This is a genomic window from Cohnella sp. GCM10020058, from assembly GCF_042683485.1.
In the GTDB taxonomy this organism is placed as follows: Bacteria; Bacillota; Bacilli; order Paenibacillales; family Paenibacillaceae; genus Cohnella.
Genome location: NZ_JBHUJV010000007.1, coordinates 461,374 through 519,044, shown reverse-complemented (window position 1 = coordinate 519,044; position 57,671 = coordinate 461,374). Strand labels below are relative to the sequence as shown.

The window sequence follows — 57,671 nt, the reverse complement described above, 5'->3', positions numbered from 1 at the left end:
GCTAAGCTCTGGCGCCGAGGCGCAGCGCTTGCCGGCGGATTGACACGAAGTCCGCCGCCGTGTACAGTTGAAACATGAATTCCACTGGGGGCGCCCGCAAGGGCTGAGATAAGGCAGCGATGCCTTGGTCCCTTTGAACCTGATCTGGGTCATGCCAGCGTAGGAAAGTGGACCAATGTGCGTAGCAAGCTGCATCGGATTGCGGCGACGCGAGCCGGCAGGCCGTGTCGTGCCGGCGCGTCGTCTTTTCGCATCTGCGGAAAGCGTCCGTTTCTCGTCCGATCCATGCAGTACGAAGCTGCTCGTTTTGGCCGCTCCCGACGGGGCGGCTTTTTTGCATCGCATGCACAAGAGCCGCCTCCCCAACGGAGCGCCGATTCAGGCGTATTTGCGTCGGCCGACGGCCCATCCGTCTCCGGGCGCAAATGCCGTCCGCAGCTTCGGTCCGTCATTGTGTTTCTTTTTTCGCATCGTGCCCTTGTCGGCCTCCCGGAGGAATTCGCATGAATTCATTCCAGGGAGGTTTTTTTGCGATGGCGATCATGACCCGGGCGCTGCCCGGCAGCCGCAAAGTCTACTTGAACGGGGAAGGGGGCATTCGCGTGCCGATGCGCGAGATTCGGCTCTCCGACAGCAGGGCGCAAGACGGCTCCTTGCTGCCGAATGCGCCCCTGCTCGTCTATGACGCAAGCGGACCTTATACGGACGACGACTACGAGGCCGATATCGAAAAAGGCCTGCCGACATTCAGGGACGCCTGGATCGAAGCCAGAGGGGATACGTTCGAATACGAAGGAAGGGAGTCCGGGCCGTTAGACGATGGCCACAGGTCGGAGCCGCGTGCCCGTCTCCAAGCCGCGCCGGTCTATCCGGGCCTCAAGCGCAGGCCGCTCCGGGCGGCCGAGGGACGCAACATTACGCAGCTTCATTATGCGCGCCGGGGCATCGTCACGCCCGAGATGGCTTTTATTGCCGTACGGGAAGGAACGACGCCCGAATTCGTGCGGAACGAGGTGGCTGCCGGGCGCGCCGTCATCCCGGCCAACATCAATCATCCGGAGTGCGAGCCGATGATTATCGGACGGCATTTTCACGTGAAAATCAACGCGAACATCGGCAACTCCGCCGTCGTCTCGTCCATCGAAGAGGAAGTGGAAAAGATGACGTGGGCGACCCGCTGGGGCGCGGATACGATCATGGATTTGTCGACGGGCAAAAACATTCATGCGACGCGCGAGTGGATTATGCGCAACGCGCCGGTTCCCGTGGGCACGGTGCCGATCTACCAGGCGCTAGAAAAAGTAGGCGGACGGGCCGAAGCGCTCACCTGGGATATTTATCGCGACACGCTGATCGAGCAGGCGGAGCAGGGCGTCGACTATTTTACCATTCACGCCGGCGTGCTGCTGCGCTATATCCCGTTGACGGCCGAACGGGTGACCGGCATCGTGTCCCGCGGCGGCTCCATTATGGCGGCCTGGTGCCTGGCGCATCACGATGAGAACTTTCTCTATACGCACTTCGAGGAGATTTGCGGGATCATGAAGGCGTACGATATCACCTTCTCGCTCGGAGACGGCCTGCGGCCGGGCTCGATCGCGGACGCCAATGACGAGGCGCAGTTCGCGGAGCTCGAGACGCTTGGAGAGCTCACCCGCATCGCCTGGAAGCACGACGTGCAGGTCATGATTGAAGGACCGGGCCATGTGCCGATGCATCTGATTAAGGAGAACGTCGACCGGCAAATGGCGGTCTGCCAGGAGGCGCCCTTCTACACGCTCGGACCGCTGACGACGGACATCGCCCCCGGCTACGACCATATCACGTCGGCCATCGGCGCGGCGATGATCGGCTGGTTCGGCACGGCGATGCTCTGCTACGTCACGCCGAAGGAGCATCTGGGATTGCCGAACAAGGAGGACGTCAAGGACGGCGTCATCGCCTACAAGATCGCGGCTCATGCGGCGGATCTCGCCAAAGGGCATCCGCGGGCCAAGCTCCGCGACGACGCGTTGTCGAAGGCGCGGTTCGAATTCAGGTGGCGCGACCAGTTCCATCTGTCCCTCGACCCGGAGCGCGCGATGGCGTACCACGACGAGACGCTGCCGGCCGAAGGGGCGAAGACCGCCCATTTTTGCTCGATGTGCGGACCGAAGTTCTGCAGCATGCGGATTACGCAGGATATTCGCGACTACGCGGCCGCCCGCGGATTGAAGGAGGAGGAAGCGGTGGACGCCGGCATGCGCGAGCGGGCGGACGGCTTTAAGGCGGCGGGCGGTCAAATTTATGTCTAGCGCCGACCTCGGTACGATGCTCCCGCGCGGTGACTTTGCCGGTCCCGGAGACGACGAGGGCATCGGACCTGGCGATTCCATGTCGCGTTACGCCCGTCAGATTCGCTTCACTGCCATTGGGGCCGAGGGTCAGCGCTCGCTCGGCGGCGCGTCCGTCCTCGTGGCGGGCGTCGGCGCGCTCGGGTGCGCGCTCGCGCAGCAGATGGCGCGGGCGGGCGTAGGCACCGTCAGGCTGGCGGACCGCGACTTCGTCGAGCGCGGCAACCTGCACCGCCAGTCGCTGTTCGACGAGGCCGACGCCGCGGCGTCGACGCCGAAGGCGGTCGCTGCTGCGGAGCGATTGCGCCAGGCGAACGGCGCCGTCCGGATCGAGCCGTTCGTGGCCGAGATCCGGGCGGAGACCGTCGGGGCGCTGCTCGCCGGCGCGGATCTGGTGCTCGACGGCACGGACAACGCCGAGACCCGCCTCTTGCTGAGCGATGCCTGCTTCGCAAGAGGCATTCCTTTCCTGTACGGCGGGGCGACGGGTTCGGCTGCGAGCGCGGCGTCGCTCGTGCCGGGAAGGACGGCATGCCTTCGCTGCCTGATCGGAGGAGAGGAAGATGCGGAGGCGGGGGATACGTGCGATACGGCTGGCATCGTCGGCCCGGCGGTCGAACTGGCCGCTGCCCTTCAGGCTGCGGAGGCGCTCAAGTGGCTGAGCGGCAATCGCGGCACGATGCGGCAAACGTGGATCTCGGCGGACGTTTGGCATTTCTCGCTGCGGGAGACGAGACTGCCGCCTGGCAGGCCGTCCTGCCCTTATTGCGGCGATGCCTGCGCAGCTCCCGCCCGGGAGCCGGCTCTGCACCGGTCAGGACTGGAAGCGACCGTCCTGTGCGGACGGGACACGGTCCAGGTGGCGACGGGCTGCACGCTCGCGCCGCAAGCGTGCGCCGATCGTCTTGCGCGCCGCGGCTGCAGAGTTCTCGTCGCCAACGACTACCTGGTCCGGGCGCGGACGCCATGCGGCGCCACGCTGGCCGCGTTCGGCGACGGACGGGTTCTCGTGCGCGGCGCGGCAAGTATAGAGGACGGCGCAGAGGAAGCGATCCGGCTATGCCGGACCTATGTAATGGAGACGCCCGGAGATGCGGGAGCGGAGGAGGAGCTGCATTGAAAACGATACAGGACTGCAAGCTGTATGTAATTACAGGCGAACAATACCATCCCGGCAAGCCGCTCGACGAGGTGATGGAAGCCGCAATCGCCGGCGGGGCGGACATCGTACAGCTTCGCGACAAAGAAGGCTCGCCTGCGCAGCGGCTGGCAAAAGCAAAGTTGCTGCGCGCGTTGACACGCCGTCACGGCGCCTTGTTTATCGTCAACGACGACGCCGAGCTGGCGCTTGCCGCCGATGCCGACGGCGTTCATCTCGGCCAGGACGACATGCCGCTCCCCGAAGCAAGGATAAAAGTCGGCGCAGGCAAGCTGATCGGTATCTCCACACACACGCTCGCGCAGGCGCTGGAGGCGGAGCGCGGCGGCGCGGACTATGTGGGTGTCGGACCGGTCTATCCGACGCCGACGAAGCCGGGCAGAGCGGCGGTTACGACCGCCTATGTGTCCCAGGCGGCCATGCAGTTGAGGATCCCCTTTTTTGCGATCGGCGGCATCTCCCCCGCGACTGCGGACGACGTGCTTGCGGCGGGCGCGCGGCGGCTGTGCGCAGTATCGGCAGTGGTCGGGCAGCTTGACCCGGCTGCAGCATGCGCCTTGCTTAGGCGCAGCATCGAGCGGTGGGAGGCGCAGGATAGGCTGCGCGGCAGCGGCCGGACGGCGGCGCATACGGCGGCGACGGAATCTTCGGGAGCGGGAGCCGGCGCCGGCAAGCGGATCTCGCTGCTGCTGAACGGCAAGCAAGCCTGGTGCGAGGCCTCTACGCTCGGCGCGCTGGCGAGATCGCTTCGTCTGGCCGAGCGAAGGGTGATGGCGGAGCTGAACGGCGAGGCGGTGCCGAGAGCGGACTGGGACGACGTCCCCATCCGCGCGGACGATCGCGTCGAGTTCGTACAATTCGTAGGAGGTGGATAACGATGCGTACGGCCACGTCGCGGCTTGAGATCGGCGGCATCGCGCTCAGGTCCAGACTGTTTCTGGGCACGGGACGGTACCCGAGTCCGGCCGTCCTGCGCGAGGCGCTGGAAGCTTCGGGCGCGCAAGTCGTTACCTTCGCGATTCGCAGAATCGACCTCGACGTCGCGGAGCAAGACCCGCTGCTGCGGCAGACGGAAGGGAAAGACCTGGTTTACCTGCCGAATACGTCAGGCGCCTCGACGGCGGACGAGGCCGTCCGGATTGCCCGGCTGGCGAGAGAAGCGGGGTTGGGCGATTGGGTCAAGGTCGAGATCAGCGGCCATCCTCGGCTGCTGCTTCCCGATCCGCTCGAGACGCTGAGAGCGACGGAGCGCCTCGTCTGCGAGGGCTTCACGGTGCTGCCCTATACATCCGACGACCCGATGCAGGCGCTCAGGCTGGAGGAGGCGGGAGCGGCGGCCGTCATGCCGGGCGGCTCGCCGATCGGCACCGGTCTTGGCATCCTCAATCCGCGCAATCTGGCATGGATCGTCGAGCAGGCGGCCGTGCCCGTCATCGTCGACGCCGGACTCGGCTCGGCCGCCGACGCCGCAATCGCCATGGAGCTGGGGGCGGACGGGATCCTGGTCAATACGCCGGTGGCCAAAGCGCGGGACCCCGTTGCGATGGCCGCGGCCATGAGACTCGGCGTCGAGGCCGGATGGTTGTCGCGGCAGGCAGGCCGAATTCCGCGGCTCGCGAGCGCCTCGGCAAGCAGCGTCGAGACCGGCGCGTGGTTCGCGGCGGCGCCTGCGGCAGGGGAGGCTCAGCCTTGAGCCGGACGGTGCTCGTGCTGGGCGGCGGCATCGTCGGCTTGTCCTGCGCTTATGAAGCGCTGAAGCAAGGATGGCGCGCCATCGTCGCAGACCGCGGCGAGATTGGCGGACAGGCATCGGGTGCAGCCGCAGGGATGCTCGCGCCCTATTATGAGAACGGCGACGGTCCCGACGCTTTTTTCCGCCTGTGCCTGGATAGCTTTGCCCGTTACCCAAACTGGACGGCGGAGATTGAAGAAGCTGCCGGCATGTGCGCGGGCCTGGTCCGGTCGGGCAGCCTCCACGTCGCGCACCGCGAAGCGGACCGGCTGCCGCTGCTCGGCCGGCTCGCTTGGCAGTCCGGTCTTTGCGCGGGCATGGATTGGCTGGACGCGCCGGCATTGTCCCGGCTCGAGCCTTCCTTGCCCGGGGGGCTTGCCGGTGCGCTGTATTGTCCGGCGGAAGCGCACGTGCAAGCGCCGCTGCTGGTCAAAGCGCTTGCCGAAGCGTGCGCGCGGCTTGGTGCGCAGCTGCTGCCGCTGGCGGGGGCGTTGACCGTCGCGAGCCGGGGCGCTTCCGGCGGACTAAGCGTCCGCTTCGAGGAATACGGGACGATCGGCGCGGACGCGCTCTGCTGCTGTCTCGGGGCCTGGAGCGGCACGCTGGCGGATTGGCTTGGACTTCGCATTCCCGTTCATCCGATCCGGGGGCAAATCTGCGCCTACGATCCCGCGCCCTTCAGCCTTCGGCATATCGTGTTCGGCTCCCGGGCCTATTGGGTGGGCAAGCCGGACGGTTCGCTCGTCTGCGGCGCGTCCGAGGACGAGGCCGGCTTCGACCGGACGGTGACCGCGGGCGGCATCGGACGGCTCGTCCGCGCGGGCGGGCGAATGTTCCCCGCGTTGGCCGGCGCCGCGCCGGCCCGAAGCTGGGCGGGACTGCGACCAGCCACGCTGGACGGCTGGCCGCTGATCGGTCCCGTACCCGGCAGGTCCGGCATCTATATGGCCGCCGGGCATTATCGCAACGGCATCCTGCTGAGTCCGGCGACGGCAGCCGCGTTCGGGAATTGGCTGGAGGCCGGAGGCGCCGGCGCGGACGACGCGGCGAGCCGCGCGTTCCGGCCGGAGCGCTTCGGCGCCTATGAGGCGGCCGGCGAAAGGGAGGAGGCGACGTCAGGATGATGGAGCGGGCGATGGCCGATCGGGCAGACGCCGGGCGGAGGGCGCACGGACGCGGCCCGGCCCGGGCGCTCACGATCGCGGGCTCGGACTCGGGCGGCGGCGCGGGTATCCAGGGCGACTTGAAAACCTTTCAGGAGCTCGGCGTGTTCGGCATGAGCGTCGTCACGGCGGTCACGGCGCAAAACAGCGTGGGCGTGCAGCAGGCCGAGCCCGTGCCGCGGCGGCTCATCGCGGCCCAGCTCGACAGCGTGCTCGCCGATCTCGGAGCGGATGCGGTCAAGACGGGGATGCTGCCGACGCCCGAAGCGGCTGCGGCCGTCGCCGGCGCGCTAAGACGCTTCTGTGTGCGCAGGCTCGTGGTGGACCCGGTGCGGCTGTCCAAGGACGGCTTTGCGTTGGCCGGCCCCGGCGCGTTCGAAGCGACGGCGAAGCTGCTGTTCCCGCTGGCCGAGCTGGCGACGCCGAACGTGCCGGAGGCGGCGGCCCTGCTCGGCGTCCCGGAGGCAGACCTCGCCGGGACCGGCGCCCGCGTCGAGGCCGCAAGGTCGCTGCTGGCCTGGGGGCCCCGATACGTGCTCCTCAAGGGCGGCCATGCCAAGGGGCCGGCCTGCACCGACATATTGGTCGGCGCGGCGGACGGCGGGGCCGAGCCGGTGCTGCTTCGCGGACCGCGCCTGCCGGGGCGGGGAGCTCGCGGCACGGGCTGCGCGTTCTCCGCGGCCGCCTGCGCGGCGATGGCGCTCGGCGCTGACGTGCCGGCCGCTTGCCGCACAGCAAAGGCATTCGTCGCGACGGCGCTTGCGGCGAGTCTCGGGCTTGGCGCCGGGACGCCAAGCCTTCGCCATGCGGCTTGGCGCGAGGGTTGACGGGCGCCTAGCCCCGGGGCGCGGTCCTGCCGGAGCCCGATATTTCCCGGCGGCTTGCTTGACGTGCCATGTTCCCCTATAATAATCAGTAATTCATAGCAATCCTGAACAAATGCGACGATGGAGACAAGTAAGCAGCACCTGCCTGACCAGGGAGGGAACGCCGAGACTGAGAGCGTGCCCGAGGTGAAGAGCTGCCGAATTTCACTCCGGAGCAGTCGCTTGAACGCCGACGAGGCTCGATGCGTTGGCCAGTAGAGCGGACCGGCAGCGGCCCGTTACGCCGTTCGAGCGGGAATTCCGGCTTGACGATGCTTCTCAATCTGCAGATTGTCGTCAGCAAGATTCCAATTAGGGTGGTACCACGGTCCTTTCGTCCCTTTTACGGGGAGGAAGGGCCTTTTTTGTCGGTTCGCAAAAGGGCAAGCCGGCCGATAGACCAAGCGATAAAGGAGAGAGGCATCATGAAGGACCGGTTGGAGGCGCTGCGCGTTGAGGCGCTTGCGCAATTGCAGGAGGTGGCCGATGCCGGCCGCCTGAACGATCTGCGCGTGCATTATTTGGGCAAAAAGGGTCAACTCACGGATATCTTGCGCGGCATGGGCGGACTGAGTGCCGAGGAACGTCCGGTGATCGGGCAGGTCGCCAACGACGTACGCGCCGCCATCGAGGCCGTGCTGGCCGACAAGCAAGCCGCATTCGACCGCGCCGAGACGGAGCGCAGACTGGCCGCAGAGACGATCGACGTCACGCTGCCGGGCAGGAGCGTCGCGACAGGCAGCGTTCATCCGCTGACCAAGGTGACGCAGGAGATCGAAGACATTTTCCTCGGCATGGGTTATACGATCGCGGAAGGTCCGGAGGTCGAGACCGACTACTTCAACTTCGAGGCTTTGAACCTGCCCAAGGATCATCCGGCGCGGGACATGCAGGATTCCTTCTACATTACGGACGAGATTCTGCTGCGCACGCACACCTCTCCTGTGCAAATCCGCGCGATGAAGAACGCGGACGGCGCGACGCCGCTTAAGGTCATTTGCCCGGGCCGCGTATACCGCCGCGACGATGACGACGCGACGCATTCGTTCATGTTCCATCAGATCGAAGGGCTCGTCGTAGGCCCCGACATTCGCATGAGCGACCTGAAGGGTACGCTGCTGCAATTCGTCCAGGCGATGTACGGCGCGCAGGTCCAGATTCGTCTGCGTCCGAGCTTCTTCCCGTTCACCGAGCCGAGCGCCGAGGTCGACGTCACCTGCACGCAGTGCGGCGGACACGGCTGCCGGATGTGCAAGCACTCGGGCTGGATCGAGATTCTCGGCTGCGGCATGGTGCATCCGAAGGTACTCGAGCACGGCGGCTTCGACCCTGAAAAGGTGTCCGGCTTCGCGTTCGGCATGGGTGTCGAACGCATCGCCCTGCTGAAGTACGACATCGACGATATTCGTCACTTCTACAACAACGATCTGCGGTTCCTCGGGCAATTCGCCCGTATGTGACGGCTGCTGCCGGTATCCTAGCGAAGGTGAAAAAGGAAGGAGCGGTATAACCCGTGAACGTATCCTATCAATGGTTAAGCGAATATATCGATCTCGGCGGCATCGAGCCGCAAGCGCTCGCCGAGCTGCTCACGAGGGGCGGCATCGAGATTGACGGCGTCGTATCCCGCAACGCGGGCGTCACGAAGACGGTCGTCGGCTATGTATTGGAAAAGGAAAAACATCCGGACGCGGATAAGCTGAACGTCTGCAAAATCGATGCCGGCACCGGCGAGACGCTGCAAATCGTCTGCGGTGCGCCCAACGTGGCCGCGGGGCAGAAGGTGCCGGTCGCGCTCGTCGGCGCGAAGCTGCCGGGCGACCTGCAGATCAAGCGTGCCAAGCTGCGCGGTGTCGAGTCGCAAGGGATGATCTGCTCCGCGCGAGAACTGGGCATCAACGACAAGCTGCTGCCGAAGGAGCTGCAGGAGGGCATTCTCGTGCTGCCGGCGGACACGGCGGTTGGCACGGATATCGCCGACCTGCTTGGCTTGAACGATTCGGTGCTGGAGCTCGATCTGACGCCCAACCGCTCGGACTGCTTGAGCCTTCTCGGCGTCGCATACGAAACCGCCGCGCTGACAGGTTTGCCGCTGACGCTGCCCGAGCCGGAGAAGGCGCTGTACCCGGCGGCGGACAAGACCGCGGACACGATCGCGGTCGCCATCGAATCGGCCGAAGCTTGCAGCCACTACGCGATGCGCGTCGTAAAGGGCGTCAAGATCGGCCCGTCTCCGCTCTGGCTGCAAAACAGGCTGATCGCCGCTGGCATCCGGCCGATCAGCAACGTCGTCGACGTCACGAATTTCGTCATGCTGGAGTACGGCCAGCCGCTGCACGCGTTCGATGCGGCCAAGGTCAAAGGCACGGTCCGCGTTCGCTTCGCGCATGAAGGCGAGACGCTGGTCACGCTTGACGGTCAGGAGCGCAAGCTGGAGTCGCACATGCCCGTCATCGCCGACGACGCGCATGCGATCGCACTGGCCGGCGTCATGGGCGGTCTCGATACCGAAGTAACGGCGGACACGGTCGATATCCTGCTCGAATCCGCCAGATTTGCGGGCGCTCCGGTTCGCAAGACCTCGCGCCAGCTCGGTCTGCGGTCCGAAGCTTCGGCGCGCTTCGAGAAAGGCGTCGATCCGGAGCGCGTGCTCGGCGCGCTGGACCGCGCGGCTTCGCTGATCGCGCAGACGGCCGGCGGACTCGTCGCCGACGGGGTCGCCGAGGTGCGTCTCGCAACGCCTGCGCCGGCGGTCATCGAGCTCTCGCTCGAGCGGATCAACCGGATGCTGGGCACCTCGCTTTCCACGCTCGAGGTCAAGACGATCTGGTCGCGGCTCCAGTTCGCGGCCGAGCCGGCGGGCGACGGCGTATGGCGTCTGACCGTGCCGACGCGCCGCGGCGACATCACGCGCGCAGTGGACCTGATCGAGGAGGTCGCGCGGCTTAACGGCTACGACCGCATTCCGACGACCCGCATCGAAGGGCCGACGACGACGGGCGCGCTGACCAAATCCCAATCGATCCGCAGAGAGCTTCGGAAGCTGTTGTCCGAAGCGGGGCTTAGCGAGGCCGTGACCTATTCGGTCACCTCCGCAAGCCGGGCCGCGCTGTTCCCGGAGCTGTCCGGGGCTGCAGAAGGGATGCGCCCGATCGGCCTGGCGATGCCGATGAGCGAGGAACGCAGCTCGCTACGGGCGACGCTGCTGCCGAATCTGCTCGAGGCCGCTTCCTACAACAAGTCCCGCCGCAACGCGAACGCTGCGGTGTTCGAGATCGCGAGCGTGTACCATTCAGCGGAGGAGAAGCTCACGACCCTGCCTGCGGAGCATCCGAGGCTGGCCTTTCTGCTGACGGGCAATCGTCTTGGCGCAGGCTGGAATCAAACGGCGGCGGCATACGACTTCTACGATGCCAAGGGCGTCGTAGAAAAGCTGCTGACGCGGCTCGGTCTGACCGGCGCAGTCCGCTTCGAGCAGGCGCAGCCCGCCGACTTCCATCCTGGCCGTACGGCGGCATTGAAGATTGTCACCGCGTCCGGCGAATCGACGATCGGTTACGTCGGCCAGTTGCATCCCGAGCTGCAACGCGACTTCGACCTGGGCGACGCCTATGCCGCCGAGATCGATCTGAAGCCGCTCTATGAAGCGGCGGATTCCCGCATCGTTTACAGCACGCTGCCTCGCTTCCCGTCCGCGGAGCGGGATCTGGCCGTCGTCGTCGACGGATCGGTGCCCGGCGCGTCTCTCGTAGCGGCCGCACAGCAGGCTGCGGGCGAATACCTGGAGTCCATCCGCGTGTTCGACGTCTATGCGGGAGAGCGCCTCGGCGCCGGCAAAAAAAGCGTCGCGCTCTCGCTTGTGTACCGTCATCCGGACCGCACGCTGAACGACGAGGAGATCGCCGAAGCACAGCAATCCGTCGTTGCCCGACTGGAACAATCTTTCAGCGCGGAGCTTCGCAAATAAGCAGGAAACGGCGCAAAGCGCAGCGAATACATCAGAACGCGAATAGCGGACTGAGAGACGTTCGCTGCGATTTTGCTTAAGTTGGAACGTGGGAGGAATAACCGTGAATGCTGACGACAAGACACGCGTAACGGTTGACATATACGGCACGCAATACACGTTGACCGGACATACCAGCAGCGAATACATGAAACGGGTTGCTTTGCTCGTCAGCGATCAGATGCACAAGATCGCGAGCGGCTCGCCGCGGCTCGATCTGGCGAGGCTTGGCGTGCTCGCTTCGGTTAATATGGCCGACGAGCTCATGCGCATCCGCCGGGAAAACGAGCGGCTCCTCCACGAGGAAATAGAACGCAAACGGCTGTCCGCCGAGATCGAAACGCTGCTGGCCGATTGGGACAAGCACAAGGCCGAGAGTGCCGCGGCGCTGGAAGCCGCGGAGCGGGACTTCGCCGAGCGGCAGGCCGACCTGAAGCAAAAGTCCGAACAATCCATCGCGGAAGCGACGGCCAAGGCGGACGAAGAGCGCGAACGGCTGCGCAGCGTCCATCAGGCCGAGCTCGATCGGATCATGGCCGACCACGCGGCCGAGACCGAGCTTTATGCCGAAGAGGCCGAAGCCCTTCGGGCCGCGCATGCGGCAGAGCTCGACCGGCGCACATCCGGCTACGAGGCGGAGCTAGCGAGCTTGAAGTCCGCGCAGGGCGCCGAGCTCGAACGTCTTCGGGCCGTGCAGGCGTCGGAGCTTGCAAGCGCCCGCTCGGTGCATGCGGACGAATTGGAGCAAGCGGCCGCCGCGCAGCGCGACGAGATGGAAGCGGCAGCCGCCAGACACGCGGCCGAGCTTGAAAGCGTCGTCTCGGCACACGGTGCCGAGCTCGAGCGGATCCAGGCCGACCACGCGGCCGAAGCCGAGCTCTTTGCGGAGGAAAACGAATCCCTGAGACAGGCGCACGTTTCGGCTATGAACGAGATCAAATCCGCGCACGCGGCTGAGCTGGCGCGAATCCGGTCTGCGCAGGAAGCGGATCGGGAGCGGGCGCAAGCGACGTTCGAGGCCGAGCTGCGCGATGAGCGCGTCTCGCGCGCCGAAGAGCTCGAATCGCTGCGATCGGCGCATGCGGCTGAGCTGGGAACGCTAAAGAGCGGACACGAGCAATCGCTGGCCGAGCGGGCGGCGCAACAGGACGAAGAGCTGCGCACGATGCGTCAAGGCTACGAGGACGAATTGGCGCTGCTGCTGGAAGGCAAGCAGGAAGAATTGCAGCGGCTGACGCTGACGCTGGAAACGGCGTTGCGGGAGCGCGAGGAGATTCGCGCGCGTATGCAGGATGCCCTGGATGCGGCGCTTGCCGAGGGCGAAGGCCGCGTGAGCGCGCTCCGGGAGAGCCATGCGTCGGAGCTGGCGGATCTCGAGGCGCGTCAGGCCGAGGAGCGGGAACGCCACGCGGCGGAGCGCGCATCCGAGCTTGAAGCGCTGAAGGCCGGTCACTTGGCCGACCTGGAGCGGCTGAGCGCGGGACACAATGCAGAGCTCGAGGAGCTCCGCCTGGAGCTGGAGCTCGAGCGCGAAGCCCGCGAGACGGAGGGCGTGACGGCCGGTAACCAACTGACTGAAGCGCTGGAGCGCGCGGCTGCCGACCGGGAAGCCGCGATCGCCAAGCTTCGCGCCGAGCATGCGGGAGAGCTTGACCGCTTGCTCAGGGAGAGCCGGGGCGAAGCGGATCGTCTGCGTGCCGCCCACCAGATGGAGCTGGAGACGCTGAGGCGCGAGAGCCTGGATATGCTGGAAGCTGTCAAAAGCGAAAGCCGCGATGAGTTGGAGGCTGCCAAGACGGAGCTGGGCGGCGAGCTCGAAGTCGCCAAGGCGGCGGTGGAGCGCCTACATACGCAGCTGGCCGAGCAGATGTCCGCGGCCAGGCAGGCCGTAGCGGCGGCGGAGGCGAACTTCGACGAGGAGCGCCGGGCGCTGGCGGAGTCGCTGGATGCAGCAAGGCAGGAGACAGAAGCAGCAAGGCAGGAGACGGAAGCAGCCGGGCAGGCAGCGGATGCCGCGAAGCAAGAGGCGGAGGCGGCCAAGCGGCAGATCGATGCCGAAGCCCAGCGCTTTGCGGAGGAGCGCCGGCAGTTGGCTGCCCAAGCGGACCGTCAGCTGGCGGAAGCCGCGGCGCTGCTGGAGGAGCGATTGCGCGAAGCAGGCGAGGCAGCAGAGGAGCGTCTCGCGCAGGAGAGGGCTTCGGCTGCTGCCGAACGCGAGGCGGCCGTCAAGGAAGCGTCTGCGCCGCTTGAAGCTGAGCTCGCCTCGGTCCGGAGGGCTGTGGACGACGCGCTTCTGGAGCTGGAGCTGCAGCGCGAGGAGAGCGCCGAGGATGTTGCACGCCTCCGCGCAGCGCAGGCTGAAGAGCTGACGAATCTTCGCGCAGCGCAAGCCGAGGAGCTGTCGAAGCTCCGCGCGGAGCGGGCGGAGGAGCTGTCGCGGCTCGAAGCCCAGCGGGAGGCGGCGCTCAAGGAGGCTGTCGCGCCTCTCGAGACCGAGCTCGCCGCGGCGCGCAGCGCCTTGGATGACGCACGTCTCGAGCTGGAGCTGCAGCGCGAAGAAAGCGGCGAAGAGCTGTCGCGTCTGAACGCGGCGAAAAGCGAACAATTGTCGCGTCTTCAAGTGGCAAAGGACGAAGAGCTGTTGAAGCTTCGCGCGGCGCAAGCCGAGGAGCTGTCGCGGCTCGCAGTCGAGCGCGAAGCTGCCCTCAAGGAAGCTGCCGCGCCTCTCGAGACCGAACTCGCCGCGGCGCGCAGCGCCTTGGATGACGCACGTCTTGAACTGGAGCTGCAACGCGAAGAGAGCAGTGAAGAGCTGAAGCGTCTGAACGCGGCGCAAAGCGAGGAATTGTCGCGACTGCAAGCGGCAAAGAACGAAGAACTGACGAAGCTTCGCGCAGCGCAGGCCGAGGAGCTGTCGAATCTCCGCGCGGCGCAAGCCGCGGCACTGTCGCAGCTTGCAGCCGAACGCGAGGCTGCGCTCGGGGAAGCCGTCGCGCCGCTTGAAGACGAGCTTGCCTCCCTGCGAAGCGTCGTGGATGACGCGCGTCTGGAGCTGGAGCTGCAGCGAGAAGAAAGCAGCGAAGAGCTGAAGCGTCTGCGCGCGGCGCAGAGCGAGGAGCTGTCGCGTATGCAAGCGGCGAAGGACGAGGAGCTGTCGAGTCTCCGTGCGGCGCAAGCCGAGGTACTGTCTCGGCTTGCAGCCGAACGCGAGGCTGCGCTCGGGGAAGCCGTCGCACCGCTCGAAGCCGAGCTGGCCGCGGCCCGCCAAGCTGCCGATGACGCACAACTGGAGCTGGAGCTGCAGCGCAAAGAGAGCGGCGCGGAATTGAATCGTCTGCGCGCCGCACAGGCGGAGGAGCTGTCGAGCCTCCGCGCGGCGCAAGCCGAGGAGCTGTCCGGCCTTCGCGATGCGCAGGCCGAAGAGCATTCGCGGCTCCGTGACGCGCATGACGAAGCGCTGCGCCGGGCGACGGCCGAGGCGGAAGCCGGCGCGGCTTCGGGTCGTCAATCGCTCGAGGAAGAGCTGCGCGTGACGCAGGAGTTGTACGAGGCCGAGCTGAAGCAAGCGCTCGGCAGCCGCGACGCCGCGCTGGCCGCCGCCGAAGCGGCCGGCGCGGCGAACGATCAGGTACAGGCACGCTGGTCGGAACGCGAGCGCGAATGGCAGTCGCAGCGCGCGAAGCTCGAGGCCGAAGCCGAAGCGGCGCGCGCATCCGCAGAGCAGCGGCTTCAGGAGGCTGCAGCCCGCGAAGCGGCGCTGATCGAGGCGGAAAAAGCGGCCTCCGAGCGCTTGCGCGACGAAGCCGACGCTCGCGAAGCCGCCGAGCGCGAGGCGAACCGGCTCAAGGAGCTGGCGGACGAGCTCGCCGAGCGCGAACAGACCGCTGCCGATGCGATCCGGCTGCTCCAGCGGCGGGCCGAAGAGGCGGCGCGGGAGCGCGATGCTGCCGCCGAGCGTCTGGAGACGCTGGAGGGCAAGCTTCGCCAGGCAGCCGGCGAGCAGCAGCGCGAACGCGAGTCGCTGATTCGAGCAGAGGAGGAGCTGAGGTCGGCTCGGGAGCAGGCGGCAGCCGCCGTCGCGCTTCAGGCCGAACGCGACGCGCTCGCGCAGCAGCTGCAGGCGGTCGGCGAGAGCGAGCCGAGTCCGGCAGACGCGCAAGCGACGGAGCAGCTGTCGGAGGAGCTGGAGCGCGTTCGCAGCGAGCATGAGGCGCTCAAGATTGAGTACAACAAGCTGCAGATCGAATACAATGAGTGGATTGACATGCTCGAGGAGCATACTTGATCGTCGCAGAAGACTCGAAGACCGGCAATCATACCATTAAAAATCGCCCTTCCGAACGGATTCGATCCGTCCCGGAAGGGCGATTTCTTTATGTGCTTTATTTAACGATCAACGTGGCCTTCATCGATAAATGCCCTTGTCCGCAGACGATGTTGCATTTGATCGTATAAGTGCCGGCTGCTAGCGTTGCGACCTTGGACTTCTTGCCGTTGCTCAGCTTGACGCCTGCCTTTTCAATCTCGACGCCATGCGCGCCTTGCTCGTTCTCGAGCGTGTAGCGAATCGGCGTATCCTTCGGCACGGTGTATTCGGTTTGGTCGAACTTCCAGTTGGTGGCATGGATCACCAGGTCCTGCGATGCGGTAGCCGTCTCCTGCTCCGCGGCATTGTCGTTTTTGCCTCCGCATGCGGCGAGCGCTCCCGTTAATGCAAGCGCGACCAGTGCGGCGGCTATTTTTTTGTGTACCATTCTTATTTCCCCCCATCCCTCGTTTGCCGGGTATGAGCGGGTCATGCCCAGACTTTTCTATATTAGCATATCCTGTCGCAAGGATAAAAATGGAGCGGCTCATCCGGCTTCGCAGAATCGTCTTCCGCCCCATCCTCCCCGGCTGCCGGGAGCGAGGCCGATACGATCGTCTACAAAGAAGCCTTGGGCAGAGAGGTGACGATTCCGGCGCGTCCGCAGCGGATCGTTACGACGCAGTTCGGTCGCGGCAGCAGTTCGAGCGGCTGAAACAGAGCCGGCTCTGGTCGGAACTGGAGGCCGTTCGCTGAGGGCGGGGGTACGTCCTGGGGCAGGAATGGCTGCGCGACGATCCCGTATCGCTGGCCGGACAGCTTCGCGAACTGCAGGCAATCGTCGAAAAACCTCGCGTCATCCTATAATGGAGACGCGAGGTTTTTGGATTGCGTTTTGCAAGTTTCCTTTTAATCGTGACGCTTGCCGGCTTTGTACGGGTTGCCGATCGGGATGAACAGATCGATAATCCCGATGACAAGCGCCGCGAGCAGGGCGCCCAGGATCGAGGCCGATACGCCGCTGACGACGAACTGCGCGAGCCAGATGACGAGCGCGCTGCACAGGAACCCGACGATGCCGCGACCGAAGGGGGTCACGTTTTTGCCGAAAATCGCCTCAATAATCCATCCGAGCACGGCGATCACGAGCGCGAGCATGAGGGCGCTCCAGAAGCCGCCCACGGTGAAATGCGGAACCAGGTAACCGACGATCATCAGCACGATCGCCGACACGATAAAGCGTACGACGTGTCCTAAAAAATGCATGGCTTGATTACCTCCCGTTGTGGGGCTGTCGTCCGGCGGTATCGCCGGCATTAAAGGTATTGTATCCAGTTTGCCCGCCGGTTATAACGGAGTCGTAATGCAAGCGCAGCCGCCATCGGATATAATGGGAGGCGAGAGGAGTTGGCGCAACGCCGTGAACGACAAGGCGCTATATACATTGGAATACGATAAAATCAGCGAGCGGCTTCGCGAGCTCGGCGAGACCTCGCTCGGCAAGGAGCAGGCAGCCCTCATCCGTCCGTCCTCGGATCTGAGGGACGTGAACAGGCGGCTCGATACGACGGCCGAAGCGGTACGCGCGATGGACGTCAAGGGCGCTCCGCCGTTCGGCGGCATTACGGACGTGCGTCCTGCGCTCGGGCGGGCGAAGCTCGGGGCCATGCTGCTGCCGTCCGAGCTCATGGATATCGCCCAGTTCATCCTGGGCTCGCGGCGGATCCGCAAGTACGTAGGCGCCGTTTCCGAAGAAGCGGATATCCCGCTGCTCGAGGATCTTTGCGAGCCGCTTATCGATGCCAAGCAGCAGGAAGACGAGATTCGCCGGTGCATTGACGAGCAGGGCGACGTGCTCGACGCCGCCAGCGCCGAGCTGGCTGCCATTCGCAGAGAGATCCGTACGAACGAAGGACGCGCCCGGGAAAAGCTCGAAAGCATGATTCGCTCGTCCTCGGTGCAGAAGATGCTGCAGGACGCGCTTATTACGATGCGCGGGGACCGGTATGTCATTCCCGTCAAAGCGGAGTATCGCTCGAATTTCGGCGGCATCGTACACGACCAGTCGGGGAGCGGCGCAACGCTGTTTATCGAACCGGAGGCGGTCCTTCAGATCAACAACAAGCTCCGCGAGCTCAAACTCCGCGAAACGCGCGAGATCGAACGGATCCTGCGGCAGCTGTCCGAGAGCGTCGGCGTCAAAGGAGAGCTGCTCATCGGCGACGCCGAAGCGCTCGGATACATCGATTCGATCTTCGCGCGGGCGAAGCTCGCCGACCGGATGCAGGCGACCAAGCCGCAGATGAACGGCGAAGGCCGCCTGCGGCTGAAGCGGGCCCGCCATCCGCTGATCGACCCCAGGAAAGTCGTGCCGACCGATATCGAGCTGGACGATAAGCACTCGGCGATCATCGTCACCGGACCGAATACGGGCGGCAAGACGGTGTCGCTCAAGACGGTAGGCCTGCTCAGTCTGATGGCGATGTCCGGCTTGTTCGTACCCGCCGACGAAGGCACGGTCCTTTGCGTTTTCGACGGGATCTACGCGGATATAGGCGACGAGCAGAGCATCGAGCAAAGTTTGAGTACGTTCTCCAGCCATATGACGAACCTAATCGGCATGCTGGGCCAAGTGACAAGCAGCAGCCTCGTGCTGCTCGACGAGCTCGGCGCGGGCACCGACCCTGCGGAAGGCTCGGCGCTCGCGATCGCGATCCTCGAGCATCTGCACCGCCTGCGCTGCAGACTCCTTGCCACGACTCACTACAGCGAGCTGAAGGCGTATGCATACAATCGCGAGGGCATCATGAACGCCAGCATGGAGTTCGACGTCGCGACGCTGAGTCCTACTTACCGGCTGCTTGTCGGCGTGCCGGGCCGAAGCAACGCCTTTGCGATCGCGGAGCGGCTCGGTCTGCCCCGGTCGATTATCGACCACGCGCGGGGCGAGGTGTCGGACGACGAACTCAAGGTCGATACGATGATCGCTTCGCTCGAGCGGGACCGCCGGACGGCCGAGTCGGAGCGCCAGCTGGCGGAGCGGATCAAGCGCGAGGCCGAGGAGCTGCGTCTCAAGCTCGAGGAAGACCGTGCGAAGCTTCAGGATCAGCGCGTCAAGCTGCTCGAAGACGCCCGCGAGGAAGCCAGGCTTCAAGTGGCGAAGGCGCGGCGCGAGGCCGAGGAGATCATCGCCGACCTGCGCAAGCTCGCCCTGGAAGAAGCGGCGAGCGTCAAGGAGCACAAGCTCATCGAAGCCCGCCGCAGGCTGGACGATGCCGTGCCGGCGCCGGTGGCGAAGCCGCGTCCGGCCGCATCCAAGAGCGCGAAGCTCGGGCCGGGCGACGAGGTCAAGGTTTATAGCCTCGGCGGCCAAAAAGGCCATATCGTCGAACTGGCGGGCGACGATGCGTTCGTCCAGCTCGGCATCATGAAGATGAAGGTGGCGCTGGCGGATCTCGAGCCGGTCAAGGCTCCGAAAGACACGGCAGCCAAAAAGTCGCAGCCCGTTGCGGCCGGCGCGACCGTGAAGCGTGCGGCTTCGGACCAGATTCGGACGGAGCTGGACCTGCGGGGTGCTACGCTTGACGAGGCGATCATCGAGACGGACCGTTTTCTCGACGAATCGTTCCTTTCGAATCTGCACCAGGTCTATATCATTCATGGCAAAGGAACGGGGGCGCTGCGTACGGGCATTCAGGAGTTCCTGCGCAGGCACAAGCACGTGAAAAGCTATAGGCTCGGCAATTATGGCGAGGGCGGCGCCGGCGTTACCGTGGCGGAGCTGAACTAGCGTTAGGAGCGTTCCGCATGAATGAGCCCAGTTCCATCGACCGGCTGCTGTCCCATCCGGCGGTTGCGATCCCGGCGTATTTTTCCGTCGGCATTCTGATGCTGATCATCTGCCTGTACTGCTTCGAGCGGGTGACCAAGTACGAATGCTGGCAGGAGATCCGCAAAGGCAACATTGCGGTCGCCATGGCCACCGGCGGCAAAATATTCGGTATCTGCAACATTTTCCGGTTTTCCATCCAATCCAAAGACAGCATCTACGAGAGCATGCTATGGGCGGGGGGCGGATTTCTGCTCCTGCTCGCCGCGTACCTGCTGTTCGAGTTCGTCACGCCGGTATTCCGCATCGACGAGGAGATCGGCAAGGATAATCGCGCGGTGGGACTCATCTCCCTGCTGCTATCCGTATCGCTTTCCTATATTATCGGCGCGGCGGTGACGCTGGATTGACAGCGGCCGTCGCAGGAGGTTTCGTATGAAGTATTTATGGGGAACGCTGTTCGCGCTTGCGGCCCTTTTCTTTATTCTAGGCGTCGTCTATATGTTGAGGGAGGGTTAAAGCCGTGGCTGCCAACGTGATCATTTGCCCCTGGTGTCAATCCGAGATTATTCAGGAGCCGGGAGAAGAGCCGGACAAGTACTGTCCGGTCTGCGACAACGAGTTAAGCGGTTACCGGACGCTTCAATTCGGTCTGGGAGAAGAAGAGCCGGCAGAGGACGAAGAGGAGGAAACGGAAGACCAAGCGCTTTACGGGCGCCGGCGTCACCGCGATCTTCCCGAAGACCTGGCGGGATTCGGCCTGGACGGCGACGACGACTTGCGCGGCAAGGACGAAGCGCTGCTCCGGTACGAGGATACGGTCGAAGCGATTCTGGACGAACAGGAATTCGTGCCGGAATGCCCCCAATGCCGCGAATACATGGTCGAGACGGGCCGACAGGTCGTACAGGCCGCCTCGTTTACGTCCAAGCGGCCGGAGCGGCTGCGCGGCGGGGCGGTTCTCGAGGCGCCGTTTTCGATGACGCTGTATATGTGCCCATCGTGCTTCACGATGGAGTATGCGCTGTCCGAAGAGGACCGCAGCCGCATCGGGGACAATCTGAGCCGGGAACCCGAAGCAGACGGAAAGTGAGACGACGAACATGAAGAAGCTGGTTTATCAGAGCGTGACGGAGTTGATCGGCGATACGCCGGCCGTCCGGCTTAATCGTCTGGCCGGTCCCGACGACGCCGAAGTGCTGGTCAAGCTTGAGCGCTTCAATCCGAGCGGGAGCGTGAAGGACCGGGCGGCGAGCTCGCTCATCGAAGACGCCGAAGCCAGGGGCTTGATCGGGCCGGGCTCGCTGATCGTCGAGCCGACGAGCGGCAACACGGGCATCGGCTTGGCCATGAACGCGGCGGCCAGAGGCTATAGGCTTATCCTCGTCATGCCTGACAATATGTCCAAGGAACGCATCGACCTGTTGAAGGCTTACGGCGCCGAGGTCGTGCTGACGCCCGCATCGCAGCGTATGCCCGGAGCCATCCGGGAAGCGCAGTCCATCGCAGCGGGCACGCCAGGCAGCTTCATGCCCAACCAGTTCGAGAACGCCGCCAACCCCGACGTACACCGCCGAACGACGGCGCTTGAAATTCTGGAGCAGACGGACGCACGGCTGGACGCGTTCGTGGCCACGGCGGGCACTGGCGGCACGATCACGGGTACCGGCGAAGTGCTCAAGGCCAGGCTGCCGAATCTGCACGTGTCCGTCGTGGAGCCGGCCGGCTCTCCCGTACTGTCGGGCGGCGTGCCGGGACCGCACAAGCTGGTCGGCACCAGCCCGGGCTTCGTTCCGTCCATCCTGAACACCGACGTCTACGACGAGATCGTACAGGTGACGGACGACGACGCGATCGACACGATGAGGCGGCTGGCGCGCGAGGAAGGGATACTGGCAGGCCCCTCGTCCGGCGCTTCGGTATGGACTGCGCTCCAGCTGGCCCGCAAGTTGGGCAAGGGCAAGCGGGTGCTGTGCATCGCGCCGGATACGGGCGAACGGTACTTGTCGATGGATTTGTTTTAAGCTCGTTCTGCGGGGCTGTTTGCTCAAAAGATAGCTTTGTCTTTGCCAGAGGCTCCTTGGAGAGCCTCTTTTTTTGTTGTCGTGCCGCGAACCCGCAATGTAACGCCGTACAGCGCCACATTATGCCGTTTGACGGCCCGAACCCACAATGTAACGCCGTACAGCGCCACATTATGCCGCTTGGCGGCCCGAACCCGCAATGTAACGCCGTACAGCGCCACATCACGCCGTTTGACGGCCCGAACTCGCAATGTAACGCCGTTCAGCGCCACGTCACGCCTCATGGTTGCCCGATCCGGTTGCTATATTTTGTGCAGGTTTTCTTACAACGCCGCATGAAGGGATAAGCGACAGGGGTTGGCCGCATACTATGCTCGATTGTCCAATTACAGGAGGGATCGTCATGCTTCAACCGATCACCGGCAAGGAGCTCGAGTACATCGCGGATTCGATGTCCAACGAGGATCTGCTCATCAAGCAATGCACGGCCGCTTCCGCGTCATGTTCGAATCAGCAAATCAAGCAGGTGCTCGATCATCAGGCGCAGGTGCACACGCAGCATTATCAGACGCTGCTGTCGCTGCTCCAGCAGCACCAGCCGCTCGCTCCGACGCAACCCCAAGCCTAGAATCGCATCCGAAAGGGAGGCCACACGAAATGGCGCCAGCAAACCAGTTTATGCCTGACGAGGATTTGGCTTATACCGTGCTCGCGGATCTGAAGCGCGTGACGCGCGAATACGCGACGGCAGCCACCGAATCGGTCTGTCCGACGGTTCGCCAGCAATTCACGCAGCTGCTGAACGTGACGCTGCAGATGCAGGGCGAATTGTACAACACGATGCAATCGGCCAACATGTACAACGCCTCCTCGCCGACGCTGCGGCAGGAGATCGACAAGAACCTGAAGACGTACCAGGACACCCAAACGAAGACGCAGCAATTCGTGCAGCAAACGAAGCAGGGCGCGATGCCTGCCTGGCAGCAGCCGCAGCAAAACGCCCAGCAGCAAATGCAGCAGCACTGAGCGCGAAGCAACGCGCTGGCATCCTCCTCCCCCGGACGACAGCATCCGGCGGGAGGTTTTTTATAGGCGTGCGATATTGAATTTCCTTTTCACGGGGCCTGTATTTGATGTAAGATGAGAGGTATTCAGGAGGGATCCCCATGAACGAATTTAAGTTGAAGATTCTGGATCTGCTCAAGGAAGACGCGAGATTGTCCGCTTCGACCATCGCTACGATGCTTGGGGCGGACGAAGTCGAAGTGTCTGCCGCCATCGCAGAGATGGAGCGGGACCATGTAATCGTTAAGTACGCGACAGTCGTGAATTGGAGCAAGGTGGACGACGAAAAAGTGACGGCGCTCATTCAGGTCGAATGCACGCCGGAGCGCGGACGGGGCTTCGAGAGTATCGCGGAGCGCATTTATCTGTATCCCGAGGTCAAGTCGGTATACCTGATGTCGGGCGCTTACGACTTGCAGGTAGAGATCGAAGGCAAGACGCTCAAGGAAGTCGCTTCGTTCGTCTCCAACAAGCTGTCGACCATCGAATCCGTTATCGCGACCAAGACCTTTTTCATTCTTAAAAAATATAAACAGGACGGGATTATCTTCGAGGAATTCGAGGGTGATCAGCGCCTGCTCGTTTCCCCTTGACGCGATAAGGGAGCGAGTATTTCGAAAAGGACGGTTGTCCAATGATTACGAATCAACAGACGCGCGGCAAGGAATCGACCGAGGGGATGAATCGCTATTTGTCCGCCGGCGCGCGCGCTATTCCGCCGTCCGGCATCCGCAGGTTTTTCGATCTGGTCAGCGCCAGCAAGGACGGCAGCATCATCTCGCTGGGCGTGGGCGAGCCGGACTTCGTGACGCCGTGGCATATTCGCGACGCAGCGGTCTATTCGCTTGAAAAGGGCAAGACGCAGTACACGTCCAATGCAGGCATGCTGGAGCTGCGCGAAGAGATTGCCTCTTATTTGAACAAGCAGTTTAATTTGCAGTACGAGCCCGGCAACGAAGTGCTCGTGACGATCGGCGGGAGCGAGGCGATCGACCTTGCGATCCGGGCGCTCGTCGAGCCGGGGGACGAGGTACTGATCCCCGAGCCCTGCTACGTTCCGTACAACCCGATTACCGCGCTCGGCGGCGGCGTTCCCGTGGGCATCGAGACATTTGCCAAGGATGGCTTCCGGCTGACGGAGGAAGGCTTGCGCGCAGCGATCACGCCGCGTTCCAAGCTGCTGATTCTCTCCTATCCGAGCAATCCGACGGGTGCGATCATGAGCTACGAGGATATGCTGCCGATTGCAAAGCTCGTCGAAGAGCACGACCTGATTGTCGTGTCCGACGAGATCTACGCAGAGCTGACGTATGGCTCCAAGCACGTGAGCTTCGCCTCCTTGCCCGGCATGAAGGACCGTACGATACTGGTAAGCGGATTTTCCAAGGCGTTCGCCATGACGGGCTGGCGCATGGGCTACGCTTGCGGCCATCCCGAATTAATTGGCGCGATGCTGAAGATCCATCAGTATACCGTCATGTGCGCCCCGATCATGGGCCAGGTCGCCGCGCTTGAAGCGCTCAAGAACGGCATGGAAGAGATGTATCGCATGGTCGAGTCCTACAATCAGAGAAGAAGGCTCGTCGTCCAGGGCTTCAGGGATATCGGTCTGGACTGCCACGAGCCGCAAGGCGCATTTTACGTTTTCCCTTCGATTGAGTCGACCGGCCTGTCGTCCGAGGCGTTTTCCATGCAGCTCGTGAGAGACGCGAAGGTCGCGGCCGTGCCCGGACACGTATTCGGCAGCGGGGGAGAGGGCTTTATCCGGTGTTCCTACGCTTCCTCCGTCGCTCAATTAACCGAGGCGCTGGAGCGTATCGGAGAGTTTGTCCGGCAGCTAAAGTAGAAAATTGGAAAAAGGATGTTATTTTTTCTAAAGTTCTGCTATAATTACCCTTGTTTTGCAGACTTGCCCGTAGCTGCGGAGAGGGGGAAAACGATGGCGACAGCAAGCAATCATTCTTTGGATCCGGATCGGCCCGCGACATGGGCGTCCGCCAGGAATGCCTACAGTGAAGCCGGCGCGTCTTCCTCTTATAACGACCGAAGCCTTATCGAAGAAATCGATCTGCTCCGGCGACGCATGACGGAGACTTTCCTGCGGGAAGACTCCTTCACCGCGGAGCCTGTCATGGAGATCAGCCGCATGCTCGACGTGAAGATCAACGAATACATGAGACTCAGCTATCATGCCCGATAAGTCCGGAGCTTCGCTCCGGACTTTTTATTTTTGGGCATGCTTGCTCCGCTCCGGCCCGGCGCTTTTTCAAGTCGCCCTGTGATTGTGCTATAGTTAAGCTAGATATTTTTGCGCCTGGGAGGTGACGGGACATGCTCCTGTTGGTAACCGGCGGCACGGGGGCGGGCAAATCGGCATACGCCAGGTTGTTGGCGGAGTCGCTGGGACGGGAGGCGATCAGCTTCGCTTGTCCCGCTTGGCCGCTGCTTGACGCTACCCAGGGCGCTGGTACGGGCACGGACTCCAAGGCAGGCTCCGATAACCAAACCGCGGATGCGTTCGCCGACGTGAAGCATACGCCGGGAAGGCGCGGCTTCGCATGGACGCAGCTGCCGGCGGACGGCGCCTGCGCGCAGACGCTGACACGCGTCAATCTGGACTCGAACCCTTACCGGGCCGAGCGAAGGGCGCTGGTGCTGGACAGCCTGTCAGGCTGGCTGCGGCATCGCGTGCTCGAAGTGCGCCCTGGCGAAGTAAATAACGGAGGACTGGCTGCCGAAGCGGGCGAGTTGCTCGGCGCGCTGCTAGCGTTCGAAGGCGTCGTCATCGTCGTGACCGAAGAGGCGTCTGCGGGTCTAGTTCCGGACCCCCGCGAGAGAGCCTACATCAAGCTGCTGGCCGAATCCAACCGGAGGTTGGCCGCTGCTTCGCATACGATCTACCGTCTGTCGTTCGGAATCGCCGAGGCGATTCGGGGCGAACGGATCTGATTCGGGAGGACAGGGCGATGAAGCTATACACGAGAACCGGCGACAAAGGCACGACTTCGGTCATCGGCGGCAAGGTAAAAAAGGACGACGAACGGGTGGAAGCTTTCGGGACGATCGACGAGCTCAATTCGTTCGTCGGTCTGGCGGCGGCCACGGCGGGGACAGAGGAAGCGGCAACCGAACCATCGGAAGGCGTCCGCGCGTTCGAAACCCGGCTGCTTGAAGAGTTGACCGTCATCCAGCACGAGCTGTTCGACTGCGGATCGGACCTGTCCTACGCGGCGCCGCAGCCGGAGCAACTGAAGGTCCAGCCCGAGCTGGCGGAGCGGCTGGAGGCATGGATCGACCGCCACGAGGCCGGCAATCCGCCGATCGCGAGGTTTATTTTGCCTGGCGGGACAGCGACCGCCGCCGCGCTGCACGTCTGCCGCACCGTCTGTCGGCGTGCGGAGCGCGCGGTCGTGACCTTGGCGGCCACGGGCAGGCCGTGTCCGCCCGAAGTCGCGAAGTATCTCAACCGGCTGTCTGACTATTTTTTTGCGGCGGCGCGCGCCGCCAATGCCAAGGCTGGCTTGCAGGACGTTGAATACGAGAGGGGAGCGGCGGTTTTCCGCCGTATCGGCAAGGAGCTATAGCATCGATGGAATGGGAACGCACGGAAGGGTATTACAAGCCGCTTGTACACGTCGCTGACGAGCGGGACGAAGGCCGCATGCTGCGCGACGTACTTCGCAACCGGGTAGGCATCTCGCGGCGGCTCTGGACGAAGCTGAAGGCCTCAGAAGAAGGCGTGACCGTTAACGGGAACCCGGTGTTTTCCAGTTTTATTTTATCGGCGGGCGATGTCGTGGCGCTGCGCATGGCGGAGGAGTCCTCGGACGATATTTTGCCGCAGCAGATGGCGCTAGATATCGTGCATGAGGACGACGATCTGCTCGTTCTCAACAAGCCTGCGGGCGTCATCGTCCACCCGACGACCGGCCATTATGCGAACACGCTCGCGAACGGCGTCGTGCATTACTGGCGGGAGCGCGGCGAGCGCTGTCGGTTCCGCCCGGTCAACCGGCTGGACGAGGATACGTCCGGCCTCGTGATCGTCGCCAAGCATCCGTACGCGCAGCAGCAGCTGTCCGCCCAGATGACGGCGGGCACGGTGCTCAAGCAGTACCGCGCATACGCTTACGGCCGTCCACCTGCGGATCGGGGCGAGGTGAATGCGCCGATCGGCCGCGTGCCTGAAGACCCGCACAGGCGCGCCGTTCGCGAGGACGGTCAGCCTTCGCTTACTTATTATTCGTTGTCCGAAGCGTACCCTTGCGGCGCGAGCGCGCTGGACATCCGTCTCGGCACGGGGCGGACGCACCAAATTCGCGTGCATATGGGCGCGATCGGATGTCCGCTCGTCGGCGACGCTTATTACGCCGATCCGGCCTGGACGCGCACGCCGCTCGCCGGCGCGCTCTCCGGTGCGATCGGCAGGCAGGCGCTCCATGCGGCGCAGCTCGCGTTCCGCCATCCGGTGAACGGCGTCGAGACGAAGCTCGAAGCGCCGCTGCCCGCCGATCTGCTCGAGCTGGAGCGCGTCCTGCGCGAGCTTCCGCCGGGTCTGGACGCCCTTTGAGCATGCATTTATCGAACCTGGAGGAACGCAGCAATGTCTAAAAAGTTGACCGTCTACCAATACCCGTCCTGCGACACCTGCCGCAAAGCGATCAAGACGCTGCAGGCCGAGGGGCATGAACTGAATTTGATTCATATCAAGGAATCTCCGCCGTCCGTGCAGGAGCTTCGCAAGCTGGTCGCGGACAGCGGCCTTACGATAGGCAAATGGTTCAATACCGCGGGCGACGTCTACCGTTCGCTCGGACTGAAGGATCGCATGGCGCAGCTGTCGGACGACGAGCAGCTGGAGCTGCTCGCCGGCAACGGCATGCTGATCAAGCGCCCGGTCGTCTCGGATGGACGGAAAGCGACCGTAGGCTATCGCGAAGAGGAGCTGAAGCGCGCCTATGCCGAGTGACGGCCGGGAACATAAAGGGACGCTTGATCAGCAAAAGCCGGCGGACGGCCGGCAGGAAGGACTGATGGACCCTGGCTTGCCGCCGGGCGCGAACCTGCCGCCAGGCTCGCATCTCCCGCAGCCCAAGCCGATCGATCCGAACGCGCCGCCTGTTCCGCCGTCGCATGGCGACGAAGAAGAGGGGCCTGCGGCGGAGGACGAGGGCGGCAAGCGCAAAAGCAATGGCGGCTCGTGGGCGTTCGGCGCCGTGCTCGCTTTTTTGCTCGGAAAGGGCAAGGCTGCGCTGCTGCTGTTCCTGAAGTTCGGCAAGCCGCTGATCTCGATGGCGATTACGGTGGGCGCGTACGCCATTATTTATCCGTGGTCGTTCGCCGTCGGGCTCGTCGCGCTCATCTTCGTTCACGAGATGGGACATGTATGGGTCGCGAAGCGAAAAGGATTGCCGGTGACCGCGCCGTTGTTTATTCCGTTCCTCGGCGCGGCGATTATGATGAAGCGCAATCCGAAGGACGCGGCGACCGAAGCGGATATCGCGCTCGGGGGACCGTATTTGGGCACGGCCGCAGCTTTCGTTTGTTACGGCATCGGCGTTTATACGGATAGTCCCGTGTGGCATATGCTGGCGTATGTCGGCTTTTTCCTCAACCTGTTTAATCTCGTGCCGGTCCGACCGCTCGACGGCGGCAGGATCGCGTCTGCCGTGAATCGTTGGATCTGGCTCGCAGGCGTCGTGATCGGTCCGTTCGTCATCTGGTACACGCATAGCTTTATTTTTATCCTGATTTGGGTATGGTTCCTGTTCACGACGTATCGGAAGTTCAAGGCGAAGCGCGGCGAAGGGCCGGTCCATATCGCCGAAGGTGTCTATCAGGCCAAAGCGGATCCCGCCCTGCCGGACTGGTATTACCGCGGCACCCATCATCTGCGCGAGCTGCCCTATTCGGCCTACTGCAAGCTGGACGGCCAGCATATGGTCGAGTTCGAGTGGGAGGCGCTGACCTTCAAGGGAGAGCTGCCGATCGACCAGGCGATCCTAATTCGGCGCGTTTACGCCTATCAGCTGGAGGGACCGGACGCCGAGCAGAACCTGACGCTGAAGGTGCGGGTCGAAGGCAACGTATACGAGCCGGACAATTATTACGAAGTGAAAAGCCGCGACAGATGGCGGATCGGAAGCTTGTACGTCGGCCTTATCGTCGTTCTGGTCTATATGATGTGGGTCATTCAAGAAGCAGGCTGGACGAACCCGGCGCAATAATGCGGCCGGGTCGTGCCGCGCACAGAGGAAGGAAGCTGTAAAAGATGAATCGGCAAGCTTGGAGATCGGATCGGCTGGACCGTCTGGGTTCGGCTATATTTTCGGAGGTGGCCGGCTGGAAGGCCGCAGCCCGATCGGCGGGCGTGGACGTGATCGCGCTCGATATCGGCAGTCCCGACCAGCCGCCGGCAATCGGAATTCGCGAGCGGCTGGCCGCGGCCAGCCTGCGGCCCGAGCTTTACCGCTATCCGGGCACGGAAGGCAGCCCCGCTTTTCGACTGAAGGTCGCGGAGTGGTTCAAGCACCGGTTCCGCGTCGCGCTGGATCCCGAGCGGGAGATACTCTCGCTCATGGGGACGCAGGACGGTCTCGCCCACCTGGCGCTGGCCGTGACCAATCCCGGGGATGCGGCGATGCTGCCCGACCCGGGTTATCCCGTCTATCAGGCCGGCCTGGCCGTAGCAGGCGTGGAGACCGTGCCGCTGCCGCTGACGGCGGAGCGCGGCTACCTGCCCGACTTCGATGCCATTCCTGACGATGTCTGGAACAAGGTCAAATTCATGCTCCTCAGCTATCCGAGCAATCCGACTGCCGCGGTTGCGGACCTGTCCTTTTTCGAGGAAGCGGTAGCCGTCGCGAAGCGTCGCGGCGTTCTGCTCGTGCACGACAACGCCTATAGCGAGATGGCGTACGACGGCTTCAAGCCGCCGAGCGTGCTGGAGGTGCCCGGCGCCAAGGAGATTGCGATAGAGTTTCATTCGCTATCCAAGTCGTTCCATCTCGCCGGCGCGCGCATCGGCTTCGCGGTCGGCAATCCCGAGGTGCTGGACAGCCTTCGCGCGTTGAAGAACAATATCGATTTCGGCGTATTTCTCGCCGTGCAGGAAGCGGCAGTCGAAGCGCTCGAGCTGGACATGAACGCACCGGACCCTGTCGCGCCGGAGTACGAGTGGCGCCGGGACGCCTTCATCTCGGCGATGGCCGCGGCGGGCTGGACGATTCCCGCGCCGCGCGGCTCGATGTTCGCCTGGGCGCCCGTGCCTGCCGGCTGGAGCTCGCGCGAGCTCGCCAGATCGATGCTGGCGCATGCCGGCGTGGCGGTCATTCCCGGCAACGCGTTCGGCGCGCTCGGCGAAGGATATGTCCGCTTTGCGCTTGTCGAGCCGGAGGAGCGGCTGCGGGAGGCTGCGGCGCGGATCGGACGATTTTTACGGGAGCATGCCCCGTCCGATTCCCGCTGATCCGAAGGCGCCGCCGGATAAATAAGGAACCGGGACCAAACTGCGCGTTATGCTATAATAGGGTGATAGTTTACGCGCGAGGGTGATAGATGAAATGAACGGCAACGATCAAAGAGTGCTGCTGGTCGACGGTATGGCGATTTTGTTCAGAGCCTACTTTGCGACCTCTTATACCGGTTATATCCGCAAGACGAAGGCCGGGCTGCCGACCAACGCGGTCCACGGCTTCGTTCAATACTTTTTCGATGCGATCAAGACGTTCCGGCCCACGCATGTCGTCTGCTGCTGGGACATGGGGAGCTCGACCTTCAGGACGGAGCAGTTCGGCGCCTACAAGGGCAATCGCCCGGAGCCGCCGCTCGAGCTGATTCCGCAGTTCGACCTGGTCAAGGAAGTCGTCGCGGAGATGGGCGTGCTTAACGTAGGCATGCGCGGCTTCGAAGCCGACGATTGCATCGGCACGCTCGCTGCCGCGCTCAGCGCGGATGCCGAGGTCTACGTGCTGACTGGGGACCATGACTTGCTGCAGCTCGTATCGGACCGCGTGAAGGTCGTCATCATGAAAAAAGGCAAGCTCAATTATGCCGTATACGACCTGGAGACACTGATGAGCGAAAGGCAGCTGACGCCAGGTCAGATCGTCGATCTGAAGGCGTTCATGGGGGATACGAGCGACAACTATCCGGGCGTGCCGGGCATCGGGGAGAAGACGGCGCACAAGCTGCTGCTCGAGTACCGGTCCGTCGAGGGCGTGCTGGACAATCTCGACAAGCTGGCCAAAGGCGTACGCGCCAAGATCGAAGCGAACCTGGAGCTGCTGCATCTGTCTCGCGAGCTGGCGACGATTCGCCTGGACGCGCCGATCGCCTGCACGCTGGAAGAATGCGTGTTGGAAATCAGGCGTGAAGCGGCAACGCGCAAGTTCGAGGAGCTGGAGTTCGGCGGCTTGTACAAGCTGCTGAGCGCAGCGGAATTGCTCGGACGCGCCGAGGCTGCTGCGGCGGCGGAAGATCCGTTCGCGGAGTCGGAAGTATTGCAGGCGGAGCTCACGTTTGCCGAAGCGGACGTCGAGCGATTATAGGGACGTACCAATCGCCGGGGATGGGCCGGCGATTTTTTTTTTTGCATACCGTCTTGCAGGCATCGGAGTCGTTTAATAAAAACAAAGAACGGTTGAAGGGATTTCCCTGCCCAACCGTTCTTTGTCTATGACGGACGATGTGGTGTCTTAACGGTCGTCGTCCGTATCCCCGAGCGGATCTTCACCCGGATATGCGCGGGGCAGATCCTCGTGAAGCTCGATATTTTCGTAGCCGACATGCGTATCCTGGTCGATGCGCCAGGGCTTGGAGCGGCCCAATTTTAAATTCGTAACAAGAGCGGCGCCGTAAGGCCCTTCCGGGAACTCTTCCAGAAAAAGATCGTTGCGGGCCGACTCCACCGTGCTGAGGTCCGTATCGGGGCGACGTTCTTCGGAAAGGAAGCGGGACATGAGAAGGCCCTCCTTTATCGTAAGGATGAGCCTATTATGCGTCCTGCGTGAACGAATCATGCATGGCCGATGCCGCAGGCGGTCAGTCCGTAAAATGAACCTCGCCCAGGACGAGCGCCAAAAATTGCGACAGCTCGGCTGCTGCAGCTTCTTCCAAACGGAAGACGGCCGCGATGACGCCTTCTTCCTCAAGATCGTCGTAAGCGAGCACGCCGCTTCGGCCGGATTGCATGTCGATTACGAGCTTTTTGCCATAAAATCGGTTTGTCGTCACGATCGCCAGATCGAAGCGGTTCAAGCCCGGAGATACGAAGGTCACAAAACGCGTTGAAGTTTGTTCCGTACTGTCCGAGAGAAAGTCGAAGTCCGTCATTTCCATGTTGGAGTGCTCCCTTCCATTTTGTTTATTCGTACGGTGGATTTTGATGTATGAATTGTGGGCTGACGATGCGATCCTCATAGCTTTTGTGGAAAATGGAGGTAGCTGAAGGGGACAGCGGCGGGATCAGCCAGGACCAGCGGCCGGTAACGTCTCTGCCGGCTTTTTCTTCATTGCGCTCGAAAATGCTGAACTGCTGCGCGGCCGTATGATGATCGACGATCGTGACACCGTCGCGCCGGAAGGAATGAAGCACCGCGGCGTTGAGCTCGACCAGCGCCCGGTCCTTCCATAGCGTCGTGTTTGAAGACGTATCCAGACCCAGATTGGCCGCAACCCGTGGTAGCAAATTGTATCTGGCTTCGTCGCCAAGATTGCGCGAGCCGATCTCCGTGCCCATATACCAGCCGTTAAAGGGTGCCGCAGGGTAATGGATGCCCCCGATCTCGAGCAGCATGTCGGATATGACGGGAACTGCGTACCATTTGGCAGGGAATCCAGAGAAAATGTTTTTGTCCGGGTGCGTCAAGGGAACTTCGAGCACGTGAGAACGAGGAAGCTCGAACAGCCGCGGAGGCTTATCTCCAAGCTGTACGACCAGCGGGAGCAGGTCGAAGGGCGTACCTTCGCCCCGCCAGCCGAGCTGCTCGCAAACCTGCGTAAACCGGACAGAGGCAGGGTCGCCTACGATGCCGGAAGGACCTTCGTAGCCCGCATAACGCAGCAGCTGGTGGTTCCAGATCCGAAACGTATCCCTGCCTGCGCCGCCGGCCGGCAGGATCGTGATCGCAGGACGGATCTCCCCGCCATTGGTGGCGAACGCGAGATGCCGCAGCAGGGCGTCGAATACCTCTTCTTCGCTGGTCGCGTCGCGTTCGTCGAACACCTGCATCCGGTTCCAGAACAACCGGCCGATGCAGCGGTTGGCATTGCGCCACGCCATCTTTGTGCCGTGCATCAGCTCTTCGGGCGTATGCCTGTAGGTTCCCGTCGCAGCAATCTCCTCAAGCGCTTCCCGACGTCTGACAGCTGCGGCGGTTCCTTCCATCCCGGTTTCCTCCGCATAACGCGTCAGAAAAAGCTCGGCCTCGGATTGCAGCGATCGTAAGCCAATATCGGTTAAAGACGAACTGTGCATCGACATCGGCACTCCTTCGCGGCCATTATGGCAACATGTTGAGTTTACCTTAACATATCGGCACTAGCCCGGCAAAAGTAGATCCTGTGAATATCGTTGCCTAAAGCCTCTTGTCAAAATAGCCTGTTTTTGGTACGCTTGAGCAGAACAGGTCGAACGGATGAGGAAGCACCTCTATCGCCAAGCGCGGGACGAGGTGCTTCCTTTTTTTGTCGCCTTTTTTCTCCCTTGGACGACTTGGTATCCCAATGCCGGCTGACGCCGGACCCATACAAGGAGGACAAAGGCTATGAAGATCGTGTTTTTGAACCGGCTCGAGCAAGACAGCGGCTTCCCGGCGGGGCGCGAAGGACAAGTATTTATCGGGGAGGAGCAAGGCAACTGGACCGCAGGCTGGCAAGAGACGGCCGAGAGCGGGGATGCCGAGCGGACGATCTGGTACGAGGGCACGAGCTGGGAGGAGCTGCTGTCGTCGTTCCGGCACGGCGTTGCCGGCCGGATGAAGGAAGGCTATCGTCCAATGCTGGACGGCATGCTCGAGGATACGCCGTTCTGGGAGCGCAAGCCTCAGCTGCAGACGCTGCTCCAGTGCTACGCGGACGGACAGCCGTCCTCGGACAATGTCGTCGAGTCGCTTCGCGTATGGCGAAGAACGAAGGCAGCCGAGGAGAAGCGGCCTGCTTATATGATCGCGACCAATCGAGAGCTGCACGGCTTGGCGGTCTATCTGCCGCACAGCCAGGCGGAGCTCCAGCAGGTGCCCGGCTTCGGCAAGCTGAAGGCGGAGAGGTACGGCGCGGAGCTTGTCGCGATGCTGGGCAAGACGGAGCGCAGCCATGCGTTTCCGCTGGATTGGGTATCCGGTGCGGTATCCGCCGATCAATATGCCGCCTGGATGTTCGCCCAGCGCGAAGATCGCTACGGTAAAAGCTTGTCGCTCATTCAGGAGAAGCGCAAGCTGCTGGCGGGTATCCGCGAGGGAAGCACACTTTCGGAGCTGGCTGAGCGGATGCAATGCGCACGCAGGGAACTGATCGCGCGGATCGAGCAGCTTGACGAGGAGGGCTACGACGTGCTGCCGCTGATCGATCAGGAGCTGGCCGCCGTGCCGGAGCAGGAGAAGGAAGTCGCCTTGGGCGCCATGGACGAGTTGGGGGACCGCTTTCTCAAGCCGCTGCAGCAGCGGGTGTACGGGGGCCAGGCGGGCACGGAATATGCCGAGACCGAGCGACAGTACGAGAAGCTGCGCATGCTTCGCATAACCTTCCGTAGGAGCAGGAAGATCGCGATTTAAGGTCGAATTCGGCCATAAACCCGCGTTCACGGCAATAAAGCGCCCTTTTGCAGCCGAACCGGACGTGATATGATGCCAAGGATATTGAATCGGCACGCATGCAGGTTCGGCGAGGGGCGCTTACTTACATGGAACTGGACAAAAAAATGAAGCTCGGCCGTCTCACTTGGCCTATTATGATCGAGATGTTCCTGGCGTTTGCCATCGGTACGTCGGATACGCTGATGGTAAGCCGGATCTCGGACGAAGCGGTCGCCGTCGTCGGCTTTTCCAACCAGTTTTTTAATGCCGTTATCGTCGTTTTTATGCTGGTCGCAAGCGGCGCGGGCATTCTAATCGCCAACCGGCTCGGCGCGGGCGAAGCGTACGAGGCGCGCAAGCTGGCGATCGTCTCCGTCGTCCTGACCGGCGCGATCGGGCTCGTCGTCAGCCTGCTGATGATATTCGGAGCCAGCCAATTTGCAGGATGGCTTGGGATGCCTCACGATATTCGCCCGCTCGCGAAGGATTATATGTCGATCGTCGGCGGGGGCATGATCTTCACGGCCATCGGCAATGCGCTGTCTACCGCCGTCCGCAACACCGGCAATACGCGGTCTCCGATGTACATCGCGATCATGATGAACGTCGTTCACATCTTTTTGAATGCTTTGTTTATTTTCGGACTGTTCGGCTTTCCGAAATGGGGGCTGTTCGGCGTGTCGCTGTCGACGCTGTTCGTGCGGGCCGCGTCGGTCGTGCTGCTGCTTTACGTGTTCCGCTCGGCTTTTGGCGGCCGGATCGGGATCCGCGAGTTTTTGCGTCCGGACTGGAGCAAGTCGAGGGAAATCTTGCGCATTGGCTGGCCGCTCAGCATCAATGGCGGCTCGTGGCAGATCTCGCAGCTCGCGATCACGGGGCTGATCGGCGTGATGGGGGCGCAGGAGCTGGCGGCACGGACCTATATGAACACGATGGAATCGTTCGCGTTCACGATCGGATGGTCTTACGCGATGGCGGTACAGATCCTGATCGCCTACCTGTTCGGGCAGGGAAGGCTGAGAGAGGCGTATCGCAGCGCCTATCGGGCGATGGGGTACGGCATGGCGTTCGTCATGTTTAATACGGCGCTCATGCTCCTGTTCCGCAAGCAGATCATCACTTTTTTTACGGACGATCCGTGGATCGTGGACATGGCGATCGTGCTTCTGTGGCTGAATCTAATCCTTCAGCCGGGCAAGATGCTGAATATGGCGCTTGGTCAGTCGATTGTGGCGGTCGGCGACAGCCGTTATATGATGAAAATATCGATACCCAGCCAGTGGCTGGTGTCCGTCGGCCTTACTTACGTTCTGGGCATCCAGCTGGGTTGGGGATTGTACGGCGTCTATGCAGGCATGATTCTCGACGAGTATATACGGGGTGTTGTGCTGTACATTCGCTGGCGGCATCACCGCAAGCGAGGTCTGTTCGCCGACGACGGCGGCAGCGGCGCAGGGGCGCTCGGCGTGACGGCCGGCGGCGTGCAGGCCTCATCCCATATTTAACGACAAAGGCGCTCCGGAGTCGCTGCGGCTGCAGCGTATCAGGAGCGCCTTGTCTGAGGTAAAGGGCCGGCGTCGTTCATAGCCAATCCTTCTTGCGGAATATATAGAACATGCCGAAGCCGAGGCCGATCATAATGCACAGCAGCACGACGGATCCGTACTGGTCGTGCATCCCGGGAATGTAATCGAAGTTCATCCCGTACACCCCGGTGAGGAATGTAAGAGGCATGAAGATCGTCGTCAGCGCCGTGAACACGCGCATGATCTCGTTGGCGCGGTTGGCGACGCTGGACTGGTAGGCTTCGCGCAAGTTGCCCATCAGATCCCGGTATGTTTCGAATGTTTCGTAAATTTTGACGGCATTTTCGTGAATGTCGATAAAGTACTTTTGCAGCTGGTGATCGATAAGCCGCAGATCCCGCTTGTTCAGCGTGGCGATGACGTCGCGCTGCGGGCCCAGCACTTTCTTGAGCCACAAAATCTCGCTTCGCAGCCCGATGATCTCGGTAAGATGCGACTTTTTGGTGTGCATCAGAATATCTTCCTCGAGCTGCTCGATGCGGGCTTCGATCCGGTCGCCGACGGAGAAATAATTGTCGACGACGATATCTACGAGATGGTACATCAATCTGTCCGCGGAGTTGACCTCCTGCTCCCAGAGAATCGGCTTGATGCTGCGCAGCTCGTTGATCTTCTGCCGGGTGACGGTGATCAGATAATGCTTCCCCAGGAAGACGTTCAATGCGCGGAGGAAAATCTCCTCGTCGTCGAACCGGATGCTGTTGATGACCAGAAAATAATGGCTCTCGTAAACCTCAAGCTTGGGGCGCTGCTCTTCCTCGGTCATGCAGTCTTCGACGGCCAGATCGTGGATGCCGAACAGCGGCTGCAGGACGACCAGATCGTCGATATCCGCATCGATCCAGTAGAAGCCTTCATCCGGCGGAATAAGCGTTTCGGTAATATCTTCAACAGGCGTGAATACGCCTTGACGAACCAGGCGGATTTTCATGGATATCGCTCCTTGTCATAATCGGCTTAAGCGCCGTCCGGCGCGCCTGTTCAAGGTCGCATGGGTACGGCGCTGTCGTATTATGCAGGGCGAACATCCGCGTGCGAAGGGGTTTACTCGGCGGAGCCGGGCAAGCGCGGGGCTTCGGCGGCGGACTCTCGTCCTGCGGCAATGCGTCTTGAAGTGCGACTTGGCCCAGGATGATCTCCTTCCATGACCGGCTCCCCCCTTCCGTTTTTCGGATCGATGCTTAGCTGCGAATCCGCCCTGTCCGGGCGCAATCCGTGTTAAGTATAATCCTCCGCTTCATCCCTTTCAAGGACAATTTATCGCGGCTGTTTGGACGCTTGACGGAAGCGGGCCGATCGGTTACATTAATTGTAGTTTAACCTCTACAACCGAATAGTTTTGCCCATCTTATCAAGAGCAGGCGGAGGGACTAGCCCGATGAAGCCCGGCAACCGGCGTAGCGTACGCACGGTGCTAATTCTTGCGAAGACGTTCGTTTCGAACGTTTCTGGGAGATGAGAGAGGCGATCGCGCGACCGTTTGTTCACGACGACCCCTTTCTGACGAAAGCGGGTCTTTTGTTTTGCCAACACACCTGATTAGGAGTGATATTATGCCCATCAAGGTACCCGACAATTTGCCCGCCAAGGAGATATTGGCCGGAGAAAACATATTCGTCATGGACGAAAGCGTCGCCTACCACCAGGATATTCGGCCGCTTCGCATTGCGATACTGAATCTGATGCCGACGAAGGAAACGACCGAGACGCAGCTGTTGCGGTTGATCGGCAATACGCCGCTGCAGGTGGAGGTCGTGCTTCTCCATCCAAAGACCCACACATCCAAGAACACCTCTTCCGAGCACCTGGAGAGCTTCTATAAGACGTTCGACGAGATCTCCCACCAGCGTTACGACGGTCTGATCATAACGGGCGCGCCCGTAGAGACTCTGCCTTTCGAAGAGGTCAACTATTGGGAAGAGCTGAAGGATATCATGGACTGGAGCGCGAAGTACGTCACTTCGACCTTCCATATATGTTGGGCGGCCCAAGCCGGCCTTTATCACCACTTCGGCGTGCCTAAGCTGCCGCTTGAAGAAAAGCTGTTCGGCGTGTTCCCGCATACGATCGCGAGACGCAACGTGCCGCTGCTGCGCGGATTCGACGAAATGTTTTACGTGCCTCAGTCCCGGCATACCGAGGTAAGGCGCGAGGATATCGACAAAGTGCAGCAGCTCGAAGTATGGGCCGAATCCGAGGAAGCCGGGGTGTACATCGTGGCGTCTCGCGGGGGCAAGCAGATTTTCGTTACCGGACATTCCGAGTACGACCCGAACACGCTGAAGTGGGAATACGATCGCGACAAGGCCAAGGGACTTCGGATCGACGTGCCGAAAAATTATTACCCGAAGGACGATCCGTCCAAAATGCCGCTGTCGACGTGGCGCGCGCACGCGAACCTGTTGTATTCCAACTGGCTGAACTACTATGTGTATCAGGAGACGCCGTACGACCTAGGCGCGGGCATCTGAGCGGAGGAGCCGCAGGAGACGCGCTTATACGCACGCATGTGCAGAGACGGCGAGATCGATCGAGTTAGCGGGCGCAGGCCCAACCTACTGTAGATGGAGGAATGCTATTTATGAAAATCGAAAGCCGACTTGCCCAAATCGGTTCGCAGGAGGATCCGGCGACCGGCGCCGTGAGCTTCCCTGTATATCAAGCGACCGCCTTCCGCCATCCCAAGCTCGGACAGAGCACGGGCTTCGACTACGCCCGCACGAAGAGCCCGACGAGAGCCGTGCTCGAAGAAGCGGCCGCGCAGCTCGAGAGCGGAGACCGCGGGTTCGCCTGCAGCTCCGGCATGGCCGCGCTCCAGACGATCTTCGCTCTCTTCAAGCAAGGCGATCACTTGATCGTCTCGCTCGATCTTTACGGCGGGACGTACCGGCTGCTGGAGAAAATCATGTCCCGCTTCGGCGTGAGCGCGTCTTACGTGGACACCAACGACCTGGACGCGCTTGAATCGCTGCGCACGCCGGCTACCCGCGCCGTGTTGATCGAGACGCCGACCAACCCGCTTATGATGATTACGGATATCGCAGCAGTCGCGTCCTGGGCCAAGGTGCACGGGCTGCTGACGATTGTCGATAACACGCTGCTAACGCCGTATCTCCAGCGTCCGATCGAGCTTGGCGCCGATATCGTCATTCATAGCGCGACCAAGTACTTGGGCGGCCACAACGACGTATTGGCTGGACTAATTGTAACGAAGGGACAAGCTTTGTCCGACGAAATGGCGTTCCTGCACAATTCCATCGGCGCGGTGCTTGGACCGCAGGATTCCTGGCTGCTGATGAGGGGCATGAAGACGCTGGCGCTTCGGATGGAACGGCACGAATTCAATTCTGTCAGACTGGCGGAGTGGCTGGCCGAGCACCCGGCCGTCGATTCGGTATACCACCCAGCGCTTCCGGCGCATCCGGGCCATGACGTTCAAAAACGACAAGCTTCCGGCAGCACGGGTATCTTCTCCTTCCGCATGAAGGACGCGCGCACGGTCGAGCCGATTTTGCGACACTTGCGATTGATCGCGTTCGCGGAGAGCCTCGGCGGCGTCGAGTCGCTGCTGACTTACCCGGCGGTGCAGACGCACGCTGACATCCCCGAGGAGATCCGCCGGAAGGTCGGCGTGGACGACCGACTCCTGCGTTTCTCCGTCGGGATCGAGCATATCGACGATCTGATCGCCGATCTGGGCCAGGCCATCGAGGCAGCGACAGCTGAGATCGGGGGGGAAGGCGCGTGACGCATCCGAACGACCGGCACGCGGGAGACCGCGAGTTCGCCACCAAGCTGATCCACTTCGGATCTGAGATTGACGAAGCGACGGGCGCGTCAAGCGTACCGATTTACCAGGCGTCGACGTTTCACCACTTCGACCTGGAGCAGCCGCCCAAGCACGATTACAGCCGCTCCGGCAATCCGACGCGTGAAGCGCTGGAATCCTATATTGCGCTGCTGGAAGGCGGAACGCGCGGGTTCGCGTTTTCCTCCGGCATGTCGGCGATCTCGACGGCCTTCCTGCTGCTGTCGGCGGGCGACCACGTCATCGTCACGGAGGACGTATACGGCGGCACTTACCGTCTGCTGACGACCGTGCTGAGCCGGCTCGCGATCGAATCCACCTTCGTCGACATGACGGACTTCGAGCAGGTCGTTGCGGCGCGCAGGCCGAATACGAAGGCGCTGTTCATGGAGACGCCGTCCAATCCGACGCTCAAGATTACGGACATCAAGCGGGTCGCCGGCTGGGCTAAGGAACAAGGTCTGCTCACGATGCTGGACAATACGTTCATGACGCCTTACCATCAACGTCCGATCGAGCTTGGCGTCGATCTTGTGATCCATAGCGCGACCAAGTTTCTGGGCGGTCACAGCGACGTGCTCGCGGGGTTGATCGTGACGTCCGACCTGGAGCTCGGCAAGCGGGTCAAGGCGTTGCAGAACGGCCTCGGGACCGTGCTCGGCACGCAGGAAAGCTGGCTGCTCATGCGCGGCATGAAGACGCTGCAGGTACGCATGGAAGCGAGCGAGCGCAGCGCGCGCAAGCTGGCGCAGTGGCTGAGCGAGCATCCGGGCGTGGCGCGCGTCTATTATCCGGGACTGGACGGACATCCGGGCAAGGAAATTCACGAGCGGCAGTCGCAAGGCTACGGCGCCGTCGTCTCGTTCGATGCGGGGAGCGGGGAGAAGGCGCGGAAGCTGCTCGGCAAGGTTCGTATTCCGATCGTGGCTGTCAGCCTCGGCGCGGTCGAGAGCATCCTGTCTTATCCGGCCATGATGTCCCATGCTGCGATGCCGGCGGAAGTAAGGGCGGCGAGGGGCATAACCGACGGACTCGTGCGCTATTCGGTCGGGCTCGAGGATATCGACGATCTGATTCGCGATCTCGCGCAGGCGCTGGAAGAGTAAGCAGAACAAGGCCTTAGCCATTGTTTTGACGGTTATAAACGGGCTTGGGACCGGCTGGAGGCCGGCTAGCAAACCGGCTTCCATAATTCGCCTTTCCGAGCATTCCGATTCGTGATAAAATAACATTATTCGACAAGAGTCATACGACAAAACGAATCGACAAGACAAGGCAGGCGAGGACGTGACCGCGACGATGCTGCTTGAGAGATTAAAGACGATTGCCAAGGCATTTCTTCCGGATCGCCGGTTGAATGCCTTCCCGCCGGATTTTACGATCCGTCGGCCGATCCTATCTCTTCTACGGCGGCGTCTCGGTCGCGGAGAAGCCTGCTTTTTAGCATTGTACCGCTGGGAGAGCAAGTTCGATCCCGAGCATCGGCAGCATGGCCGCGAAGACGAAAAGCGACTGTCCGCCGCCAGCCGGAGGCAGCTCCCCCTGCTCGCGCGCGAGCAGTTCGGCAAGCGGGAGCTGATCGGCATGGATCAATACGGCCCGCAAGATTATGTCGTACTCGTCAGCGCGCCGCAGGATCCGGAGGAGGCGTTCGTGCCGGTCACGCTGTTCCGCAGACTGGAGCTGCTGCGTCACGCATTCGAAGGCGGCACCGCAGCCGCCATGCCGGAAGCCGCCGAGCAATGGCAGCTGACGGGCACGTACGTGCCGGTGTCGAGCGCTGTCTGGGCTTCGACTCCGGACGCGTCGGCGCTGTTCAAGGAAACGTTTGATTTCGTGCTGGCGCTGGCTACGGGAGCTGTTACGCCTCAGGTGATCGAAGCCAGGAGGCAGCTGGACGAGATTCTGGCCGAGGGCCGGATCTCGGTGCTGGCGCAGCCGATCATGGATCTTAGGAGCGGCGACGTGTACGGCTGGGAGATCCTGACGCGCGGTCCGGCCGCGAGCGTGTTCCATATGCCCGACGAGCTGTTTCGCTTTGCGGGTCAGAGCAAGCTGCTCAGCAAGCTGGAATTTATCGTCGTGCGCCATGCCCTGGACGAGATCGCGAGCCGACGCATCAGCGAGCCCGTATTTTTGAATGTCACGCCGGTGACATTGGCGCATCCGTTGTTTATGGCGCATCTGGAGCAGTGCCTCGATCGGCATCCGTCGCTGTCGGCCGGACAGATCGTGCTTGAGATCACCGAGCGCCACGAGATTCACGATCTGGGGGAGATGTCCAAGATTTTGGACCGGTTCCGCGAGAAGGGATTTCGCTTCGCGATCGACGATGCAGGGTCGGGCTACTCGAGCTTGCAGTGGATCGGCGAGCTGATGCCGGAGCTGATCAAGATCGATCGCTCGGTCATCCAGTTCGTGGACCGGTACAAGGTCAAGGAGAGCCTCCTACGCGCGATCGTGACCGCTGCAGAAGAGATGAGCAGCGATGTCGTGGCCGAAGGCGTCGAACGCGAGGAAGAAGCGGACGTGCTGTTCCGGCTCAATGTGAGCATGGGGCAAGGCTATTACTTCGCACGTCCGAATCCGCTTTTGCACGAGCATGAGCGCGGGATTTTCGAAGAGATGAAGGAACGGATACAAAGTCGGCGTGGATTGGTTGCTTCCTGATTATGGGGGGCGCCTTTTTGTTCGGCAGCAATCGTGATTTATTTCACAAAGAAATGCATGACAAGGGCGGCGAACAGCGTTAGAATAAGGGCATAGTGAAGGAGGCTTGAACGATGAGTGCGGTGGATGGAATACTATCACGCGCGCTGCAGGGTCAGCGTTTGGAATTGGAAGATGTCGTCAAGCTGTTCGAATCGGAAGAGATCGAGAAAATGGGAGCGGCAGCGAACGAGCTGATGCTGCGCCGCCACCCGGATCCGATCACGACGTTCGTGGTCGGCCGCAACGTGAATTATACGAATATTTGCGACGTATATTGCCGTTTTTGCGCCTTTTACCGTGCGCCGGGCTCCAACGAGGGCTACGTGCTGCCGGACGAACTGATTTTGCAAAAGATTCAAGAAACGGTCGACGTCGGCGGTACCGAGATTTTGATGCAGGGCGGCACGAATCCGAACCTCAAGTTCGGCTATTATCTGGATTTGCTGCGCAAGATCAAGGCGCGTTTCCCCGATATTACAATGCACTCGTTCTCCCCTGCGGAGATTCACAAGATGAAGGATGTCTCGGACGGCTTGTCGCTCGAGGAGGTCATCCGGCAGATTCATGAAGCGGGACTCGACTCGCTGCCGGGCGGCGGCGCCGAGATTCTGGACGATCGCACGCGCAAGAAGATCAGCCGCCTCAAGGGCTCGTGGCGCGACTGGATGGACGTCATGACGACCGCGCACAAGATCGGCATGAACACGACCGCGACGATGGTCATCGGCTTCGGCGAGACGATGGAAGAGCGTGCGCTTCATTTGTTGCGGGTTCGCGAAGCGCAGGACGAGTGCCTGAACAACGGCTATCCGTCCAAGGGCTTCCTGGCGTTCATCCCGTGGACGTTCCAGCCGGACAATACGAACATGAAACGCGAGAAGGCGACGCCTGAGGAGTATCTCAAGACGCTGGCGATCAGCCGGATCGCGCTCGACAATATCGACAACTTCCAGTCCTCCTGGGTCACGATGGGACCGGAGATCGGCAAGCTGTCGCTCACCTATGGCTGCAACGACTTCGGCAGCACGATGATGGAGGAAAACGTCGTCTCGGCCGCCGGCACCACGCATAAGGTCAACATTGAGCTTATCTTGAAGCTGATCCGCGAGGCAGGCAAGATCCCTGCACAGCGCAACACGCGGTACGAGATTCTGAAGGTGTACAACGAGGACGAGAGCGTCGCGCGGGACTTTATCATGCAGAATTGATTAGGTGTACATTTTGTAACGCTTATCTAGCTTCTCCCCTCGGGGAGAGCGTCCGGATAAGCGTTTTTTGTGTGTGTATTGCTTGACGCATCAGGCAAAGCGAGGGGTGAACACGATGAGAGGCGTCATTATTGAAGGGTTATCTACCGCCGGAAAAGCATTCGTTTTAGCGGTGGCTATAATGAGGTTGCACAGTTATAAACAAGGTGCGTAACAATCGGTCACTGTGGTAAGCGAACGCCTGCCAAGGCATATTGAGATCGGGGGGGAAGGATGAACACGTGCTGAGGGGAAATGGGATTCGTATGCCGAGCAAATACTTGACGTGACTTTTGTAAAACATTAATAGTCAATTTTTATTGAAAAAACCTATTGTGCTGCAATTCATGCAACTGTATATCTTTGCAACAACTTTTACAGTAATAACGTAGTTTGAATTGATGTTTGTTTCCATAATAATAAGTTCCGCTCATGCTGTACCAACCCTTTTCGAGGGGAGTTTTTTCATTGTTTTTGATCAGCTTTTTCATGCAGAATGGGCAAATCTTTTTGAAAAACAGCAGCTTGAAAAGCTCTTTCGGTTTTAACTCGAGTTCATAATATTTCATGTTATGCGTCCTCCCAATCTACCTCGTCAATATAATAAATTGTAATGAAACGAGCAGAAGATGTCTCGTTTAGTGGATATCTCGTCGGATGCCGGTTTGAAGGTCGAATCGCCCATCGCCTTCTGTAGAGCAGGCGATCGCTCGGATTGCAGGGCCGGCTGGCACCATCGCCTTCAGTAGAGCAGGCGATCGCTCGGATTGCAGGGCCGGCTGGCTCCATCGCCTTCTGTAGAGCAGGCGATTGCTCGGATTGCAGGGCCGGCTGGCACCATCGCCTTCTGTAGAGCAGGCGATTGCTCGGATTGCAGGGCCGGCTGGCACCATCGCCTTCTGTAGAGCAGGCGATTGCCCGAATTGCAGGCCGGCTGGCACCATCGCCTTCTGTAGAGCAGGCGATCGCCCGAATTGCAGGCCGGCTGGCACCATCGCCTTCTGTAGAGCAGGCGATTGCCCGAATTGCAGGCCGGCTGGCACCATCGCCTTCTGTAGAGCAGGCAATCGCTCGGATTGCAGGGCCGGCTGGCACCATCGCCTTCAGTAGAGCAGGCGATCGCTCGTATTGCAGGGCCGGCTGGCTCCATCGCCTTCAGTAGAGCAGGCGATCGCCCGAATTGCAGGCCGGCTGGCTCCATCGCCTTCTGTAGAGCAGGCGATTGCTCGGATTGCTGGCCGGCTGGCTCCATCGCCTTCTGTAGAGCAGGCGATCGCTCGGATTGCAGGCCGGCTGGCTCCATCGTATAGCAGGAGATGGCTCCTGTTGCGATTCGCGGCCGCATTGCCTCTTACTGCCTCTTCGCGGCTGCTCCTTCCGTCCCTTTCCAACCAGCCCCAAAATCGTCTCCGCCGAATCCGCATTTTACCAGCCGGAAATTAATAAAATATACCACATGCGGCGAGCGATCGTATATGGCGATTCCGGTCAACATATAGCTTAAGAACAGGAAGTCGGGGGTGCGCGGATGAACAGGGAGCAGTGGGCCGTTAGTTTATACGGGGGCTTGGAGATGAGAAGCAGGCTGCAGCGCATGATGAACGATGCCTTTGAGGGACTGGCCGACAGCGCAGGACAAGGACCTTGGCGCCTCGCCGATCGAAGCGATGCCATCGTGTGCAAGCTTGATATTTCCGCGGGGCAAAGGGAATTTTGCGACAAGGTCGGCATGGTGCTGGCGGAATTTGTGCTGGCTGTCAAGGAGCCGCAGGCGCTCGAGCGATTTATGCAGCGCAGGTTAGGCACGCGCGACCAGAAGGAAATCAAAACGGGCATCCGGGAAGCGATCGTCCTGTTAAATGGGGAGTTGCCGGAGGGCGAGGCGGTCGATCCGGAAGTGGTCGCCGGCGAAGGCCGGAAGCTGCGGCTGGTCAAGATGGCCGTCAAGCTCGGCGATTATATGTGGCGCAACGGCTCGCTTCATCTGGATGGCTTCATGCGGTTTCGCATGCGCGAGCATTCGGAGGAGCTGCAGGAAGCCGCCGAAACGGCGATTGAAGAAATGCTCATGGACCGGCAATATCAGGAGTTCATGCGCTTGCTGCAGTCGATGGTGAAGGGACAGGAGACAGGGATGCCGGCCATTCACGTGCTGCACGGCGGCGGACAAGGTCCGACGCTGCTCGACGAGAAAATGCGTCCGCTGCAGGACGAGCAAGTTACGGAGCCGATCCTGCAAGCGGCATCCGATCAGCAGGATCGCGAGAGCTTGCTGGTCACCCGGCTGCTCGCCGCGAGTCCGAGGAGACTTTACATCCATACGGACGAACCGGATGCGCAGGTCGTGCGGACGCTGATGGGCATCTTTGGCGAGAGGGCCGCCATCTGCGACCATCCTGTGCCGCGCTGAGGCAGGCGGACGAGGCCGTCGTTTGCATTGTACCCGTTATATTGAGGCCGTCGACATGCCGTCGTCTGCTTGACGCAAATGGCTCGATACGGGTATAATGCATCGTATCGGCTGCGAGAAAGACAGCGGCGCTGCAACGGACGGCCCAGAGAGAGGAACCTTAGGCTGCAAGTTCCTTCCGGCAACGGCAAGCGTCGACCCCTTTCGAGCCGCAGCTCCTAACGCGAGTGCCATTTTCTGCATGGTTCTTATGCAAGCGACCAGCGGATAAGCACGCATCGCTATTAAGGGCTGCCGGGTCATGACCGTTACTCATGCCTAGAGAATCGTTCGTACTCCGCCTTGTGCGGCAGACGCGGCGGTTGAACGAGGGTGGAACCACGGACGCCATGAACAGGCGCTCGTCCCTTACCGGGGACGGGCGCTTTTTTGCGTTGATTTGTCCCCATACACTTACCCCATGCAGCCAAGGAGGCCAACGCAATGACTGTACAAATCAAGCTGCCCGACGGAGCGGTCCGCGAATACGAGGACGGCTCCAATATCGCCGACGTCGCCGGCTCGATCAGCCCGGGACTGAAGAAAAATGCCGTAGCCGGCAAACTCGACGGCAAAGTCGTCGACCTGAACGCCGAGCTGACACCGGATGCCAAGGTTGAGATCGTCACGCTCGACTCCGCCGACGGCGTCGAAGTCATGCGCCATAGTACCGCTCACCTCATGGCACAGGCAATTAAGCGCATCTACGGCGATACGGCCGTGAAGCTCGGCATCGGTCCGGTCATCGAGGACGGCTTCTACTACGATATCGACATGGAACAGTCGGTCACGCCCGATGACCTGGCGAAGATCGAGGCCGAGATGGAGAAGATCGTCAAGGAGGACCTGCCGATCGTTCGCCGCGTCGTGAGCCGCGAAGAAGCGCTCCGCATTTACACGGAACTTGGCGATCCGCTCAAGCTCGATCTGATTAACGGCTTGCCGGAAGAAGCGGAGATTACGATCTACGATCAAGGCGAATTTTTCGACCTTTGCCGCGGACCGCATTTGCCGTCGACCGGCCGCATCAAGTCGTTTAAGCTGCTGAGCGTGGCGGGCGCGTACTGGCGCGGCGACAGCAAGAACAAGATGCTGCAGCGTATTTACGGCACCGCCTTCGCCAAGAAGGCGCAGCTTGACGAGCACCTTCATTTTCTCGAGGAAGCGAAGAAGCGCGACCACCGCAAGCTCGGCAAGGAGCTCGGCATGTTCACCTTCTCCCGCGAAGTCGGTCAAGGGCTGCCGCTGTGGCTGCCGAACGGTGCCAAGGTCCGTCAGATGCTCGAACGCTACATCGTCGATCTCGAGGAGAAGCTCGGTTATCAGCACGTGTATACGCCGGTCCTCGCCAACGTCGACTTGTACAAGATCTCCGGGCACTGGGAGCACTACCAGGAGGACATGTTCCCGCCGATGCAGATGGACAACGAGGAGCTTGTCCTGCGTCCGATGAACTGCCCGCATCACATGATGGTGTACAAGAGCGAGATGCGCAGCTACCGCGACTTGCCGATCCGGATCGCCGAGCTCGGCACGATGCACCGCTACGAGATGTCCGGTGCGTTGACCGGTCTTCACCGCGTGCGTGCGATGACGCTTAACGACTCGCATATCTTCTGCCGTCTCGACCAGATCAAGGAAGAGTTCAAGCGCGTCGTTCAGCTGATCCAGCGCGTGTACGAGGACTTCGGCCTCAAGGAATACCGCTTCCGGCTGTCCTACCGCGATCCGGCGGACAAGGAAAAGTACTGGCCGGACGACAACATGTGGGAAACGACGCAGCGCATGCTCCGCGAAGTCGTCGACGAGCTCGGACTGCCTTACTTCGAGGCGGAAGGCGAGGCGGCGTTCTACGGACCGAAGCTGGACGTACAGGTGAAGACGGCGCTTGGCAAGGAAGAGACGCTGTCGACCGCTCAGATCGACGTGCTCCTGCCCGATCGCTTCGAGCTTGAGTATGTCGGAGACGACGGCAAGAAGCATCGCCCGGTCGTTATCCACCGCGGCATCATCAGCACGATGGAGCGCATGACCGCATTTCTGCTGGAGAACTTTGCAGGCGCGCTGCCGGTGTGGCTGTGCCCGGTACAGGCCAAGATCCTGCCGGTCAGCCAAGCATTCGAAGCCTATGCGCGCGAGCTCGAGGACAAGATCCGCGAATCCGGCGTACGCGTCGTGGCGGACCTGCGCAACGAGAAGCTCGGCTACAAAATCCGCGAGGCGCAGCTTGAGAAAGTGCCTTACATGCTCGTCGTAGGCGAAAACGAATCCGCGGCCGGAACCGTATCCGTACGCCGCCGCGGCGAGGGCGATATCGGCGCTGAGCCGATCGACGCATTTATCGCGCGGATCAAGGGCGATATCGACAGCAAACGCACCGACTGACCGTTAACCTGTAACGACGAATAAAGCTTGCGGGCTTGGGGCATTCTCCCTCTAGGAGGAATGCTACCGATGCCCGCAAGCTTTTTTTTCAGATCGGCCATAGTGCTTCTTATCGTCTCGGCCGCGTGGACTTCGTCGGACGTCCCGCGCGCGTGCGCAGAGGCGAAGGCGGAAGAAGAACGGGAGGAAGCGAATCCCGCTACCGTATCCGTACTCGCTACCGGCTACACGGCAGGTGTCGAGTCGACGGGCAAACGCCCGGGGCACCCGCAATACGGCGTGACTTATTCAGGCGTCAAAGTGAGACGCAGCAAGGTATCGACGATCGCGGCCGATACGCGCGTATTTCCGCTGGGAACGCTCCTTTACATTCCGGGCTACGGCTACGGCTGCGTCGCGGACACCGGGTCTCGAATCAAGGGGAGGCGAATCGACCTCTATTTCCCGTCGACTCGGCAGGTTTTCAAGGAGTGGGGCAAAAAGCAGGTCGAGGTCAAAGTCATCCGCCGAGGCAGCGGGAGAGTGACGGAGACGATGCTGGACGAGATGAACGAGGTCGCCGTGGCAGGCGAGGACTTGTCCGACAAAAAATTCGATTCTTAGTATATTTATGATATTACGATCGGAATCCATATGTTAAAATAAAGGAGATGAGGATCAAAAGGCCTAAGGAGTGACATTGAGGCATGACGAACTCCCGCGGAGAAATCGGAAGTCGCGAACAATCCGCTATCGAGGACGAACTTCTGAACGAGCTGTATCGGGAGATGCTGCGGGTGGCCCGTCACAGGCTTCATCACAAGAGCGACGCGATCGACGTGGTCCAGGAAGCATGGGTTAGAATCTTGGAAAAGCGGGACACGCTCCGGGAGAGCAACAAGATTATTCCGTGGGCGAAGACGATCGCCGCCAATCTGGCACTGAACGCCAACCGCGCCAGGCGCGTCAAGCCCGTCAGCGAGCTGAGCGAAGCTTATGCGGCCGGCGAGACCGGAGCCGGCAGGCTGAGCGAGCCGGAGACGATGGCCGAGCTGACCGATATCCTCGGACGGCTGGAGCCGGCAACGCGAACACTGTTGCTTTACAAGTTTTATTATGGGTTCAAGGACGATGAGATCGCGGCTGCCCTGCAGGTGCCGGTCGGGACCGTCAAAGCCCGCATCCACCGGGGGAAGGCGAGGCTGAAGGCCGAGGCCGGTGGCGCAGGAGTCATGGATTTATAGCGATTCGAATATAACCGGGAGGAACCGTGAGGTTCCTCTTTTATTTTGCCCTGTAGACAGATATAATGTTAGCAATTATTACATTATGTCGATCGATGTAGAAAGCGTCGACGGAAGGCGGGGGCGATTCGCAAATGGCCGGATGGCGGAGTTGGTTCAATGGGCGGAAGAGCGGTCCGGAAGCGGGACGGACGGCGTCCGGCGCGGCTTCCGCCGTGTCGGCGGGGCAAGGCGGCGCGGCGTACGACGCGGACCAGGATAAGCTGCGGACGATGGTCGGCGAAGCGGTCGTCATCTCCGATCGGCTGCAGGCCGCGGTTGGCGAGGTGGATTCGAGCGTTGGTCAGTTGGAGGCGATCGCGGACCGGTCCGCCGTGCAGGAAGACCGGCTGCGGCAGCAAAGCAAGTTGGCGGCGGGGCGGCTGGACGAGGCTTTTTCCGCGCTGCAAGAGGTTGCGGCCGCTTCGGAGGAGATCCGCGCCACCTCGGAAGGCATGAGCCGGCAGAGCCGGGAGGCCAGAGACGTCGTGCTTGACGTGTGCAAGTCGATGCTGCAGACCGACGAAGCCATGAACGATCTCGCGGTCAATCACGGCACGATGGAGGAGCGCGTAAGCGGGCTTATCGCCGAAGCGTCCAAGATCACGCAGATGAACGAACTCATCCAGGAGATCGTCTCGCAGACGTCCCTGCTGGCGCTGAACGCGGCGATCGAAGCCGCGCATGCAGGCGATTACGGCAGCGGATTCACCGTCGTCGCACAGGAGATTCGCAAGCTCGCCGAGCAGAGCGGCGTCGCGGTCAAACAATCGACGGCCATCGTTCGCAACATCGAGGCGGGCATCCGGCAGGTCGTGGCGTCGGTGGCCGAAGAGAAGCAGTCGGTCGCGCGCGGACTGGCCGAGATGGCAGTCAATCGCGACCGGATGGACGCGATCTACAACCATATCGTGAAGGTGGACGGGCAGGTCGGCAAAACGCTGACGGCTGCCGTCGAGCAAGCGGGACGGACTTCCGCCGCCAATGCGATGCTGAAGGACGTCGTCGATTCCGTCAACCAGATGATGTCCAGCATCGACGACACGCTTGCGCAGAATCTCAAGCAGCGCGAAGAGACCGCCAAGCTCGGCAGAGTATCGACTGAGCTGAAGGCGGCGGCGGACGAGCTGATCGGCGCGGTCCATCAGGCCGGCGGCAAAGTGTGGACGGATACCGGACTCGCGGAAAAGGAACGTTGGATGCAATTCCTGACGACGATGGCGGCCGATCCGGCGCTCGGCGGGCTGAACGAAAACATTCACCGCAAGGTGCTGTCCGGGTGGCTGGCGCAGACGGCCGGCGTGGAAGCGATCTGGTCCAACCGGGCGGACGGCTCCTTCATCTTTTCCGAGCCGGTCGCGGGTCTGCTCAACGCCCGCAGCAGGGATTGGTGGAAAAAGGCGATGGGGGGCGAGATTTTCGTATCGGAGGTTTATTTGTCCGCGATTACGAAAAAGCCCTGCGTAACCGTATCGACGCCGCTGCAGGGAGTAGATGGACGGCCGATCGGCGTCGTCGGCATCGACATTGTCATCTCTTCCTAAAAAATAGCTGACATAAGGGTTCTCATCGTGGCCATATTCCGCTACAATTGGCTTACGTGTAATGAATCTTCACAAGAATAGACAGGTGATATTTCATGACGAAGCCAATTGTTCAAGCGACTTCGCCATCCGCCGCGCCGGTTCGGCAAGCGGAGGTGCACTCGCTGATCGACGCGCTCATCGAGAAGCGGTACGAGGAAGTCGCTGAGATCGAGCAAATGGTGCAGCGCTATGAGCGCCGCGTTCAGAAGGAAGAACAGGCCTATCGGACCATGTCCACGTTCCGCAAGTTTCTTAGCGGCAAGAAGCCGGATCACCACGCCGCAGTCGAATATATCCACTACGTCAAAAAGCCGCTTGAAAAGGCGAGAAAACTCCGCGAGGAGATCGCGCGCTACGAGACGATGAAGTTAAACGGCGAATCGATAGAAGAATAAGCGTTGGCGCGACAAGCGCGGCATATAGGAACGAAGCTTTTCCGAGGACCCGCGGGTCGCGTCCGGAAAAGCTTCTTTGTCGTACCGGTCATGTCGTACCGGTCATGTCGTACCGGTCAGGCGTGATGAATTCGAGGCATCGGCATCGGTTCTTTGCCGAGCTCGGCCCAGATGTATCTCATCAGAAGCGCCGACTTTAACCGCTCCGACGAAGGCTCGTCCCACAAATTGCGCAGCTCGCCGGGATCTTCCAGCAGGTCGAACAGCTCTCCATAGGTTTGATTGTAATACACCGTGATCTTGTACCGTTCGTCCACGTACGTCTTCTGGTGGATCGTCGTCGGCTCGTGACGGAACTCGCAGATGGCGTGTTCCCTGGCGCGCGTCTTCGTGCCCAGCCACACGTCTTTCTGATCGACGCCCGTCATGGCGGACGGAATCGGGATGCCTGCGAACGAAAGGAAGGTCGGGGCCAAGTCGACCAGCGACTGAATCGCGTCCGACGTATGTCCGGCGGGTACTTGACCCGGATAGCGGACCAGAAAAGGCAGCTTGATCAGGTCCTCGTAATGAAACCCGCCTTTTGCCTGCAGTCCGTGCTGGCCGAAAAAGTGGCCGTGATCCGTCGTAAAAACGATGAGGGTGTCTTCGGCCAATCCGAGCGCGTCCAGCCGATCGAGAATGCTGCCGATGTACTTGTCCATGAGGCTGATCATGCCGTAGTAGACGGCAACCAGCTTTTTTTTGTCGTCTTCCGTCAATTTAAACTTTGAGCCGTATTCGTAATAATGATGCGAACGATAGCCATGAATGCCGTATCCGGTCTCGGCGAGGTAGGAGAAATCCGGATCATCCTCTTGGGTGAGCCCGAAGTGAGGCGGATTGCGGTCATGCTCGCCGGGAACGACTGCGGGAATCGTCAATCGGTCCGGTTCGTACATCGTATCCCAAGGTTCCGGCGCCAAATATTCAGGATGCGGATCAAAAAAACTTGCCCAAAGGAAGAAGGGCTCGTCGGCCTCTTTGTAGGTATCGAGCATTGCGTTAGCGCGCTCCGCGATCCACGTATTGTAATGATATTTTTCCGGAATCGGCCATTTGTACGTAACCGAAGGGTCCATCGTTCCCGTCGGCGCGAGAAAGTAATCTTTCCAATTGTCGCAGCCCTGCTCCTCCAGCCACAAGGCATAATGCTGCCCGACGTGGGCTTCGTTCGTATGATTGCGAGCCAGCTCGACGTGGTCGAATCCGTAGAAAGGGCCTTCAAACTGCCGCCAGTAATCCAAATCCTGCAGCAGCGGGTAGGCTTCAACCGACCCGTAAGCCTCCGTCGATTTCAAGGGCTGAAAATGCGCTTTGCCGATCAAAGCGGTCCGATAGCCGGCCTCGGCGAAGGCTTCCCCGACGGTAGGCCGGTCCTCGAGCAGCTTCGTGCCGAGCGTCCAGGCGCCGTGCTGAGACGGATACATACCGGTAATGATCGAGGCTCGGCTGGGCGTGCAGGTCGGGTTCGGGCAGTAGGCTCTGTCGAACAGCGTCCCCTCCCGTACGAGACGATCCAGGTTCGGCGTCGAGATCTCGGGATTGCGGGCCCCGATCGTATTCCAGTGCTGCTGATCGCTGGTAATTAACAAAATGTTAGGTTTCCTCGACAAGGATTATCCCCTCCTAGTATGATGATATTGGATTGTTGACGTATTATAAATGGCTATATGTTAGATGTGGTTTATCATTTTGTTGGCTTCTGGAGAGAAAAGGAATACTTGGATGGAAGGAGCGAGTCGAAATGATGCAAGAGTACGAATATGAGTTTGCTCAATTCATTTACTATACGCCGGGCCGTCTGGACAAACAAAGCCAATTATGGCCGGTGCGGGCGGGACGCAGCGTCGCCAAGCCTTCTTACCGGGTCGGACCGAAAAGAATCGAATGCTACAGCCTTCATTTTGTCCACGAAGGCAAGGTCAGGATCGAATGGGAGGGAAAATGGGCGGAGCTGCAAGAAGGCGATCTGTTCTGCTTGTTTCCGGGACGAACGTACGATTATCGGCAGCTGCCGTCGGCAGCGCCGCTTCGCATGAGTTGGCTCGCGCTCGACGGCGCAAGAGTCGGCTCGTTGTTAGAATTTGCGGGGATGACGCCGGATCGCCCCTTCCGGAGGAAAGCGGCCACGCCAAGCGTTGAAGCGACGGTCGGGCGCGCGCTCGAAGCGCTTTCCGCCGCCGAGCGCAGAAAGCCGTCCGAAGCGATGGCGCTGCAAGGCATGGTCTGCGAACTATTCGCCGGGTTGATCTCGGATACGGCGCCGGCCGACGACGAACAGCCGTCCGGCTGGATTCGCGAATGTCTTGATTTTATCGAGCTGCACGCGACTGAGGGCATATCCGTTCAGCAGGTCGCGGCACTCGCGGGCGTGCACCGCTCGTATTTTTCCGACGTATTCGCCGAACAAGTCGGCATGCCGCCGATGAAGTATATTCAGCGGATTCGCATGGAAAAAGCGACGCGCCTGCTGACGGAGACGGACGCGACGATCACGGAGGTGGCGCTGTCGCTCGGCTATCCGAATTTGTACGCGTTTACAAGGGCGTTCAAAGTCTACTACAAAGTCCCTCCGCTCTCGGTTCGTTCGGCAAGAAGCGGAACGTCCGCGGAACGATAAACGCAAAGGAGCTCGCGATAGATGAAGCTGACGGCTCTTCGAGGGCGGATCTCGCCCAGGTTGAACATGCAGGGAAAAATTTTTATCGCGTTCGCCCTGGTGACGCTGCTGTCGATCGTGTCCGTGGCCGGCATCGTCTACGTGAATATGCGCGAGACGATCAAGGAGAACGCGGTCACATCGGTGCTGGACAGCATCCGTCAAGCGGACGAATCGCTTAATATCATGCTGCAGGAGATCGATCGGCTGAACACCGTGGTCGTGACCAACAAGTATGCCGTCATCGACACGATCAGGAGTCCAAGCGAGGAGATCAGCTATGAATGGTTTCAGGAGCAGAAGCTGATTACCGGATTTTTGTCGGGGCTCATCGATTATAAACCTTACATTACGCGCATCGCCGTCGTGGGGCTGAACGGGAAGGTTTTTTTTTCGGGCAGTCCCTGGATCGACCGGACGGTTCTGGACACGCCGATGATGGACTATCTCCTGAGAAACGGCTCTCGTCACGCTTATTTTAAGCCGCAGGGGACGGCCGACGCCATTACCGTCGGGCGCGAGATCCGTTACGATCGCGAGGCGATCGGCGTCGTCATGGTGGATTTGAATTATGAATTTATCCAAAAAACGTACGCGGTGAAGCCGACTGCGGACAGTCTGCTGTACGTTCTGGACGGGCAGGACGAATTCGTCTACGCGACCGATTCGGCGCCTTCCTCCGCGCCTTCCAGCGAGACCTTGGTCGGCGTCAAGCGGCGATTCGCGGGAGCGGGAGATGCCGCGGAAATGAAAATCGACGGCAGAGCCTATATCGTCGTTCGCCGGCTATCCGCTTATACGGGATGGACGACGCTGGCGCTGATTCCGACGGATTCGCTGCTCAGCGAGTCTGCGAGAATCCGCAATCTGATGATCGAAGTGTCGGTCATCGTCTTTGCCGTCGTCCTGATCGGCTCGCTTCAGATGTCCGCCCGGACGACCATCAACATCAGGAGGCTGAAGTCGATGATGACCCGCGTCAAAGACGGCAATCTCTCTTTTCCCAAGATCGAGATCAGGTCCAAGGACGAAATCGGCGAGCTCTACCAGGTCTTTATCGGCATGGTGGAGGAGTTGAAGCGGCTGATGGAAGATATCCGGACGAGCGAGAAAAAGAAGCGCGAAGCGGAATTAACTGCGCTGCAGGCGCAAATCAGGCCTCATTTTCTCTATAATTCGCTCAACACCATCAAGTACTTGGCCAAGCTCAACGGGGTGCCCAATATCGAAGAGGCATCCGGCGCGCTGATCGAACTGATGCGCGGCGTGCTGGGCAATTCGAATGAATTTCTCCCGTTACGCGAGGAATTAAACTATGTGACCAGCTACGTCGCGCTCGAGAAATACAAATTCATGGAGCCGATCCGGCTGCAGGCGCAAATCGAGGACGAGGAATTGCTGGCGTGTCCGGTACTCAAGCTGATGATCCAACCGCTCGTGGAGAACGCGATCGTCCATGGGGTCGGTCCGTCCGGGGGCGTCGTTCTCGTTCGCGTCTATGCGGAGCAGGGAGACCTCAAGATCGAAGTGACCGACAACGGCAAAGGCATGACGAAGGAACGGATGGACATGCTCCTGGCGCGGCCGGACGATTCGGAGCAGCCTTCGCGATTTTCCGGTATGGGCGTGCGAAGCGTACACGAGCGGATCTTCCGGATGTACGGCGAACCGTACGGCGTGAAGCTGTACAGCGAGCCGGGGCTGTATACGACGGCGGAAGTTCGTTTTCCCCTGCTAAGAGAAGCGGATATCTCAATGAAGGAGGTGCGGTGAGCCATGTTCCGGGTGCTGCTTGTAGACGACGAGCCGTTGGTGCGCCATCATCTGACGACGCTGCTGGATTGGAACGAGGAAGGCTTCGAACTGTGCGGCGAAGCCCATAACGGCGTTGCGGCGCTGACGTCCATCGAACGCTCGGCGCCCCATATCGCGATCATCGACGTGAACATGCCGGAGATGAACGGCGTGACGCTCAATCGAATGATTAAAGAAAAGCATCCGTCCGTGCGGACGATCATGCTGAGCAGTTATGACGACTACGACTACGTAAGGGAATGCCTGAGGGACGGCGCCGTCGATTACCTGCTCAAGCATCGGTTGGACGACGCGTCGCTGCTGGCGATCTTGAACAAGGCCGCCCGGAAACGGCCGGACAATGAACGGCAGCCCGGGAACAAGGTCGCCGAAAAAACAACCGAGGACCGGGACGGCATCGCGCTCGTTCGCGATTCTCTCGCGGATTTGGCGAGAGGGAAGCCGGACGCCGCAGCGAATCTGGCGGCCGCGGCCGAGCGGAACGGGTTCTTCCGGGGAGCGGTCTGCTACGCGGCCGCAGCCGTGCAGATCGTGTCCTTCCGGCTGTCGACGGCGTCTTACAGCGACGTGCAGACGAATCGGCTTGCGCAGCAGGCCGTCGATATCGTGCAGCAAAGTCTGGGCGACATCCGCGAGCGGGCTGCGGCTTATGCAGAGGACGGGCGCATGATCGTTCTGTTCGCATTCGAGGAACGGAGCGAGCATGCGGCCGCCGGCGAGCTCGGCAGATCGCTTGCGAAGCTGCAGCACGGGCTCGAATTACTTCTCAATCTCAAATGCATAGCCGCGCCCGGTTATCTATGCGGCAGCCTATCGCAGTTCGGCGCCAGCTATGGCGCCGCGGTAAAAGCGCTCGACGCCTCGCCGTCCGCCGATCGGGAGAGCCTGTTCAATGAGCGCGTCTCGCTGACGATCGAAGAGCAGAAGGAGCTCTTGCTCGCGATCGAGCGAATGGACAAGGAAGGTATGCACCGGCTGCTGTCCGCCGTGTTTTCTTCGGTTCGCGGACGGCCCGTCCATTCCCAGACGGTGCAGATGATCGTCAGCGAGCTCTTGCAGACCGGCGACAAAGCCTTCAAGAAATGGATGCCGACGGTATCGTCCGAAGCGGCCGAGAACGAGCTGCCGCCTCGCGCCGCTCTTGGGAAAATCGCGGAGATCGGCGAGCTGGAGCTGTGGCTCCAGTCTTATTATGCCGGGCTGCTCAAGCTGCTGAAGCAACAGCGCGCGAGCGGTCCATACTCCCGGCACGTATCGCAGGCTGTCGAGCTGATTCTCGAGAAATATCAGGGCTACATCACGCTGGAGCTGGCGGCTGGCGCGATCGGCCTCAATCCGTCGTATTTGAGCCGGATTTTCAAGGAAGAGACGCGCGCGACCTTTTCCGAATATTTGAACCGGGTTCGCATCGACGTCAGCTGCAAGCTGCTGGAGAGCGGACGGTATTCGA

General features: G+C 61.2%; 51 protein-coding genes and 2 riboswitches (2 of these 53 only partly in view). Of the genes, 42 read left to right on the top strand and 9 right to left on the bottom strand.

Going from position 1 to position 57,671, the window contains the following annotated elements; genetic code table 11:
* The 10 genes from ACFSR7_RS12370 to ACFSR7_RS12325 form a co-directional block, all read left to right on the top strand.
* Positions 1-5: the 3' portion of a YcnI family copper-binding membrane protein gene (locus ACFSR7_RS12370; protein ID WP_378161880.1), read on the top strand. It extends 616 nt beyond the left edge of the window; 5 of the gene's 621 nt are visible here — the last part of the coding sequence; the start codon falls outside the window, past its left edge; it ends in the stop codon at positions 3-5.
* A 71-nt stretch (positions 6-76) separates the two neighbouring features.
* Positions 77-183, top strand: a riboswitch (TPP riboswitch).
* Positions 184-533: 350 nt separating this feature from the next.
* Positions 534-2,294, top strand: a complete 1,761-nt coding sequence (thiC, locus tag ACFSR7_RS12365) for a phosphomethylpyrimidine synthase ThiC (protein WP_378161910.1) — start codon at positions 534-536, stop codon at positions 2,292-2,294.
* Positions 2,287-3,453, top strand: coding sequence for a ThiF family adenylyltransferase (locus ACFSR7_RS12360; protein ID WP_378161878.1), 1,167 nt, complete (start codon positions 2,287-2,289; stop codon positions 3,451-3,453). The genes thiC and ACFSR7_RS12360 overlap by 8 nt, the downstream gene beginning before the upstream one ends.
* Positions 3,450-4,367, top strand: coding sequence for a thiamine phosphate synthase (gene thiE, locus ACFSR7_RS12355; protein ID WP_378161876.1), 918 nt, complete (start codon positions 3,450-3,452; stop codon positions 4,365-4,367). The genes ACFSR7_RS12360 and thiE overlap by 4 nt, the downstream gene beginning before the upstream one ends.
* A gap of 2 nt (positions 4,368-4,369) precedes the next feature.
* On the top strand, positions 4,370-5,185 hold the full coding sequence (locus ACFSR7_RS12350; protein ID WP_378161875.1) for a thiazole synthase: 816 nt from the start codon (positions 4,370-4,372) through the stop codon (positions 5,183-5,185).
* Entirely contained in the window at positions 5,182-6,348 is a 1,167-nt protein-coding gene (gene thiO / locus ACFSR7_RS12345; RefSeq protein ID WP_378161873.1) for a glycine oxidase ThiO, read from the top strand. The genes ACFSR7_RS12350 and thiO overlap by 4 nt, the downstream gene beginning before the upstream one ends.
* Positions 6,345-7,214: a bifunctional hydroxymethylpyrimidine kinase/phosphomethylpyrimidine kinase gene (gene thiD / locus ACFSR7_RS12340; protein WP_378161871.1), complete on the top strand. Its 870-nt coding sequence runs from the start codon at positions 6,345-6,347 to the stop codon at positions 7,212-7,214. Before thiO ends, thiD begins: the two co-directional genes overlap by 4 nt.
* Before the next feature lie 464 nt (positions 7,215-7,678).
* Positions 7,679-8,713, top strand: coding sequence for a phenylalanine--tRNA ligase subunit alpha (gene pheS / locus ACFSR7_RS12335; RefSeq protein ID WP_378161869.1), 1,035 nt, complete (start codon positions 7,679-7,681; stop codon positions 8,711-8,713).
* Between the two features lie 53 nt (positions 8,714-8,766).
* A complete protein-coding gene (pheT, locus tag ACFSR7_RS12330; protein ID WP_378161867.1) occupies positions 8,767-11,220 on the top strand; it encodes a phenylalanine--tRNA ligase subunit beta in 2,454 nt (817 codons plus the stop codon).
* Between the two features lie 103 nt (positions 11,221-11,323).
* Positions 11,324-15,544 carry a cell division protein ZapA gene (locus ACFSR7_RS12325; protein ID WP_378161865.1) on the top strand — a complete coding sequence of 1,407 codons (4,221 nt, stop codon included), beginning with the start codon at positions 11,324-11,326 and terminating at the stop codon, positions 15,542-15,544.
* A gap of 97 nt (positions 15,545-15,641) precedes the next feature.
* Here the strand turns inward: ACFSR7_RS12325 and ACFSR7_RS12320 are convergent, their stop codons facing one another.
* Entirely contained in the window at positions 15,642-16,013 is a 372-nt protein-coding gene (locus ACFSR7_RS12320; RefSeq protein ID WP_378161863.1) for a cupredoxin domain-containing protein, read from the bottom strand.
* Positions 16,014-16,474: 461 nt separating this feature from the next.
* Positions 16,475-16,831, bottom strand: a complete 357-nt coding sequence (locus tag ACFSR7_RS12315) for a phage holin family protein (protein ID WP_090109809.1) — start codon at positions 16,829-16,831, stop codon at positions 16,475-16,477.
* 154 nt (positions 16,832-16,985) lie between these two features.
* On the opposite strand from ACFSR7_RS12315, the gene ACFSR7_RS12310 reads away from it, so the two are divergent.
* The 4 genes from ACFSR7_RS12310 (at position 16,986) to cysK (ending at position 21,418) form a co-directional block, all read left to right on the top strand.
* Positions 16,986-19,355, top strand: a complete 2,370-nt coding sequence (locus tag ACFSR7_RS12310; RefSeq protein ID WP_378161861.1) for an endonuclease MutS2 — start codon at positions 16,986-16,988, stop codon at positions 19,353-19,355.
* Between the two features lie 17 nt (positions 19,356-19,372).
* Positions 19,373-19,804: a DUF350 domain-containing protein gene (locus tag ACFSR7_RS12305; protein WP_378116230.1), complete on the top strand. Its 432-nt coding sequence runs from the start codon at positions 19,373-19,375 to the stop codon at positions 19,802-19,804.
* Positions 19,805-19,917: 113 nt separating this feature from the next.
* On the top strand, positions 19,918-20,487 hold the full coding sequence (locus ACFSR7_RS12300; protein ID WP_378161859.1) for a hypothetical protein: 570 nt from the start codon (positions 19,918-19,920) through the stop codon (positions 20,485-20,487).
* A gap of 10 nt (positions 20,488-20,497) precedes the next feature.
* Complete coding sequence (gene cysK / locus ACFSR7_RS12295) at positions 20,498-21,418, top strand: cysteine synthase A (protein WP_378161857.1); 921 nt, start codon at positions 20,498-20,500, stop codon at positions 21,416-21,418.
* A gap of 23 nt (positions 21,419-21,441) precedes the next feature.
* Here cysK and ACFSR7_RS12290 read toward each other — a convergent pair whose 3' ends face one another.
* The gene (locus ACFSR7_RS12290; RefSeq protein WP_378161855.1) at positions 21,442-21,690 is read right to left on the bottom strand and encodes a hypothetical protein; all 249 of its coding nucleotides are present in this window, start codon (positions 21,688-21,690) and stop codon (positions 21,442-21,444) included.
* 131 nt (positions 21,691-21,821) lie between these two features.
* Here ACFSR7_RS12290 and ACFSR7_RS12285 point away from each other — a divergent pair, with 131 nt between their 5' ends.
* The 12 genes from ACFSR7_RS12285 (at position 21,822) to ACFSR7_RS12230 (ending at position 31,032) form a co-directional block, all read left to right on the top strand.
* On the top strand, positions 21,822-22,046 hold the full coding sequence (locus tag ACFSR7_RS12285; RefSeq protein WP_378161853.1) for a hypothetical protein: 225 nt from the start codon (positions 21,822-21,824) through the stop codon (positions 22,044-22,046).
* A 29-nt stretch (positions 22,047-22,075) separates the two neighbouring features.
* Entirely contained in the window at positions 22,076-22,444 is a 369-nt protein-coding gene (locus tag ACFSR7_RS12280; RefSeq protein WP_378161851.1) for a spore coat protein, read from the top strand.
* Between the two features lie 140 nt (positions 22,445-22,584).
* Positions 22,585-23,076, top strand: coding sequence for an Lrp/AsnC family transcriptional regulator (locus tag ACFSR7_RS12275; RefSeq protein ID WP_282907627.1), 492 nt, complete (start codon positions 22,585-22,587; stop codon positions 23,074-23,076).
* Positions 23,077-23,117: 41 nt separating this feature from the next.
* Positions 23,118-24,329, top strand: a complete 1,212-nt coding sequence (locus ACFSR7_RS12270; protein WP_378161848.1) for an aminotransferase class I/II-fold pyridoxal phosphate-dependent enzyme — start codon at positions 23,118-23,120, stop codon at positions 24,327-24,329.
* A gap of 93 nt (positions 24,330-24,422) precedes the next feature.
* Positions 24,423-24,683 (top strand): Spo0E family sporulation regulatory protein-aspartic acid phosphatase, encoded by a 261-nt coding sequence (locus tag ACFSR7_RS12265; protein ID WP_378161846.1) that lies wholly within the window; start codon positions 24,423-24,425, stop codon positions 24,681-24,683.
* 131 nt (positions 24,684-24,814) lie between these two features.
* A complete protein-coding gene (locus ACFSR7_RS12260) occupies positions 24,815-25,432 on the top strand; it encodes a bifunctional adenosylcobinamide kinase/adenosylcobinamide-phosphate guanylyltransferase (protein ID WP_378161844.1) in 618 nt (205 codons plus the stop codon).
* A gap of 17 nt (positions 25,433-25,449) precedes the next feature.
* Entirely contained in the window at positions 25,450-26,067 is a 618-nt protein-coding gene (locus ACFSR7_RS12255; RefSeq protein WP_378161842.1) for a cob(I)yrinic acid a,c-diamide adenosyltransferase, read from the top strand.
* Between the two features lie 5 nt (positions 26,068-26,072).
* The gene (locus ACFSR7_RS12250; protein WP_378161840.1) at positions 26,073-27,053 is read left to right on the top strand and encodes an RluA family pseudouridine synthase; all 981 of its coding nucleotides are present in this window, start codon (positions 26,073-26,075) and stop codon (positions 27,051-27,053) included.
* A 33-nt stretch (positions 27,054-27,086) separates the two neighbouring features.
* A complete protein-coding gene (locus ACFSR7_RS12245; RefSeq protein WP_378161838.1) occupies positions 27,087-27,452 on the top strand; it encodes an arsenate reductase family protein in 366 nt (121 codons plus the stop codon).
* Positions 27,442-28,710, top strand: coding sequence for a site-2 protease family protein (locus tag ACFSR7_RS12240; RefSeq protein ID WP_378161836.1), 1,269 nt, complete (start codon positions 27,442-27,444; stop codon positions 28,708-28,710). The genes ACFSR7_RS12245 and ACFSR7_RS12240 overlap by 11 nt, the downstream gene beginning before the upstream one ends.
* Positions 28,711-28,754: 44 nt before the next feature.
* Complete coding sequence (locus ACFSR7_RS12235) at positions 28,755-29,951, top strand: aminotransferase class I/II-fold pyridoxal phosphate-dependent enzyme (RefSeq protein ID WP_378161834.1); 1,197 nt, start codon at positions 28,755-28,757, stop codon at positions 29,949-29,951.
* Positions 29,952-30,045: 94 nt separating this feature from the next.
* On the top strand, positions 30,046-31,032 hold the full coding sequence (locus ACFSR7_RS12230; RefSeq protein WP_378161832.1) for a 5'-3' exonuclease: 987 nt from the start codon (positions 30,046-30,048) through the stop codon (positions 31,030-31,032).
* A gap of 147 nt (positions 31,033-31,179) precedes the next feature.
* On the opposite strand, the gene ACFSR7_RS12225 is transcribed toward ACFSR7_RS12230, so the two are convergent.
* The 3 genes from ACFSR7_RS12225 to ACFSR7_RS12215 form a co-directional block, all read right to left on the bottom strand.
* Positions 31,180-31,443, bottom strand: a complete 264-nt coding sequence (locus ACFSR7_RS12225; RefSeq protein ID WP_378161830.1) for a hypothetical protein — start codon at positions 31,441-31,443, stop codon at positions 31,180-31,182.
* Between the two features lie 82 nt (positions 31,444-31,525).
* A complete protein-coding gene (locus ACFSR7_RS12220) occupies positions 31,526-31,822 on the bottom strand; it encodes a DUF3055 domain-containing protein (protein ID WP_378161828.1) in 297 nt (98 codons plus the stop codon).
* A gap of 25 nt (positions 31,823-31,847) precedes the next feature.
* The gene (locus tag ACFSR7_RS12215; RefSeq protein WP_378161826.1) at positions 31,848-32,960 is read right to left on the bottom strand and encodes a nitric oxide synthase oxygenase; all 1,113 of its coding nucleotides are present in this window, start codon (positions 32,958-32,960) and stop codon (positions 31,848-31,850) included.
* A gap of 289 nt (positions 32,961-33,249) precedes the next feature.
* Here ACFSR7_RS12215 and ACFSR7_RS12210 point away from each other — a divergent pair, with 289 nt between their 5' ends.
* Positions 33,250-34,254, top strand: coding sequence for an HRDC domain-containing protein (locus ACFSR7_RS12210; protein ID WP_378161824.1), 1,005 nt, complete (start codon positions 33,250-33,252; stop codon positions 34,252-34,254).
* A gap of 128 nt (positions 34,255-34,382) precedes the next feature.
* The gene (locus ACFSR7_RS12205; protein ID WP_378161822.1) at positions 34,383-35,780 is read left to right on the top strand and encodes an MATE family efflux transporter; all 1,398 of its coding nucleotides are present in this window, start codon (positions 34,383-34,385) and stop codon (positions 35,778-35,780) included.
* Positions 35,781-35,856: 76 nt separating this feature from the next.
* Here ACFSR7_RS12205 and corA read toward each other — a convergent pair whose 3' ends face one another.
* Entirely contained in the window at positions 35,857-36,792 is a 936-nt protein-coding gene (gene corA / locus ACFSR7_RS12200) for a magnesium/cobalt transporter CorA (RefSeq protein ID WP_378161820.1), read from the bottom strand.
* Between the two features lie 414 nt (positions 36,793-37,206).
* Positions 37,207-37,323: riboswitch (SAM riboswitch) on the top strand.
* Between the two features lie 91 nt (positions 37,324-37,414).
* Here corA and metA point away from each other — a divergent pair.
* The 5 genes from metA to mqnC all read left to right on the top strand — a co-directional run bounded on the left by metA (position 37,415) and on the right by mqnC (position 43,589).
* The gene (metA, locus tag ACFSR7_RS12195) at positions 37,415-38,332 is read left to right on the top strand and encodes a homoserine O-acetyltransferase MetA (protein WP_378116192.1); all 918 of its coding nucleotides are present in this window, start codon (positions 37,415-37,417) and stop codon (positions 38,330-38,332) included.
* Between the two features lie 110 nt (positions 38,333-38,442).
* Complete coding sequence (locus ACFSR7_RS12190) at positions 38,443-39,609, top strand: PLP-dependent transferase (RefSeq protein ID WP_378161818.1); 1,167 nt, start codon at positions 38,443-38,445, stop codon at positions 39,607-39,609.
* Positions 39,606-40,775, top strand: coding sequence for a PLP-dependent transferase (locus tag ACFSR7_RS12185; protein ID WP_378161816.1), 1,170 nt, complete (start codon positions 39,606-39,608; stop codon positions 40,773-40,775). The genes ACFSR7_RS12190 and ACFSR7_RS12185 overlap by 4 nt, the downstream gene beginning before the upstream one ends.
* A 181-nt stretch (positions 40,776-40,956) precedes the next feature.
* The gene (locus ACFSR7_RS12180; protein WP_378161814.1) at positions 40,957-42,339 is read left to right on the top strand and encodes an EAL domain-containing protein; all 1,383 of its coding nucleotides are present in this window, start codon (positions 40,957-40,959) and stop codon (positions 42,337-42,339) included.
* A gap of 113 nt (positions 42,340-42,452) precedes the next feature.
* On the top strand, positions 42,453-43,589 hold the full coding sequence (gene mqnC, locus ACFSR7_RS12175) for a cyclic dehypoxanthinyl futalosine synthase (protein ID WP_378161812.1): 1,137 nt from the start codon (positions 42,453-42,455) through the stop codon (positions 43,587-43,589).
* 356 nt (positions 43,590-43,945) lie between these two features.
* Here the strand turns inward: mqnC and ACFSR7_RS12170 are convergent, their stop codons facing one another.
* On the bottom strand, positions 43,946-44,197 hold the full coding sequence (locus ACFSR7_RS12170; protein ID WP_378161810.1) for a hypothetical protein: 252 nt from the start codon (positions 44,195-44,197) through the stop codon (positions 43,946-43,948).
* 1,004 nt (positions 44,198-45,201) lie between these two features.
* On the opposite strand from ACFSR7_RS12170, the gene ACFSR7_RS12165 reads away from it, so the two are divergent.
* The 6 genes from ACFSR7_RS12165 (at position 45,202) to ACFSR7_RS12140 (ending at position 51,705) form a co-directional block, all read left to right on the top strand.
* Positions 45,202-46,038 (top strand): putative sporulation protein YtxC, encoded by an 837-nt coding sequence (locus ACFSR7_RS12165; RefSeq protein ID WP_378161808.1) that lies wholly within the window; start codon positions 45,202-45,204, stop codon positions 46,036-46,038.
* Between the two features lie 483 nt (positions 46,039-46,521).
* Positions 46,522-48,462: a threonine--tRNA ligase gene (gene thrS, locus ACFSR7_RS12160; protein ID WP_378161807.1), complete on the top strand. Its 1,941-nt coding sequence runs from the start codon at positions 46,522-46,524 to the stop codon at positions 48,460-48,462.
* Positions 48,463-48,531: 69 nt separating this feature from the next.
* Positions 48,532-49,065: a 3D domain-containing protein gene (locus tag ACFSR7_RS12155; RefSeq protein WP_378161806.1), complete on the top strand. Its 534-nt coding sequence runs from the start codon at positions 48,532-48,534 to the stop codon at positions 49,063-49,065.
* Positions 49,066-49,148: 83 nt separating this feature from the next.
* Positions 49,149-49,685 (top strand): RNA polymerase sigma factor, encoded by a 537-nt coding sequence (locus ACFSR7_RS12150; RefSeq protein WP_378161804.1) that lies wholly within the window; start codon positions 49,149-49,151, stop codon positions 49,683-49,685.
* Between the two features lie 134 nt (positions 49,686-49,819).
* Positions 49,820-51,268 carry a methyl-accepting chemotaxis protein gene (locus ACFSR7_RS12145; protein WP_378161802.1) on the top strand — a complete coding sequence of 483 codons (1,449 nt, stop codon included), beginning with the start codon at positions 49,820-49,822 and terminating at the stop codon, positions 51,266-51,268.
* Between the two features lie 95 nt (positions 51,269-51,363).
* Positions 51,364-51,705 carry a hypothetical protein gene (locus ACFSR7_RS12140; RefSeq protein ID WP_378161800.1) on the top strand — a complete coding sequence of 114 codons (342 nt, stop codon included), beginning with the start codon at positions 51,364-51,366 and terminating at the stop codon, positions 51,703-51,705.
* Between the two features lie 116 nt (positions 51,706-51,821).
* Here the strand turns inward: ACFSR7_RS12140 and ACFSR7_RS12135 are convergent, their stop codons facing one another.
* Entirely contained in the window at positions 51,822-53,360 is a 1,539-nt protein-coding gene (locus ACFSR7_RS12135) for a sulfatase family protein (RefSeq protein ID WP_378161798.1), read from the bottom strand.
* A gap of 134 nt (positions 53,361-53,494) precedes the next feature.
* On the opposite strand from ACFSR7_RS12135, the gene ACFSR7_RS12130 reads away from it, so the two are divergent.
* The 3 genes in view from ACFSR7_RS12130 to ACFSR7_RS12120 are tightly spaced (at most 21 nt apart) and all read left to right on the top strand, a layout consistent with a single transcriptional unit that may run on beyond the window.
* Complete coding sequence (locus ACFSR7_RS12130) at positions 53,495-54,367, top strand: helix-turn-helix domain-containing protein (RefSeq protein ID WP_378161908.1); 873 nt, start codon at positions 53,495-53,497, stop codon at positions 54,365-54,367.
* Between the two features lie 21 nt (positions 54,368-54,388).
* Entirely contained in the window at positions 54,389-56,179 is a 1,791-nt protein-coding gene (locus ACFSR7_RS12125; RefSeq protein ID WP_378161796.1) for a sensor histidine kinase, read from the top strand.
* A gap of 3 nt (positions 56,180-56,182) precedes the next feature.
* On the top strand, positions 56,183-57,671 hold the 5' portion of the coding sequence (locus tag ACFSR7_RS12120) for a response regulator transcription factor (RefSeq protein ID WP_378161794.1). It continues 119 nt past the right edge of the window; 1,489 of the gene's 1,608 nt are visible here — the first part of the coding sequence; its start codon is at positions 56,183-56,185; its stop codon lies off the right edge, out of view.

What these genes read in the sequence shown, in the direction of transcription:
- thiC (WP_378161910.1), top strand. Translation starts at nt 534, where the DNA reads ATGGCGATCATGACCCGGGCGCTGCCCGGCAGCCGCAAAGTCTACTTG.
- ACFSR7_RS12360 (WP_378161878.1), top strand. Translation starts at nt 2,287, where the DNA reads ATGTCTAGCGCCGACCTCGGTACGATGCTCCCGCGCGGTGACTTTGCC.
- ACFSR7_RS12350 (WP_378161875.1), top strand. Translation starts at nt 4,370, where the DNA reads ATGCGTACGGCCACGTCGCGGCTTGAGATCGGCGGCATCGCGCTCAGG.
- thiD (WP_378161871.1), top strand. Translation starts at nt 6,345, where the DNA reads ATGATGGAGCGGGCGATGGCCGATCGGGCAGACGCCGGGCGGAGGGCG.
- pheS (WP_378161869.1), top strand. Translation starts at nt 7,679, where the DNA reads ATGAAGGACCGGTTGGAGGCGCTGCGCGTTGAGGCGCTTGCGCAATTG.
- ACFSR7_RS12320 (WP_378161863.1), bottom strand. Translation starts at nt 16,013, where the DNA reads ATGGTACACAAAAAAATAGCCGCCGCACTGGTCGCGCTTGCATTAACG.
- ACFSR7_RS12315 (WP_090109809.1), bottom strand. Translation starts at nt 16,831, where the DNA reads ATGCATTTTTTAGGACACGTCGTACGCTTTATCGTGTCGGCGATCGTG.
- ACFSR7_RS12305 (WP_378116230.1), top strand. Translation starts at nt 19,373, where the DNA reads ATGAATGAGCCCAGTTCCATCGACCGGCTGCTGTCCCATCCGGCGGTT.
- cysK (WP_378161857.1), top strand. Translation starts at nt 20,498, where the DNA reads ATGAAGAAGCTGGTTTATCAGAGCGTGACGGAGTTGATCGGCGATACG.
- ACFSR7_RS12285 (WP_378161853.1), top strand. Translation starts at nt 21,822, where the DNA reads ATGCTTCAACCGATCACCGGCAAGGAGCTCGAGTACATCGCGGATTCG.
- ACFSR7_RS12280 (WP_378161851.1), top strand. Translation starts at nt 22,076, where the DNA reads ATGGCGCCAGCAAACCAGTTTATGCCTGACGAGGATTTGGCTTATACC.
- ACFSR7_RS12275 (WP_282907627.1), top strand. Translation starts at nt 22,585, where the DNA reads ATGAACGAATTTAAGTTGAAGATTCTGGATCTGCTCAAGGAAGACGCG.
- ACFSR7_RS12270 (WP_378161848.1), top strand. Translation starts at nt 23,118, where the DNA reads ATGATTACGAATCAACAGACGCGCGGCAAGGAATCGACCGAGGGGATG.
- ACFSR7_RS12265 (WP_378161846.1), top strand. Translation starts at nt 24,423, where the DNA reads ATGGCGACAGCAAGCAATCATTCTTTGGATCCGGATCGGCCCGCGACA.
- ACFSR7_RS12260 (WP_378161844.1), top strand. Translation starts at nt 24,815, where the DNA reads ATGCTCCTGTTGGTAACCGGCGGCACGGGGGCGGGCAAATCGGCATAC.
- ACFSR7_RS12255 (WP_378161842.1), top strand. Translation starts at nt 25,450, where the DNA reads ATGAAGCTATACACGAGAACCGGCGACAAAGGCACGACTTCGGTCATC.
- ACFSR7_RS12250 (WP_378161840.1), top strand. Translation starts at nt 26,073, where the DNA reads ATGGAATGGGAACGCACGGAAGGGTATTACAAGCCGCTTGTACACGTC.
- ACFSR7_RS12245 (WP_378161838.1), top strand. Translation starts at nt 27,087, where the DNA reads ATGTCTAAAAAGTTGACCGTCTACCAATACCCGTCCTGCGACACCTGC.
- ACFSR7_RS12240 (WP_378161836.1), top strand. Translation starts at nt 27,442, where the DNA reads ATGCCGAGTGACGGCCGGGAACATAAAGGGACGCTTGATCAGCAAAAG.
- ACFSR7_RS12235 (WP_378161834.1), top strand. Translation starts at nt 28,755, where the DNA reads ATGAATCGGCAAGCTTGGAGATCGGATCGGCTGGACCGTCTGGGTTCG.
- ACFSR7_RS12230 (WP_378161832.1), top strand. Translation starts at nt 30,046, where the DNA reads ATGAACGGCAACGATCAAAGAGTGCTGCTGGTCGACGGTATGGCGATT.
- ACFSR7_RS12225 (WP_378161830.1), bottom strand. Translation starts at nt 31,443, where the DNA reads ATGTCCCGCTTCCTTTCCGAAGAACGTCGCCCCGATACGGACCTCAGC.
- ACFSR7_RS12220 (WP_378161828.1), bottom strand. Translation starts at nt 31,822, where the DNA reads ATGGAAATGACGGACTTCGACTTTCTCTCGGACAGTACGGAACAAACT.
- ACFSR7_RS12215 (WP_378161826.1), bottom strand. Translation starts at nt 32,960, where the DNA reads ATGCACAGTTCGTCTTTAACCGATATTGGCTTACGATCGCTGCAATCC.
- ACFSR7_RS12210 (WP_378161824.1), top strand. Translation starts at nt 33,250, where the DNA reads ATGAAGATCGTGTTTTTGAACCGGCTCGAGCAAGACAGCGGCTTCCCG.
- ACFSR7_RS12205 (WP_378161822.1), top strand. Translation starts at nt 34,383, where the DNA reads ATGGAACTGGACAAAAAAATGAAGCTCGGCCGTCTCACTTGGCCTATT.
- corA (WP_378161820.1), bottom strand. Translation starts at nt 36,792, where the DNA reads ATGAAAATCCGCCTGGTTCGTCAAGGCGTATTCACGCCTGTTGAAGAT.
- metA (WP_378116192.1), top strand. Translation starts at nt 37,415, where the DNA reads ATGCCCATCAAGGTACCCGACAATTTGCCCGCCAAGGAGATATTGGCC.
- ACFSR7_RS12190 (WP_378161818.1), top strand. Translation starts at nt 38,443, where the DNA reads ATGAAAATCGAAAGCCGACTTGCCCAAATCGGTTCGCAGGAGGATCCG.
- mqnC (WP_378161812.1), top strand. Translation starts at nt 42,453, where the DNA reads ATGAGTGCGGTGGATGGAATACTATCACGCGCGCTGCAGGGTCAGCGT.
- ACFSR7_RS12170 (WP_378161810.1), bottom strand. Translation starts at nt 44,197, where the DNA reads ATGAAATATTATGAACTCGAGTTAAAACCGAAAGAGCTTTTCAAGCTG.
- ACFSR7_RS12165 (WP_378161808.1), top strand. Translation starts at nt 45,202, where the DNA reads ATGAGAAGCAGGCTGCAGCGCATGATGAACGATGCCTTTGAGGGACTG.
- thrS (WP_378161807.1), top strand. Translation starts at nt 46,522, where the DNA reads ATGACTGTACAAATCAAGCTGCCCGACGGAGCGGTCCGCGAATACGAG.
- ACFSR7_RS12155 (WP_378161806.1), top strand. Translation starts at nt 48,532, where the DNA reads ATGCCCGCAAGCTTTTTTTTCAGATCGGCCATAGTGCTTCTTATCGTC.
- ACFSR7_RS12150 (WP_378161804.1), top strand. Translation starts at nt 49,149, where the DNA reads ATGACGAACTCCCGCGGAGAAATCGGAAGTCGCGAACAATCCGCTATC.
- ACFSR7_RS12145 (WP_378161802.1), top strand. Translation starts at nt 49,820, where the DNA reads ATGGCCGGATGGCGGAGTTGGTTCAATGGGCGGAAGAGCGGTCCGGAA.
- ACFSR7_RS12140 (WP_378161800.1), top strand. Translation starts at nt 51,364, where the DNA reads ATGACGAAGCCAATTGTTCAAGCGACTTCGCCATCCGCCGCGCCGGTT.
- ACFSR7_RS12130 (WP_378161908.1), top strand. Translation starts at nt 53,495, where the DNA reads ATGCAAGAGTACGAATATGAGTTTGCTCAATTCATTTACTATACGCCG.
- ACFSR7_RS12125 (WP_378161796.1), top strand. Translation starts at nt 54,389, where the DNA reads ATGAAGCTGACGGCTCTTCGAGGGCGGATCTCGCCCAGGTTGAACATG.